This is a genomic window from Candidatus Villigracilis affinis, assembly GCF_016705895.1.
GTDB lineage: Bacteria > Chloroflexota > Anaerolineae > Anaerolineales > Villigracilaceae > Villigracilis > Villigracilis affinis.
Genome location: NZ_JADJKT010000008.1, coordinates 114,232 through 159,341, shown reverse-complemented (window position 1 = coordinate 159,341; position 45,110 = coordinate 114,232). Strand labels below are relative to the sequence as shown.

46 protein-coding genes and 1 tRNA gene (1 of these 47 running past the window's edge) are annotated in these 45,110 nt (G+C 51.2%); 20 read left to right on the top strand and 27 right to left on the bottom strand.

The features are described 5' to 3' along the window. Positions 1-112: 112 nt before the first annotated feature. Both IPI86_RS06255 and IPI86_RS06250 read right to left on the bottom strand, forming a co-directional pair. The gene (locus tag IPI86_RS06255; protein ID WP_345297137.1) at positions 113-358 is read right to left on the bottom strand and encodes a DUF2007 domain-containing protein; all 246 of its coding nucleotides are present in this window, start codon (positions 356-358) and stop codon (positions 113-115) included. A 170-nt stretch (positions 359-528) separates the two neighbouring features. Beyond that, positions 529-789 carry a hypothetical protein gene (locus IPI86_RS06250; RefSeq protein WP_345297136.1) on the bottom strand — a complete coding sequence of 87 codons (261 nt, stop codon included), beginning with the start codon at positions 787-789 and terminating at the stop codon, positions 529-531. A gap of 198 nt (positions 790-987) precedes the next feature. On the opposite strand from IPI86_RS06250, the gene IPI86_RS06245 reads away from it, so the two are divergent. From IPI86_RS06245 to IPI86_RS06225, 5 genes are all read left to right on the top strand, one after another. Continuing rightward, on the top strand, positions 988-1,827 hold the full coding sequence (locus IPI86_RS06245; RefSeq protein WP_345297135.1) for a trypsin-like peptidase domain-containing protein: 840 nt from the start codon (positions 988-990) through the stop codon (positions 1,825-1,827). A gap of 145 nt (positions 1,828-1,972) precedes the next feature. Continuing rightward, positions 1,973-2,983, top strand: coding sequence for a MoxR family ATPase (locus IPI86_RS06240; protein WP_345297134.1), 1,011 nt, complete (start codon positions 1,973-1,975; stop codon positions 2,981-2,983). Beyond that, positions 2,952-3,851 carry a DUF58 domain-containing protein gene (locus IPI86_RS06235; protein ID WP_345297133.1) on the top strand — a complete coding sequence of 300 codons (900 nt, stop codon included), beginning with the start codon at positions 2,952-2,954 and terminating at the stop codon, positions 3,849-3,851. The genes IPI86_RS06240 and IPI86_RS06235 overlap by 32 nt, the downstream gene beginning before the upstream one ends. A gap of 2 nt (positions 3,852-3,853) precedes the next feature. Beyond that, a complete protein-coding gene (locus IPI86_RS06230) occupies positions 3,854-4,873 on the top strand; it encodes a VWA domain-containing protein (protein ID WP_345297132.1) in 1,020 nt (339 codons plus the stop codon). 146 nt (positions 4,874-5,019) lie between these two features. After that, the gene (locus IPI86_RS06225; protein ID WP_345297131.1) at positions 5,020-6,084 is read left to right on the top strand and encodes a VWA domain-containing protein; all 1,065 of its coding nucleotides are present in this window, start codon (positions 5,020-5,022) and stop codon (positions 6,082-6,084) included. A 46-nt stretch (positions 6,085-6,130) separates the two neighbouring features. On the opposite strand, the gene IPI86_RS06220 is transcribed toward IPI86_RS06225, so the two are convergent. After that, on the bottom strand, positions 6,131-7,597 hold the full coding sequence (locus tag IPI86_RS06220) for a pyridoxal-phosphate dependent enzyme (protein WP_345297130.1): 1,467 nt from the start codon (positions 7,595-7,597) through the stop codon (positions 6,131-6,133). Between the two features lie 292 nt (positions 7,598-7,889). Between IPI86_RS06220 and IPI86_RS06215 the strand changes: the two genes are divergently transcribed. After that, a complete protein-coding gene (locus IPI86_RS06215) occupies positions 7,890-8,273 on the top strand; it encodes a hypothetical protein (protein WP_345297129.1) in 384 nt (127 codons plus the stop codon). Between the two features lie 70 nt (positions 8,274-8,343). Here IPI86_RS06215 and IPI86_RS06210 read toward each other — a convergent pair whose 3' ends face one another. The 7 genes from IPI86_RS06210 to IPI86_RS06180 form a co-directional block, all read right to left on the bottom strand. Beyond that, a complete protein-coding gene (locus IPI86_RS06210) occupies positions 8,344-9,480 on the bottom strand; it encodes a sodium ion-translocating decarboxylase subunit beta (RefSeq protein WP_345297128.1) in 1,137 nt (378 codons plus the stop codon). Then, positions 9,471-9,932, bottom strand: a complete 462-nt coding sequence (locus IPI86_RS06205) for a biotin/lipoyl-containing protein (RefSeq protein WP_345297127.1) — start codon at positions 9,930-9,932, stop codon at positions 9,471-9,473. Before IPI86_RS06205 ends, IPI86_RS06210 begins: the two co-directional genes overlap by 10 nt. Before the next feature lie 45 nt (positions 9,933-9,977). Next, positions 9,978-10,343 (bottom strand): OadG family transporter subunit, encoded by a 366-nt coding sequence (locus IPI86_RS06200; protein WP_345297126.1) that lies wholly within the window; start codon positions 10,341-10,343, stop codon positions 9,978-9,980. A 57-nt stretch (positions 10,344-10,400) separates the two neighbouring features. Beyond that, complete coding sequence (locus tag IPI86_RS06195) at positions 10,401-11,954, bottom strand: acyl-CoA carboxylase subunit beta (protein WP_345297125.1); 1,554 nt, start codon at positions 11,952-11,954, stop codon at positions 10,401-10,403. A gap of 114 nt (positions 11,955-12,068) precedes the next feature. Next, complete coding sequence (locus IPI86_RS06190; protein WP_345297124.1) at positions 12,069-15,239, bottom strand: protein kinase; 3,171 nt, start codon at positions 15,237-15,239, stop codon at positions 12,069-12,071. Between the two features lie 36 nt (positions 15,240-15,275). Continuing rightward, complete coding sequence (locus IPI86_RS06185; protein ID WP_345297123.1) at positions 15,276-16,466, bottom strand: Xaa-Pro peptidase family protein; 1,191 nt, start codon at positions 16,464-16,466, stop codon at positions 15,276-15,278. Positions 16,467-16,525: 59 nt separating this feature from the next. Further along, the gene (locus IPI86_RS06180) at positions 16,526-17,809 is read right to left on the bottom strand and encodes an MFS transporter (protein ID WP_345297122.1); all 1,284 of its coding nucleotides are present in this window, start codon (positions 17,807-17,809) and stop codon (positions 16,526-16,528) included. 99 nt (positions 17,810-17,908) lie between these two features. Here IPI86_RS06180 and IPI86_RS06175 point away from each other — a divergent pair, with 99 nt between their 5' ends. From IPI86_RS06175 to IPI86_RS06145, 7 genes are read left to right on the top strand one after another with little or no spacing between them, the layout of a single operon-like run. Beyond that, positions 17,909-18,526, top strand: coding sequence for a TetR/AcrR family transcriptional regulator (locus tag IPI86_RS06175; protein WP_345297121.1), 618 nt, complete (start codon positions 17,909-17,911; stop codon positions 18,524-18,526). 8 nt (positions 18,527-18,534) lie between these two features. Further along, positions 18,535-19,662: an ABC transporter permease gene (locus IPI86_RS06170; protein WP_345297120.1), complete on the top strand. Its 1,128-nt coding sequence runs from the start codon at positions 18,535-18,537 to the stop codon at positions 19,660-19,662. A 54-nt stretch (positions 19,663-19,716) separates the two neighbouring features. Continuing rightward, positions 19,717-21,015: an efflux RND transporter periplasmic adaptor subunit gene (locus IPI86_RS06165; protein WP_345297119.1), complete on the top strand. Its 1,299-nt coding sequence runs from the start codon at positions 19,717-19,719 to the stop codon at positions 21,013-21,015. Between the two features lie 37 nt (positions 21,016-21,052). Further along, complete coding sequence (locus IPI86_RS06160; protein ID WP_345297118.1) at positions 21,053-21,487, top strand: hypothetical protein; 435 nt, start codon at positions 21,053-21,055, stop codon at positions 21,485-21,487. Positions 21,488-21,514: 27 nt separating this feature from the next. Then, on the top strand, positions 21,515-21,889 hold the full coding sequence (locus IPI86_RS06155; RefSeq protein ID WP_345297117.1) for a hypothetical protein: 375 nt from the start codon (positions 21,515-21,517) through the stop codon (positions 21,887-21,889). A 28-nt stretch (positions 21,890-21,917) separates the two neighbouring features. Further along, on the top strand, positions 21,918-22,865 hold the full coding sequence (locus IPI86_RS06150) for an ABC transporter ATP-binding protein (RefSeq protein WP_345297116.1): 948 nt from the start codon (positions 21,918-21,920) through the stop codon (positions 22,863-22,865). Further along, entirely contained in the window at positions 22,858-23,763 is a 906-nt protein-coding gene (locus IPI86_RS06145; RefSeq protein ID WP_345297115.1) for an ABC transporter ATP-binding protein, read from the top strand. Before IPI86_RS06150 ends, IPI86_RS06145 begins: the two co-directional genes overlap by 8 nt. 35 nt (positions 23,764-23,798) lie before the next feature. Here the strand turns inward: IPI86_RS06145 and IPI86_RS06140 are convergent, their stop codons facing one another. The 9 genes from IPI86_RS06140 to dinB form a co-directional block, all read right to left on the bottom strand. Beyond that, positions 23,799-23,990, bottom strand: a complete 192-nt coding sequence (locus tag IPI86_RS06140) for a PspC domain-containing protein (protein WP_345297114.1) — start codon at positions 23,988-23,990, stop codon at positions 23,799-23,801. A 57-nt stretch (positions 23,991-24,047) separates the two neighbouring features. Next, the gene (locus tag IPI86_RS06135) at positions 24,048-25,301 is read right to left on the bottom strand and encodes a diguanylate cyclase (protein WP_345297113.1); all 1,254 of its coding nucleotides are present in this window, start codon (positions 25,299-25,301) and stop codon (positions 24,048-24,050) included. A 33-nt stretch (positions 25,302-25,334) separates the two neighbouring features. Further along, on the bottom strand, positions 25,335-26,081 hold the full coding sequence (locus IPI86_RS06130; RefSeq protein ID WP_345297112.1) for a zinc dependent phospholipase C family protein: 747 nt from the start codon (positions 26,079-26,081) through the stop codon (positions 25,335-25,337). After that, positions 26,081-26,440 (bottom strand): hypothetical protein, encoded by a 360-nt coding sequence (locus tag IPI86_RS06125; protein WP_345297111.1) that lies wholly within the window; start codon positions 26,438-26,440, stop codon positions 26,081-26,083. The genes IPI86_RS06130 and IPI86_RS06125 overlap by 1 nt, the downstream gene beginning before the upstream one ends. Before the next feature lie 73 nt (positions 26,441-26,513). Then, positions 26,514-26,942, bottom strand: a complete 429-nt coding sequence (locus IPI86_RS06120; protein WP_345297110.1) for a DUF3795 domain-containing protein — start codon at positions 26,940-26,942, stop codon at positions 26,514-26,516. Positions 26,943-26,994: 52 nt separating this feature from the next. Beyond that, positions 26,995-27,639, bottom strand: a complete 645-nt coding sequence (locus IPI86_RS06115) for a GyrI-like domain-containing protein (RefSeq protein WP_345297109.1) — start codon at positions 27,637-27,639, stop codon at positions 26,995-26,997. 157 nt (positions 27,640-27,796) lie between these two features. Further along, positions 27,797-28,150, bottom strand: coding sequence for a DinB family protein (locus tag IPI86_RS06110; RefSeq protein ID WP_345297108.1), 354 nt, complete (start codon positions 28,148-28,150; stop codon positions 27,797-27,799). A gap of 18 nt (positions 28,151-28,168) precedes the next feature. After that, entirely contained in the window at positions 28,169-29,131 is a 963-nt protein-coding gene (locus tag IPI86_RS06105; protein ID WP_345297107.1) for a YafY family protein, read from the bottom strand. Positions 29,132-29,217: 86 nt separating this feature from the next. After that, a complete protein-coding gene (dinB, locus tag IPI86_RS06100) occupies positions 29,218-30,381 on the bottom strand; it encodes a DNA polymerase IV (RefSeq protein WP_345297106.1) in 1,164 nt (387 codons plus the stop codon). 179 nt (positions 30,382-30,560) lie between these two features. Here dinB and IPI86_RS06095 point away from each other — a divergent pair, with 179 nt between their 5' ends. The 4 genes from IPI86_RS06095 (at position 30,561) to IPI86_RS06080 (ending at position 37,399) form a co-directional block, all read left to right on the top strand. Further along, the gene (locus IPI86_RS06095) at positions 30,561-32,759 is read left to right on the top strand and encodes an NBR1-Ig-like domain-containing protein (protein WP_345297105.1); all 2,199 of its coding nucleotides are present in this window, start codon (positions 30,561-30,563) and stop codon (positions 32,757-32,759) included. A gap of 104 nt (positions 32,760-32,863) precedes the next feature. Then, a complete protein-coding gene (locus tag IPI86_RS06090; RefSeq protein WP_345297104.1) occupies positions 32,864-34,729 on the top strand; it encodes a hypothetical protein in 1,866 nt (621 codons plus the stop codon). Between the two features lie 40 nt (positions 34,730-34,769). Further along, complete coding sequence (locus IPI86_RS06085) at positions 34,770-35,834, top strand: LysM peptidoglycan-binding domain-containing protein (RefSeq protein WP_345297103.1); 1,065 nt, start codon at positions 34,770-34,772, stop codon at positions 35,832-35,834. A gap of 149 nt (positions 35,835-35,983) precedes the next feature. Next, a complete protein-coding gene (locus IPI86_RS06080) occupies positions 35,984-37,399 on the top strand; it encodes an FAD-dependent oxidoreductase (RefSeq protein WP_345297102.1) in 1,416 nt (471 codons plus the stop codon). A gap of 100 nt (positions 37,400-37,499) precedes the next feature. Here IPI86_RS06080 and IPI86_RS06075 read toward each other — a convergent pair whose 3' ends face one another. Beyond that, the gene (locus tag IPI86_RS06075; RefSeq protein WP_345297101.1) at positions 37,500-38,411 is read right to left on the bottom strand and encodes a VWA domain-containing protein; all 912 of its coding nucleotides are present in this window, start codon (positions 38,409-38,411) and stop codon (positions 37,500-37,502) included. A gap of 50 nt (positions 38,412-38,461) precedes the next feature. Next, positions 38,462-39,562 (bottom strand): ATP-binding protein, encoded by a 1,101-nt coding sequence (locus IPI86_RS06070; RefSeq protein ID WP_345297100.1) that lies wholly within the window; start codon positions 39,560-39,562, stop codon positions 38,462-38,464. A gap of 141 nt (positions 39,563-39,703) precedes the next feature. Here IPI86_RS06070 and IPI86_RS06065 point away from each other — a divergent pair, with 141 nt between their 5' ends. The 3 genes from IPI86_RS06065 to IPI86_RS06055 are packed head-to-tail and all read left to right on the top strand — an operon-like array spanning position 39,704 to position 42,565. Then, positions 39,704-40,927, top strand: coding sequence for a S1 RNA-binding domain-containing protein (locus tag IPI86_RS06065; RefSeq protein WP_345297099.1), 1,224 nt, complete (start codon positions 39,704-39,706; stop codon positions 40,925-40,927). A 46-nt stretch (positions 40,928-40,973) separates the two neighbouring features. Beyond that, positions 40,974-42,065, top strand: coding sequence for a membrane dipeptidase (locus IPI86_RS06060; protein WP_345297098.1), 1,092 nt, complete (start codon positions 40,974-40,976; stop codon positions 42,063-42,065). After that, a complete protein-coding gene (locus IPI86_RS06055; protein ID WP_345297097.1) occupies positions 42,065-42,565 on the top strand; it encodes a hypothetical protein in 501 nt (166 codons plus the stop codon). Before IPI86_RS06060 ends, IPI86_RS06055 begins: the two co-directional genes overlap by 1 nt. 52 nt (positions 42,566-42,617) lie before the next feature. On the opposite strand, the gene IPI86_RS06050 is transcribed toward IPI86_RS06055, so the two are convergent. The 6 genes from IPI86_RS06050 to IPI86_RS06025 form a co-directional block, all read right to left on the bottom strand. Continuing rightward, positions 42,618-42,693: transfer RNA gene (locus tag IPI86_RS06050), tRNA-Glu, on the bottom strand. Positions 42,694-42,747: 54 nt separating this feature from the next. Next, positions 42,748-43,302: a hypothetical protein gene (locus tag IPI86_RS06045; protein ID WP_345297096.1), complete on the bottom strand. Its 555-nt coding sequence runs from the start codon at positions 43,300-43,302 to the stop codon at positions 42,748-42,750. A gap of 21 nt (positions 43,303-43,323) precedes the next feature. Further along, on the bottom strand, positions 43,324-43,620 hold the full coding sequence (locus IPI86_RS06040; RefSeq protein WP_345297095.1) for a YgiT-type zinc finger protein: 297 nt from the start codon (positions 43,618-43,620) through the stop codon (positions 43,324-43,326). Positions 43,621-43,632: 12 nt separating this feature from the next. Then, positions 43,633-44,274 carry a signal peptidase I gene (lepB, locus tag IPI86_RS06035; protein WP_345297094.1) on the bottom strand — a complete coding sequence of 214 codons (642 nt, stop codon included), beginning with the start codon at positions 44,272-44,274 and terminating at the stop codon, positions 43,633-43,635. 57 nt (positions 44,275-44,331) lie between these two features. Further along, a complete protein-coding gene (locus IPI86_RS06030) occupies positions 44,332-45,051 on the bottom strand; it encodes a methyltransferase domain-containing protein (RefSeq protein WP_345297093.1) in 720 nt (239 codons plus the stop codon). Continuing rightward, a protein-coding gene (locus tag IPI86_RS06025; protein ID WP_345297092.1) for a protein-tyrosine phosphatase family protein crosses the window boundary here: on the bottom strand, positions 45,048-45,110 show its end. Its footprint extends 501 nt past the window's final position; only the last 63 of its 564 coding nucleotides appear in the window; its start codon lies beyond the right edge, outside the window; the stop codon is at positions 45,048-45,050. The genes IPI86_RS06030 and IPI86_RS06025 overlap by 4 nt, the downstream gene beginning before the upstream one ends.

Sequence of the window (45,110 nt, the reverse complement as noted above, 5' to 3'; positions counted from 1 at the left end):
TGGAATAACTGATAAAGCAATGTCCGTCGGTCATAGGGCGCTCCCCGAAAGTTGAAAGATGACGATGCAGCGATTATATCCTGTTGGGTACGTCAGCATGAGTCTGTAATTCTTATTCTTCGTCGTCTTCCTTTGGCAAAATATCATCAAAAGATTTGAGAAGTTCGCGTGCCTGCTCGAACTTCTCAATGGGGACAAAAATTTGGATGCGTACCAGCGGAACCGCGTAGGAAGTATATGAAACGGATTCCTCGATGAGTTCCACATCAATTCCTTCCGCTTCCAGGAAACTTTCAATAACATCTGCTTCTGCGCGGCTGTTTGCCTCACCGATCTTTTCGTATTTCAGCTTGTCCATTTGTTATTCTCCTTTGTGGAACAACTGATGAAACAATGTCCGTCGGTCACGGAGTCCCTCATTTTCGAATCGCTTACAGTTGAATGTGATACGGCAATTATACCCACCTCATGCTGAAAATCGGTTGTTAAAGACAAACCCTCCACGGTGGCCCGTAGAGGGTTTGTAAATTACAGCCCCAGCCTTCTTTGCATGTCTTCCACTGCGTCTTTGGCTTCTGCGAGGCTTCCACCTTTATTCTTGCGATAGATCTGGATGGCCTCGATCAGGGTTCTGCTCTTCAAGGCTTCGATCACCTGCGGGTCGTCACCTGCGCGGCGGTCCGCTTCAAAGGTGACGTTGAGATGCCGATAAAGAAATTCCACCTGCGCCTCCAGCCTGACGACGCGCTGCCTGAGTAATGCGATTTCTTCTTGTTCTAAAGATGGCATGCTTTACCTCCGCAAAATGATTTTTGTGGATTATAGCTGCGGGCGTTGTTCGTTGTATCACGCATGGGTACTACGCATGGAATTGTGTGGATTTTGTAAATCTGTAAGAATGCGACAACCTTTCTCATCTTTACCTAAAATAAGGCACTTATATTGAAAGTATCGTGTACGTCCAGCCACTTTATACAGGAACTGTGCATGAACGAATCGTCTGCTTCAAAAATGGATGTATGGAAAGGGCGCATGAGGGAGGTCATTGCGCGTCTACGGCGCGGATTGCCTTTTGCCTCGGGGGTCTTCGGTGCTTTGCTTGTCCTGTTTTTCTACAATTTGCTGATCGTAAAACCCAATCAACTGACCGTGGAAGATGTCAACGCTTCGGTGGCGATGGTCATGGCTTCGGCTACGCCTGCTTCCGCGTATTCCGCGCAGGTGTATCAGATCATTCAACCATCCCTGATCCTGATTCAGGTGGAGGAAAAGCATAAGGACGCCAAATCAGATTTCGGGTTGGGAAGCGGCGTCGTGGTCGATTCCTTCGGCAACATCCTCACCAGTCTGCATGTCGTGAAGGATGCCAGCGTCATCATGGTCACCTTCGCCGATGGCACGCAGTCGCAGGCCGCGATCGTGTCTGAAATGCCCGAGCGCGATATTGCGGTGTTGCAGGCTTACGACACGCCGCTTTCGGTGGTGCCTGCCGTGCTGGGCAATCCCAATTCCATGAATGTGGGCGACGAGGCCTTTGTGGTGGGCAACCCCTTCGGTTTATACAGCTCGATGAGCTCGGGTGTGATCTCTGGATTTGACCGAGTCTTTCAGATGGAAGGGACTGGTTTGGAAATCCCAGGCATGATCCAAATTGACGCAGCGGTCAACCCTGGGAACTCGGGCGGGCCTCTGTTGAATCGAAATGGTCATGTCATTGGCATTATCACGGGCATCGTCAACCCCACCGATGAAAGTTTCTTTGTCGGCATCGGCTTTGCTGTCCCGATCACCGTGGCCGTTGGCGGCATGGGTTCGCCGCCGTATTAGTTGCTGTCTTATGTCACTCTGAGGGAGCGTTCTTCGCGACCGAAGAGTCTCCCGCCTACGGTAGAGATCCTCACCGCACTGGCGCGCGGCGCAAGTGTCGCTTCGCTCAGGATGACATGAGCTTATTTAAAAAAGGAGAACAAGCATGGAACAAACCTCAAACCGTGAAAACAAACTCCCGATGGAACGTGTGTTGTACGAAGTAAAAAAGATCATCGTGGGACAAGATCACTTGCTCGAGCGCATGATCGTCGCCCTGCTCGCACGCGGACATATCCTCGTGGAAGGCGTGCCCGGCCTGGCGAAGACGATGGCGATCAAGACCCTCGCTGATTCAATTGGCGGCGAATTCAAACGCATTCAATTCACACCAGACCTTGTCCCCGCAGATTTGATCGGCACGCGCATTTACAACCAAAAGAGCGGCGAGTTCAACACCTCGCTTGGGCCTGTGTTTACGAATTTATTGTTAGCCGATGAAATTAACCGCGCGCCCGCCAAGGTGCAAAGCGCCCTGCTTGAAGTAATGCAGGAAAAGCAAGTCACCATTGGCCGCGAGACTCACAAAGTCCCGAACCCGTTTTTAGTGTTGGCAACTCAAAACCCGATCGAAACCGAAGGCACGTACGCGCTCCCCGAAGCGCAAGTGGACCGCTTCATGCTCAAGGTGTTGGTTGGCTATCCCAGCCCCACGGAAGAATTTGTCATTGTCGAAAGAATGACAGGCGCATGGACGGAAGTCCAAAAGGTGTTGACCACCGACCAGTTGGTTGAATTGCAAAAGAAGACCGATCAGGTATATGTTGACCCTGCGCTCATTGAATATGCGGTCAAAATGGTCGGAGCCACGCGCAATCCAAAGGATGTTGGTTTGGGCGACATTCAACACTACATCATGTTCGGTGCCAGCCCGCGTGCATCCATCAATTTGATTCTCACTGCCAAGGCTCTCGCCTTCGTGCGCGGACGCGCTTACGTCCTCCCGCAGGATGTGCTCGACATGGCAATGGATGTCATCCGTCACAGGCTTGTGCTTTCGTACGAAGCGCTCTCCGACAACATCAGCAGCGACGACATTTTGAAGAAGATCTTCGACCGCATTCCGCTCCCTGTGGTGCCATTGCATGAACACTTCAACGTCCACGCCAACGCCTGAGCGGATTCTGCATCGGCTTGATTGGCAGGTCATCCGCAGGTTGGATGGACTTCTGCAAGGCGATTACCGCAGTCTCTTCCGCGGCTTCGGCGTGGATTTTGCCGACCTGCGCGAATATCAGCCTGAGGATGACATCCGCTACATTGACTGGAACGTCAGCGCGCGCATGAACACGCCGTACGTCCGTCAATACATGGAAGACCGCGAAGTCATTGCGTGGTTCCTGCTTGATCTGAGTCCCTCGGTGGATTTTGGCACGCTGCAAAATCAGAAGCGCAATGTGCTCATTGATTTTGTCGCTACTCTTGCAAGGCTATTAACCCGTCACGGGAATCGCGTCGGGGCGATGATGTTTGGGAGCGCAATCCAGCGCACGGTCCCAGCAAGAAGCGGGCGGCTGCAAGTGCTGCGCATCATCAACGATTTGTTAAATCAGCCGCGTCTCAATCATTCATCCATGACCGATCTCGGCGCATTGCTCAAAGGCGGTTTGCATTCCATCAAAAAGCGTTCGCTTGTTTTTGTGGTGTCTGATTTCATCAGCACGCCTGGCTGGGAGCGCACGTTGAATCTGTTGAGCCAGCATCACGAAGTTATCGCCATCCGTTTATGGGATCCGCGCGAAATGGACTTGCCCGACATCGGGCCAATTGTGATGGAAGACGCCGAGACGGGTGAGCAGTTGTACGTGGACACGCACGATAAAAAATTCCGCAAGCGATTCCGTGAAGCCGCGCAACAGCGTGAACTTGCGTTGAATGATTCTTTCAAACGTGCCGGTGTCGATGTTCTTCCGCTTTCCACCGAAGAAGATATGATCCACGCCATCGTGCGCTTTGTGATGATGCGGCGTCAACGCAAAAGGTAACCATGTCTTTTATCTGGCCCATATCGCTTTTTTCTTTATTTGCGGTTCCGCTGCTGGTCTTGTTGTATCTGCGCATGCAAAACCGCCGCAAACAATTTGCCGTGCGCTACGGCAGTTTGGGGTTGGTGCAGCAAGCCGCCAACGGACGCGCGCTCGGTTCGCGCCGTCATCTGCCCGCCATTCTTTTTCTCCTCGGGCTGACCATTTTATTTTTTGCGCTTGCCCGCCCGCAAATGCCAGTGAGCCTGCCGCAAGTGGAAGGCATCGTCATCCTTGCATTTGATGTTTCGGGCAGCATGTCTGCAACAGATTTTGAACCCACGCGCATGGAAGCCGCAAAAGAAGTGGGCCGCGAGTTTGTGAAGCGCCAGCCGAGCACAGTGAAAGTTGGCATTGTTTCATTCAGCGATAACGGCTTTTCAATGCAGCTTCCCACGAACGATCAGGAAGCCATTCTCTCATCCATTGACCGACTGCGCCCCGAACGCGGCACATCGCTCGCAAATGGGATCATCATCTCTTTGAATACGATTGCCAACGCGACGGGACAACCGCCCATCCTCGGCATGGATGTCCCACTGCCAGACGCCTCTTCTCCCGCGCCCACGCCTGCTCCTGTTTCTGACGCAGATGACTCCGCTGTGATCGTTCTCATCACCGATGGCGAAAATAACATGAATCCCGATCCACTCGAAGCCGCCCAATTCGCCGCGGACCGTGGAGTCCGCATCCACACCATTGGAGTTGGCAGCAGCGCAGGAGTTCAGCTTGAGGTCAACGGTTTTTCTGTCTTCACTCAATTGGACGAAGCTACTCTTCAACAAATTGCAGAGATCACCGACGGAAATTATTACAACGCCCAAACGGAAGAAGACCTGCAAACCATCTACGAAAATATTGATCCGCAATTGGTAATCGTTGAAGAAAAAACAGAAGTCACCGCCATTTTTGCGGGTGCGAGCATTCTCATTTTATTGGTCGCAGGGATGATCTCCCTGATGTGGTTTAGCCATGTGCCGTAACTTTTCAATTGTATGTCATGCTGAGCCGCTTTGCGGCGAAGCATCTCTTTCACGGCATAGAGACCCTTCGGTCGCTGACACCTGCCCTGGCGGACGGTGCCAGGGAGAGCGCTCCCTCAGGGTGACACGAATAACCGGAGGCTGACATGGAATTGCTCTGGCCTGGATTCCTTTACTTACTGGCACTGATTCCCATACTAGTGCTTGTTTACATTTTCATCTTGCGCCGCAGGCGACCATACGCCGTGCGTTTTTCGAGTCTGTCCCTTGTGCGTGAAGCCGTTGGAAAACAATCGCAAGTACGGCGCCATCTTCCGTTCGTGTTATTCCTGCTCGCCATGTCCAGCCTTGTCGTGGCAATGGGACGTCCCATCACAACCGTCACATTGCCCGCTGCGAATGCAACCATCATCCTGGCTTTGGATGTTTCGAGAAGTATGTGTTCTACGGATATTTCGCCAAATCGTTTGGAGGCAGCCAAAGACGCTGCATTGGATTTTATTGAAGCACAGGAGGATAATGTCCAAATTGGGATTGTCGCATTTGCAGGCTACGCTGTTGTTATTCAAGAACCCACCACCGATAGAGCTTTGCTGGATAATGCGATTCAAAACGTCACCACTGCGCGCAGAACAGCCATCGGCTCGGGCTTGTTGAAATCTCTCGAGGCGCTTTCTGAAATGGATGACAGTCTGCCAAGTCCATTTGCAGGCGTGGAACCTGAACCCATGCCCGAGGGAGAGTATGCTCCTTATATGGTCATCTTGTTAACGGATGGGGTCAATACCACTGGGCCAGACCCTGTCTTCGCTGCGGAATTTGCCAAGACGCGCGGCGTCAGAGTCTATACGATCGGCTTTGGAACAGATCGTGAAGACTCACCCATGAATTGTGGAGGCTTTCAAGGTGGCGGCAACCCGAATGATCCCAATCAGTCTTTCTTTGGGGGTGGCGGGGGCGGAGGTGGTGGAGGCGGCGGTTTCCGCAGAGGAATCGATGAAGAGACCTTGAAACAAGTTGCCGAAATGACTGGCGGAGAATATTTCGCTGCATCCAGCACGGATGAACTTCAAGACATATTTAGAAATCTGCCTGTTCAATTAATGACCATCACTGAGACGACAGAGATCAGCGTGATCTTTGCTGCGATTGGTACGATGTTTGTTCTGCTTGCCATTGTCCTTGCGATGCTCTGGCATCCGATCCCTTGAGTGAATGAAAAAATCCTCCGAGTTATGCACTCGGAGGATTTTTTATCTATGCTAATCCAACTTCCTTGTTGAACTCAACGATCAATTCATCAATTTCGTTGGCCTGCTTTTGGACACTGGTCCAGTAGTCAGGTTGATACCATTGATCTTGAATTTCCGCATAGGTCTTGCCTTGCTGCTCGACCCATGTGTAGTATTTCAAGTTGTGGACTCTACGGCGCTCGGGGTAGGTGAGCTCGATCATGTTGTCAGTGGATTCGCCGTGCAGGTAGCGGGCGAAATCTGCGGCGGCATCCTTCTCGCTGTATTCGCCGAATTCCTGATGCATTTCATGCAGGCGGGAGCGATACAGTTCCATTGAGTCGGTCAACATGGTGATCATGATGTCGTTCTCGTCCATCTCGTAATACTTGGCGGTCTTGATGCAGGAGAGGACATTGGAAATGCCAGAGAAACCAAGCAGGTCGAGGTTGGCAATGACGGATTCGGGTACGCCCTTCTCAGCGAGGTAGGCGCGTCCGTTTTCTTCGTTGAAGAGGCGGGAGATGTTGACCACGGCATTGTCGTCAATGGCGGTGACAAGGTCGGTGTTCTTGGTGTTGTGAACCCAGGGCACATGCTTGTCGCCGATGCCTTCGATGCGATGTGCGCCGAAGCCGTTTTCCAAAAGTGTGGGGCATTGCAGGGCTTCGCTCGCCACGATCTTGCTATCGGGGAAAAGCTGCTTCATGTAATCGCCGCTGGCAATGGTGCCAGCCGAGCCTGTAGCAGATGCGATACCGCGGAAGCGTCCGTTCTTGCCTGCAACCGCTTTGAAGACTTCTTCCATGGCGTGGCCTGTTACTTCATAGTGCCAGAGGTAATTACCAAATTCTTCGAATTGATTGAAGATCATCAAGTCCTGACCTGAGTTCGCCAGTTCCTTGCATTTATCGAAAATTTCTTTTACATTGGATTCGGAGCCTGGAGTTTTGATGGTTTCGCCAGCAACTTGGGCAAGCCATTCAAATCTTTCCTTTGACATGCCTTCGGGCAAAATAGCGATCGATTCACAGCCGAGCAGAGCAGAGTCATACGCGCCGCCGCGGCAGTAATTTCCAGTGGAAGGCCAGACTGCTTTTTGGGTGGTCGGGTCAAATTGACCTGTGACCAAACGAGGCACGAGGCAGGAAAACGCCGCGCCGACTTTGTGTGCACCGGTGGGGAACCACTTGCCAACGACAGCAATGATGCGCGCCTTGACTCCCGTCAGCGAAGAGGGAAGCTCAATGTAATTGACTCCGCCATAGGTCCCGCCTGAGGCGGTGGGTTGGTTGTGCCAGTTGATGCGGAAAAGGTTGCGGGGGTGGATATCCCAGAGCCCGATCTTCGTCAATTCCTCCTTAACTTTCGCAGGAATTTTGGAAGGGTCTTTCATTTGGGCATAGGTGGGGATGATGATGTTGCGCTCTTTTGCGCGTTGAATGGCGCGGGCGCGGCGATCTTTGTGCAGAGTCAGGTCAATGGTTGTCATTTTATACTCCTGATTGTAGTTGTCAGACAACTTTGATTATAGCGCACAAGTGAGTTCAATACAACAATTTTTATCCATGACAGATTTCTTGTTTTGGGAGAACGTATGTCCTGATGTTTTTTAGCCTGATTTCAACGTGGGACAAACAGGAGATGTCCTTTACCCGGGTTGGAAAAAGTTGGGTCGGGGGCCCGGGGCTATTAAGAAAGAAGGACAATGAGAACTCAAAACGACAGCAATTTCGGGTTGTGTGATCTGGTTCCTTTTGATCTCTATAATAAGTAGTTGTGTAATGCCTGTTTTCTTTGTTGTTGGAAGTGTCAGTTCTTTCAGCGAGTTTGCCATTAAGACAACAGGTGGATGGTTATGCCCAGCAGGATCGACGCCCGAAAGTTATTCGTACGCGACAACGACAGCGGATGAATTTGGAAATCGACAGCCGAGCACAGCCTATGAATTACACTGCGTGGACTCAAGTGGAAATGTGGTGAAGACCGACCCCGTGTTCTACGCCTTTCTTTGGATCGGTATCTGGGCGTTGATCGGTGCGGTCGTTTCGGGTGTTCTCACATTTATTTTTGCTGTACCCGGCGGCATGTTGGTGACGAAATTGTTAAACAAGTTGAAGCGGCCGTCTACAAATATTAATTCCAGTAATTACCCGAAGTTTGAGTAAAGATAAGAAAATGAAAGTGGCAGAATGCTAACACTGCATTCTGCCACTTTTGCGTTAAAGGAATTGTGCTTTACCCAATTCCCAGCATCTTGCTGACAACGGAGAGCAGAATACCACCCGCGATCACACTTCCGAGTTGACCTGCTGTATTTGCACCCATCGCATGCATGAGGATGAAATTATTCGGGTCTTCATCGTTGGCGGTTTTTGCAGCGAGGCGCCCTGCCATTGGGAAGGCGGAAATCCCAGCCGCGCCGATAAGCGGATTGATCTTCCCGCCGCTGAGCACTGACATGAGTTTTCCGAACAGCAGACCTGCAACGGTATCCAACGCAAAAGCGAACAGGCCGAGGATCATGATCTTGCCCGTGTCGAGATTGAGGAAACTGGCTGCGCTCATCGTGGATCCGATCGCCAGACCCAAAAACAGCGTGGCGATGTTGATGATCTCATTCTCTGCGGCCTTGCTGAGTCTATCCACTACGCCAGACATTTTGAGCAGATTTCCAAGCATGAGCATGGAAATCAACGGGGTGGCCTCGGGTACAAGCAAGCCGACAACAATGGTCAGCACAACTGGGAAGAAGATCAATGTCTTCTTTGAGATCGGTTTTGGCGCGTAATCCATTCGGATCATGCGCTCTTTTTTTGTCGTGAGCAGCCGCATCAATGGCGGCTGAATGATGGGAATCAAGCTCATATACGAATAAGCCGCCACGGCAATGGGTGCGAGCAATTCGGGCGCGAGTTTGGTCGCGACAAAAATGGAGGTGGGTCCGTCAATTGCACCGATGACGCCGATGGATGCCGCTTGATTCAGGGGAAAGCCCAGGGCGATTGCCAATATCAACGTGCCGAAAATGCCGAATTGCCCTGCCGCGCCGAGCAGAACCATGCGCGGCTGTGCGAGCAGCGGTGAAAAATCGATCATCGCGCCTACACCGATGAAGATCAGCAAAGGGAACAATTCTGTTTTGATGCCCGCATCGTATAAAACCTTCGTCATGCCTTCGGCGGCGGTCATGCCTGCCAGCGGAATATTTGCCAGCAAACATCCAAAACCGATTGGCAGCAGCAGCACAGGTTCGATCTCTTTGAAGACCGCGAGATACACTAAAACCAGCGCGGCAAAGATCATCACACCATTGCCAATCGTGAAATGCGAAAAGCCTTTCAATAGCTCAGGGAGCAGTGAAGCTAGATCCATGAAGCCTCGCCTATATCTGCAAACTTCACGAGCGCCTGTTTGTGCGCCACGCTTTGCCCGGCGCTCACCAACACTTCACTCACCATGCCGCTGTACACTGAGCGGATGCTGTTCTTCATCTTCATGGCTTCGATAATCACCAGCACCTGCCCTGTTTCCACTTTTTCGCCAGGTTTTACAAAGACTTCGATGATCGTTCCAGGCAGCGGGGCGGTCAGTACATTGCCACTTAATGCGGGATTGGGAGAAGTTGACCTGACTGGGGTAGGATTCGGATTAAAGGCCTTTCTCTCCGTTTTCTCGCTCGGGTCTTTTCTTGTTTCGGCCTGACCAGCGTTCTCGGGCATGATCTCAAACCGTTCACCGTCCACATGCGCGATGACCGGGCGTGTGTTGATGTTTTCAATTTCAACTACGTAAACTTGATTGTTGACCGTGATTTTATATTTCATAATTTCATCTTTCCCCTCTCTTTTTGGGAGAGGGCAGGGTGAGGGTTAATGTCTTCTAAAATTACCTTTTTCAGAGCGTTGACTGGTCCGCATGCCCAACTGCCAGGCAGAGACAATGGCCGTGGGCGGCTCGAGCAATGGATGCGCCGAAGATAATTCCTGCTCGGCGAGCGCCAATGCCACAGCCAGTGCTGCGGCCTGGGCTTTGAATCCGCTTGTTGAAACAGGAGCAGGCTCGGGCGAGTCAGATGCGTCTGCCTGTGCGGTGGAGTCTGTTTCAGTCGCCGATTCTTTTTCTGCGGTGAATCGTGTCAGCAAGATCATCATCAGCCACAACAAAAGGATCGCACCGAAAACGAGCCCCATGCCGAGGGCGGTGATTTGGAGGGATTGGATTAATGCATCATTCATGTTTATTTCCATTTGACGGTGGACGATTGCCACGGTCTACGGTTTATTGTCCACTAGCTAGACTGGGATGTTCCCATGTTTGCGCGGCGGTGCGGGCGCGTATTTATCGCGGAGCGCAGACAGGGTGGCGATGAGCTTCGGACGGCTTTCGCGCGGCTCGATGATATCGTCCACGTAGCCTGTGGAAGCGGCGTAGTATGGATTATTGAATTTCTCGCGGTATTCATTCGCAAGTTTTTTGCGTTCCGCGGCTGGATCATTTGCGGTTTCGATCTGCTTCTTGAACAAAATATTCGCTGCGCCTTCCGCGCCCAACACTGCGATCTCAGCCGAAGGCCACGCATACGTGACATCGGTGCCGAGATACTTGCTGGACATGACGACATATGCGCCGCCATACGCTTTGCGGGTGATGATACAGATCTTCGGCACAGTGGCTTCTGAATACGCATACAAAAGTTTTGCGCCGTGACGAATGATGCCGCCATGTTCCTGCGCGATGCCAGGCAGGAAGCCAGGCGAGTCAACAAAGGTGACAAGCGGAATATTGAAACAGTCGCACATGCGCACGAAGCGGGTCATTTTATCGGCGGCATCAATATCGATCACACCCGCCATGATGGCAGGTTCCTGACCGACGATGCCCACGCTGTGTCCGCCGATGCGGGCAAGGCCTACAATGGCATTACGCGCCCAATCGGGTTGGATTTCCAGGAACGAGCCTTGGTCGATGATCTTTTCGATCACCTGATGCATTACATAGGGCTCAGTGGCTTCGAGCGGAATCATGTGATTCAATTCTTCATCCATACGGGCGAGTTCATCAGTCGTTGGGGTAAACGGCGGATTTTCCACGTTGTTCGAAGGCAGATACGAAAGAAAATGCCGTGCCATTTCGAGCGCCGCTTTTTCACTGTGCACACTCAAATGCGCCACACCGCTTACCGAGGTATGCACACCCGAGCCGCCCAACGATTCTGCATCGATCACTTCACCAGTCACAGCTTTGATGACTTCGGGACCCGTCAAGAACATGAAAGATTGTTTTTCAACCATGATGACAAGATCGGTGAGGGCAGGCGAGTAGGCCGCGCCGCCCGCGCAGGGTCCAAGCATCACGCTGACTTGCGGCACCACGCCCGAGTATTGCGCGTTGCGTCGGAAAATTTCTGCATAGCCGCCCATCGAACGCACGCCTTCCTGAATGCGCGCGCCGCCTGAGTCGATCAACGAAATGAACGGCACGCCATTGCGTACTGCCAGATCCATTACGCGGCAAATTTTATGCGATTGCATTTCGCTGAGCGTGCCGCCGTAAATTGTAAAATCCTGTGAATATAAGTAAACAGTCCGCCCGTTGATCTGTCCATAACCTGTGATGACGCCGTCGCCGTAAAACTTTTCCTTCAGCAAATCCATCTCATCGCCTTGATGTGTGATGAATGGCTCGATCTCATTGAATGTGCCCGGGTCAAGCAGTGCAATCACACGCTCCCGCGCCGTCATTTTACCTTTGGCTTTTTGTTTGGCAATTCGCTCTTCGCCGCCGCCTTCCAAAGCCTTGGCGCGCATCTTTCTCAATTCCAAAATTCTGGGATCTTCCTGTGTCATATTTCATCCTTTTGGTGATAAATTTCACAATTGGAAGTATAGCATGAGATGATTTAACTGCCAGTGATGGATTACATACATAAAATAGGATAATCCGCCTGCCCTTGATTCTGATTATTGATTTGGTTCTCTCAACATATTCAGCGCAAACGCGACGGCTTGCTCGAAAGCCATGGTTGCGCCTTCGGCGTATGTGGTTTTGTAGGGTTCATCAGTTAAATTGTTTTTGCAGGACTCTTTTGTCCGCTCGCATTCGGTGAAGATGTCATCTGCCATTCCTTTGTATACGACGGGATAGAGTGTTTCGACTGCGCCGAACAATCGTGTGGAATTGGCGAACTCCCCCAATCTTGCATTCAGGAACGCAATTTCCAACATCGTGCCAAATATCTGGCGGCGTTCTTCCACTTCATGCGCTTTGGAGAGAATCTCAGCGTAAATTTTTCGTGCATGATCATAGTTTCCCTGTATACGGGCGAGGTGACCCAGACGGCGCAGTGCAAATGCTATGCCGTTTTTCTCACCCAAATCCCTGTTCATTTGCAAAAGTTCTTCGAACCTGTTTTTTGCCTGTTCGTAATCGTTGGTGAGGTATGCCAGATGTCCCAATTCCCGCGTGCAGGAGACAAGCATATCTGGATACCTGCTTTCGCGAGCCAGCCTCATGGATTCATCGTAAAAATCTTTTGCGCGGGCATAGTTGTGAGTCTTTATCTCCTCGTGCCCCAACAGGAGCAATGAAAAACCAATCCCTTCTTTGTCCTCCGTCTTGCGCGACATTGCAAGTGCCTGGAGAAGAAGGTTTTTCACTTCTTCGTGTTTACCTTCAGCGTTGGCAAGGGTTGAAAACCCGTTCAGTAAAACATACCGGAGTCCCCATTGGTTTTGGGTTTCCTCGAATAGTGTGTAGCTTTCAGTATAAAACTGTCTGGATTTAACTAAATCCGCTTGATCACGGAATTCATCGCCGAGCGTAATGAGAGGAACGGCCAGGCCTGCTTTGTCTACTAGTAAACGATACAGTGCTACACTTTCCATCGCATGAGCGATTGATTTCTGGTGATAGACCAATTCGGATGCCAGCCAGCCCGCTTCGGCAAGCAATTTTGCGCGCAGGGACGTTTTTCCAGAGACAAGCTCCAATGCGCGCTGAGTCCATTCATAGCCTTCAAGCCAATGACCGCGTCGATCCCAGAACCACCAGAGTTTTGCGATTAATTCCGCGCCTGATTCCATTCCGTTCTCCAACGACCATTCCAATGCGGCATAAAAGTTACCGAGCTCATCCTCCAGCTTGTCAAGCCATGTCAGCTGTGCAGGACCATATTGGATATGCGGCTCAACCTCAGTCGCAAGTTTGAAAAAATAATCAAAATGTTTTTTGCGGATTTCTTCGCCTTGTCCCGTTTCCATCAGTTTTTCGCGTGCATACTGGCGGACGGTTTCCAGAATTCGATAGCGTGACTGGGCAGGATGTTTGTCCAACGCAACAAGGGATTTATCCACGAGACGGGTAAGCAGGTCGAGCACATCGTATGGAGAAATCCCCACGAGATCTTCGTCGCTGCAAACTTGTTCCGCAGATTGCAGTGTACAGCCGCCTGAAAAAACGGCCAGTCTGCGCAACAAGGCCTGTTCATTTTTCGATAGCAGTTCATAACTCCAATCGATCAAGGCGCGCAGGGTTTGTTGACGCGGCAGGGCTGTGCGCGACCCGCCTGTTAGCAGGCGGAAACGATCGTTGAGCCGGGTTGCAATTTCTTCCACGTTCAACATCCGAATGCGTGCGGCGGCCAACTCGATTGCCAGTGGAATGCCGTCCAACCGATGACAGATCTGCGCGATTGCTTGCGCGTTTTGATCGGTTATTGTGAAGTCAGATTGGACAGGTCTGGCGCGGTCAACGAACAGGCTCACAGATTCGTACTGAGAAAGTTGCCCAACATCTGGCAAGTGTTTAATATCGGGCAGGGTCAAAGACGGCACGCGCAAAACTTGTTCGCCGCGCACTCCCAATGCTTCGCGGCTTGATGCCAGGATTTTTACGTTGGGTGCGCCTGTCAATATTGACTCAGCTAATCGTGCGCTGGAGTCAATGAGATGTTCGCAATTATCGAACACCAACAAAGAAGTTTTTTCATGAAGAAAGTCAATCAGGGTTTGTAGAGTGGTCTTGCCGGATTGGGGTTGCATTCCCGCCGCTGAAAGAATAGCTTGCGGAATCAAGTCCGGGTCGGTGAGCGGTGCCAATTCTGCGAACCAGATTCCGCCTGGAAATTGATCGAGCAAATCCGCTGCAACCTGAAGTGAGAGGCGTGTCTTTCCCGTGCCGCCTGATCCTGTTAATGTCACTAGGCGGTGTTCGGCAATGGATTGTTTGGTTTCAGCTATTTCTTTTTCGCGGCCGATAAAGTTCGTGAGTTGAACAGGGAGGTTGTTTCTTGTTGTGATTTCAGGGACATGAGCCGCAATTAATTTTGCGGAAACTTCATCGGCTTTCTTCAAAACTTGCAGAACTTCTTTCGCAGAGGCGGGTCTGTCTTCAGGATGCTTGCTCAGCAGTCGAAGGATGATTTCATCCGCCCAGGCAGGGATCTGCGGATTGTGTTCACTGGGAGGGGCGACAGTCCCATTCAGGTGTTGAGCAATGACGGCGCTGACCGTGCCTTGAAACGGCGAGGTGCCCGCAAAGACCTCATACATAATTACACCCAAAGCATACAGGTCAGAGCGTTCATTTGCGGTCTGGCCTTGAATTAACTCAGGTGCTAAATATGCAAATGTTCCAACAAGCGCACCCTCTTCGGTAAGCCGTTCGCCATCCACGGTTCGCGCAAGGCCGAAGTCCATTAATTTCAAGGCTTGTGATTCCGTGATGATAATGTTTTCCAATTTCAAATCGCGGTGAATGACGCCTTTTGCATGCGCATGATCGAGCGCGCTACAGATTTGCACGGTGATCGTCAGGGAATCTATTATTGATGTTGTTTGATGGCCGCGTAAGGTTTTGCCTTCCAGGAATTCCATTACGATGAAAGGCTCGCTGTTCACTTCTCCCGCATCGAATACAGAGACGATGTTTGGGTGGTTCAATTGAGCCGTGGCACGCGCTTCCGACAGCAATCGAGCCCTGCCCGAAGTGCCCAGACCTGCCGCGTTCAGAAATTTGATCGCGACAATACGATGGAGCAGATTGTCATGGGCTTTATACACCACGCCCATGCCGCCTTTACCGGCCTCCGCTTCGATTTCATAGCGATTGAGCAGGGTCTGTCCGATCATCATGTCTACACTGTTATTGTATATCAGTTTGACGGGAATTTATCCTTTCAACAACACAATATCCCTTTGCGGTTCGTGGAAATATTCCGCGCCGTTTTTTGTCATCACCACATCTTCTTCGAGGCCGAGGTAGCCATACCCATTCACAGGTAAGCCAGGTTCGATGGTGAAGACTTGGCCGATTTCCAATTTTTGATTGGGTGAGTCGCCGTATTTCTCCCACAGCGGACCCAGTAATGCGCCGCCGTCGTGTGCCACACGCCCGAGTTGATGTCCGAGGGCGTATTTGTAATCGGGGTAGCCTGCATCGGCGACGATCTCGCGTGAGATGGTGTCAATGACGTTGCCAGCCACCCCGGGTTTCATCGCCTCGCGTGATTTCTCAATTGCGGTGCGGATGGTGATAAATCCGCGCTGGATTTCAATGGGGGCTTCGGTTTCACCCTCGCGCAGCACATAGGCGATGCGTTGAATATCGGAGCAGTAGCCTTCGTACTTCACACCAAAATCAAAATGGACGAGATGTCCGCGCTCGATCTTGATGTCGGTGGGTCCGTTGTGCCCGACAGGGGAATTCGGCCCTGAGTTGACTGCGGGACAATTTTCAGCAGGCCAGGCGAGATCCACGTTGTAATCTCTGGCGAGTTTATGCATATATGCGCCGACTTCGATCTCGGTCATTCCGACTTTGATGAAATCAAAGGTTTTGGCGAAAATTTCTTCGGTGATCTCGATGGCTTTTTTGACACGTGCCTGCTCGGTGGGAGTCTTGCGTCCACGCATGGCGGAGATGACAGGTTCGGCGCTGATGAGTCGGTCGGCGTAGGGCGTGCCTGCGAGATATTCCTTGAGGAATTCATACATGGCGTGAGTCAATCCGTCCGCGTGGACATTGTTTCGGGATGTGTTAACCGCGATACGGTCAGGGTTGAGGCGGGTGATTGTCTCCTTCAACAATGCGCTGACGGCGGTGTCGTATCCGAGAATCTCGTCGAAGACATCCAGCCTTTGTAGGGATTCTTTTTCGAGGTTGCCGATGATGGCGATCTTTTCACCTTTGCGGGTGAGGATGAGTGCGGAGGGCCAGGTGAGGTCGTTTTCGCCGATGAGAAAATCGAGGACGGGGTCACGTACGCCGCTGGTTTCTCGGACGAAGGTCAACCACATATCGGTCTGTTGTTCTTTGAGGATTTCAATGGCTTGATTTACTTTTTCTTTTATGAGGGACATGGGGGCTCCGTGGGAAAGGATGAATTTTGAATTATGAAGGATGAAGGAAAACCGAATTGTTATCCTTCATCCTTCATCTTTCTTGTTTGATGCGTGCGCGGATCTTTCACGAGAAAAATGAGAACTCCGATCATGGCTATGGAGAGGATGATGGAAATTGAAAACGTCGGGATGAAGCCAGCCGCATCCACGATCCAGCCGCCGAGCAGGGGGGCGAGGATGGTGGCAGGGGCAGTGAGGGTTTGCGAGAGGCCGATGTACAGCGGGCGTTCGGCTTCGGTGCCGAAGTCCACGGTCATGGCCATGCCGATTGTCCAAATGGAAACGTTGGCGAGACCTGTGAGCAGGAAGATGGGATAGAACCATAAAATGGACGTTGCCAGCCACGCAAGGATGGCGCTTGCCAGTGCGGCTGTCGCTCCGATGATGAGCATGGAGCGATGTCCCCATTTGTCGCCGAGCCAGCCCATCCCTGCATTGGCGATGGTTTGAGCGATGGTGAGTGTAGCGGTGAGAAAGCCTGCTGTAATGGCATCCATATTGAAGCGGCGCAGGGCGTAAATGATGTAGAACGAGAATCCCATTGTGGCAAATTGGGAAATGAATCGCGCCACCAGAAACCAGTTGAAATTGAAATCTTTTTTGAGGATCTTTTTTGAATCATCCCAGAAATGGGTTTTTTCTTCAGGGATGACCTTCTCAGTATCTTCGGGTTCACGCGTGAGCGCGAGCGCGAACCATGACGTAGTGAAGAAAATGCTTGCGATGAAGAAACAGGCCGCAAAGTCCAGCGGTGAATCGAGATAATCCAAAAGGTAGCCTGCGGCCACAGCCGATCCGCTGATGAAGAGGTTTGCGAGCCCAGCCTGGAATCCAAAGAACGTGCCGCGGTTTTCAGGCGGAATGATCTTCGAGATCATGCTGGTCCACGAGTTGGCGGTAAATCCGCCGCCGAGTCCCTGCCAGGTCAATAAAATAAATGTAATCACAAGCCCGGCTTGCTGACCGATAATGGGAAGCAACAGCGCGACAATGCCAAAACCCAAAAACGGGATACGTTCATGAATGGTCATCATCATCACGCTGGGTTTGTAGCGTCTCAAACGGGAAACATAGCTGGCGGTGAAAAGCTGCGGCAATTGCCAGCCGACAGAGTGAATGGCGGGAACGAGGCCGATCAGCAGGGCGGAGTTGGTCATGGATGCGACGAAGAGTGGCAGCACCGTGCCGAAGGAGGCGAAGCCGAGTGCCACGCCAAACATTGCGCCATCCCAAAGATTGACTTTGACGTTGTATTTCAGATCCGCGCGGACTTGTTTTTCAAGTTGGGTGAGGGAGAGCATGAGTATGATTTTACCCGATGCAGTTTGACCATTGACAGATTTTGTTTTTTGAGTAAAATAAAAACGAACGTTCGTTCATTTCTTTTTTCGAAGGAAACTATGCCAGCAAAATTGAAGGAAACACCAAAGAAGGGTGAAATTACCCGCCTTGCCATTGAAGACGCCGCTGTGGAATTGTTCATGGAGCACGGCTACCATGCCACATCCATGCGCCAGATCGCCGAGCATACCGGGCTGGCACTGGGTGGTATCTACAACCATTTTTCCAGTAAAGAGGAGATCTTTCAGGGCATTATTATCGATAAGCATCCATATAAAAAGATATTGCCATTGATCCTGGAAGCGCAGGGAGATACCGCCGAGGATTTCCTGAGAAATGCGATGCGGATCGCCATCACCGAACTTAACAAGGAACCCTATTACATCAAGTTAATGATGATCGAGTTCGTCGAGTTCAATGGGGTGCATGGAGCGGCCATGTTGAAGGAGGTGGCGCCGAAAGTGCTGCCCGTTTTTGAGCAGATCGTGAAAGTGCGAAAAAACCTGCGCGTGACCAACCCCGCGATGCTGATGCGTTCCTTCTTTGGACTGGTGATCTCTTATTTCATTACAGAACTGGTCGTCTCCAAATCGATCATCAGCAATTTCATGCCTAAAAACTCCATGGATGTTTACGTGGATATATTTTTACATGGCATTTTAAAGCCAGAAAACTAGGAAAACTTATGTTCAATTCCCGCATCTCTTCCATCATCCGCAAGGAGTTTTTACAGCTCTTTCGCGACCCGCGCACACTCGCCCTGGCGGTGGTCATCCCGATCGTGCAGTTGTTCCTGTTGGGGTATGCCGCCACCTCCGATGTGCGTAATATTTCCATGGCGGTTTGGGACCAAAGCAAGTCGCCAGAATCGCGCAACCTTTTGGATGCCTTCCGTGCCGCCGATTATTTCACCATCGATTATTTTGTCGAATCGCAGGAGGAATATCAAAAGCTGATCGAATCCGGCGATGCACGCGTTGCGCTTGTCATCCCTGCCGATTATTCGCGCAAGTATTTTGAAAGCAACGCGCAAGTCTTAATGGTCTTGGATGGCTCCGATGCAAGTATCGGCTCCACGGCTTTGTCTACGGCGCGGCTTGTCGGTCAATCCTATGGGACGAAAATTCTCGGTGAACAGGCCTCGTTGAGCGGGCGCTCTGCCCCTTCCGCCCCTGTCGAAGTCCGCACGCAGGTCTGGTACAACCCCGATCTCAATTCCGCCTATTTCATGATCCCGGGCGTGATCGGCATGATTCTTTCCTTTATCACCACCATCCTTACCGCCACGGCCATTGTACGTGAACGTGAACGCGGGACCATCGAACAACTTATTGTCACGCCCATTCGTTCATGGGAATTGGTGCTTGGAAAATTACTGCCCTACGTCATCCTCGCCTTCGTGGAAACCTTTGAGATCATCATTATTGGGCGCTATTGGTTTGGCGTGCCCGTGCGCGGCAGCCTCGCGCTGATCGTTTTCACGTCAGGCCTGTTTCTCATGTCCAGCCTTGGCATTGGCTTGTTCGCATCCACCGTCGCGAATACGCAGCAGGAAGCCATGCTGACCGTGATGATGTACAACCTGCCAAGCATTTTTCTCTCGGGCTTTTTCTTCCCGTTGGAGGCCATGCCCAAATTTCTACAATGGGTATCCTACGCCATTCCGCTTCGCTATTATCTCGTCGTCATTCGCTCGCTTCTGTTGAAAGGTGTCGGCATCGAAGCCATTCAACGTGAAGTCATCGCGCTTGCCATTTTTGGCATTGTCATTATGGGCGCCGCTGCGCTCCGCTTCCGCAAGAGACTTGATTAATTAACCATATCTGTCCCGAGTGCAACCGAAGGACTTACCAAATAGGAGACTTAAATGAATCATAAATTACCCCGCCCCGTTATTGCGATCGTTGTCATTGCCGTTATCGCCGCGCTTTATTTTGGGCTTGCCAATCTCAACACCGATGGCAACGGCGAACTCACCGCTTCAGGTTCCATCGAAGCCACCATCGTGAATATCTCACCTGAACTTGCTGGAAAGGTCATTGGAGTGGATGTCGAAGAAGGCGCATTGGTGAACGCGGATGATCCGCTTCTTCACCTGGACCCAAGCCTGCTGACTGCCCAACGGGCAGTGGCCGCCTCCCAGCTTGACTCTGCCAATGCCGCCCTGGCCTCCGCGCAGACCAAATTTGACCAAACCCTGCAGGCTGCCCTTTCCGCGCAGGATGCCCAGCGTGCAAAAGACCTGCGGATTTCCGCACCCGATGAATTCAATCAGCCTTTATGGTTCATCGACCAATCAGATCAAATCACTTCCGCACAAACAGAAGTGGATGCGTCCAAAGTTGCCCTTGATGAAGCAGTTGCCAACCTGGAAAAAGTCATCTCCGATTTGGGCAATGCGCAGTATCTCGATGCCGAAAAGCGCCTCTCCGAAGCACGCGCCGCTTTCCTGATCGCAGATAAAGTTAAAGTGCAGGCTGAAAATGCAGTTGAAGCAGGCGCTGTTCAAGACGCCGCCTACGATTACTATAACGATGTCCTCGATGTACTGGAACGCGCGCAAGATGATTTCAATGCACTCACCAACACAGAAGCAGAAGATGATATCAAATACGCCCGCGGACAAGTAGTCATTGCCCAGCAGCGCTATGATGCGGCCTACACCCGCTTGCTTTCCTTGCAGACAGGCACAGATTCCCCCGTCGTGATCTCGGCAAAGAATGCGCTCGATCAAGCTCATGCCGCTGTCAAACAGTCGCAAGCCAACCTTGACCTGCTCGATGCGCAAATTGCCAAACTCGATATTTACGCCGTCATGGATGGCGTCATTCTTTCCCGCAACGTGGAGCCTGGTGAATTTGTCCAACCTGGCGCGGTGGCCCTCACCATGGCTGACCTCACCAATCTGACGATCACCGTTTATGTCCCCGAAGATCGTTATGGACAAATCAGTTTGGGTCAGACCGCCGAAGTCCGCGTGGATTCCTTCCCGGGGTTGACATTCACCGCCACCGTCGTTCACATTGCAGATCAGGCAGAATTCACCCCGCGCAATGTCCAAACTGTGGAAGGACGAAGTTCCACTTTCTATGCCATCAAATTGCAAGTATCAGACCCTGATGGCAAATTGAAGATCGGCATGCCTGCGGATGTGGTGTTCAAATAACAAAATTTATTTTTAGAGAAAGAATTAGGAAAACATCATGAACATCTACGAAAAATTTAAAATGAATGGATATTTTTCCAATTATGCAGCCATCATAACCGTTATTGGAGGAATATACCTGCATCTCACCAGCCTGTTTATTGGCCGTGAGCTTCTTAAAGAACATATCCTTACGCCTGCGTTCGATATGGTGTTTGCCATCCCGATGGCATATGCAGGGATCATAGGCTGGCTTTCGTGGAATAAGGTTGTCTTTGATAAAGGTTGGAAGAAGTTCTTCTACGGCTTTATCATGACCTACTTTACGGTCAGTATTCCGCTCCATGTTCAGACGTACCTGACGCAAAGCACCGGCTACATCGATGCATTCCCAGCCTGGTATAGCTACCCGATTCTTGTTTTGATGGTGCTGATCCTTGTTTTTATGTGGAACATCCGCTATAAAAATATGGCTTTGCCAGGGGAGGCATGAGTCATGGACCGTTTTCGGAAGTTGGTTTTGATCGCCAATGCCTTATACCTTGGCTTGACAGGTTTTATTCAGATGATATTCGAACTGTTGAGCCACTACCGCGGGATGGGTCCGTTGAGTGGAATATTTACAGGCACCCCTTACACGATTGGTTTCTTTGAAGCACATGGATTTGCTGTGTTGACAGCGGTCCTGGTTTTTGGTGTGATGCTTAAAGATTTAAAACCTCAATGGCATTTGTATTTGGCGCTGGTCTGCCTTTTGCTTGGTGGTGCGAACCTGTTGTTTTGGGATAGCTTTGCAAAAGTCGGGTTGGTTACAGCAGGCTACGTTGCCACCTCGCTGCATATTTTATTTTTTGGATTGCAGACCTTTAGCTTTATGAAAACTCGTAAAGAATAAATGATCAATTGGTTTGGAAAGGTCGCAAATGAGCGATTACCTGGTTCAAGCAACTAATTTACATAAATCTTTTGGCTATACCGATGCCGTGGATGGGGTTTCCCTGCAGATCAAGGCTGGCGAGATTTACGGACTCGTCGGCTCGGATGGTGCGGGAAAAACTACCACCATGCGGCTACTGGTTGGGGCGTTATTGCCTACGCAAGGTGAGATTAGTATTTGCGGCTATGACGTTGGAAAACAGGCTGAGCAGGCGCGCTCGATGATTGGCTATCTCTCACAAAGATTTTCCATGTACGAAGATTTGACCGTGTTGGAAAACATTCGCTTCTTTGCCGAGATACGCGGGCTGTCTTCAACTGAATGGCTGCCGCGTTCGATGGAGATCCTTGAGTTCGTCGGTCTCGAAAAATTCAAAGATCGCCGTGCGGGCCAGCTTTCAGGCGGTATGAAGCAAAAACTTGGCCTGGCTTCTGCGCTGGTTACACGTCCGCGATTGTTGTTATTGGATGAACCCACCACAGGCGTTGACCCTGTGACCCGCCAGGATTTTTGGCAGTTGGTGATTAAATTAGTGTCAGCGCGTGAGGGTGATGGCGTTAGTGTCATCATCTCCACTCCCTACATGGATGAAGCTTCGCGCTGTCATCGTGTTGGATTTATGAAAATGGGCAGGATCATCGCAGAAGATTCACCGTCGAATCTGCGTGCGCGGTTGAATGGCCGCGTCCTTGAGTTGCGCGGGAGCCCCATCAATACCCTTCGCCATGTCGCGCATCAGGATGCGGGCGTGGAAGATGTCGCTGCGTTTGGCGATAAATTGCACGTTCGCGTTCTCGAAGGCCAGGCCGATCTCATCATGAAGCGTTTACCGGAAGAGATCAAATCTGCTGGCGGAACGCTTACAGATTTGCGTGCCATCCCTTCCACGTTGGAAGATGTCTTTATTGCCTTATCGGAGTCGAATCATGACTGAGCCAGTAATTACGGTTGAAAACCTTACGCGCCGCTTTGGCGATTTCGTTGCGGTGGATCACATTAATTTTGATGTGCAGGCGGGTGAAGTGGTCGGCTATCTTGGACCGAACGGTTCAGGTAAAACCACCACCATCCGCATGCTATTGGGTTTGCTCGAACCCAGTGATGGCAAGGCCACTGTCCTTGGCTACGATGTTTTCAAGGAAAGCGAACAGATCCGCATGCGTGTTGGATATATGTCGCAAAAATTTGCGATCTATGATGATTTGACAACACTGGAAAATTTGACCTTCTACGGTGGTGTGTACGGGATCACGGACAAAGCCCGCATCCTGCATACCCTTGAGCTGGTCGGTCTTAAAGGGCATGAACACACCCTGACAAGGGATATGTCCACAGGCTGGCGTCAGCGGTTATCGCTTGGCATTGCCCTTGTCCACGAACCGAAATTGTTGTTCCTCGATGAACCCACCTCGGGTGTGGACCCAACCGCCCGCCGCGCATTTTGGGATCTGATCTATGAATTAGCCGAAGGCGGTGTGACGATCCTTGTCACCACGCATTATATGGATGAAGCTGAATACTGCGAGAGAGTCGGTGTGATGCGCGATGGCAAATTGCTGGCGATGGATACGCCGACAAACCTGAAACGATCGATCATCACAGGGGATGTCTGGGAAGTGTATGTCTATCCGCTCGAGAATGGATTGGAAATCCTGACCACCATGCCGGGCGTGGAACGCGTCGGGTTGGCGGGTGATCATTTACGTGTGATCAGCTCACAGGTCGAAAAGGAAGCGATGCAAGGCTTGTTAGGGGAAAAAGGTTTGAGCGTGGAGAAAATCGAAAGAGGCGAGCCAACTCTGGAGGATGTCTTCCTCTCATTGGCTCGATGAAAAGTAGGGACACGGCGCGCCGTGTCCCTACTGATTTATTGCTCGGGGGTGACGATGGCCATGATCAGGTAGGCCACCAGCATGCCGCCGTTCAGGGTGAAGAAACCAAGCACGAATAACAAGCGCACAACGGTGGGGTCCATGTTGAGATAATCTGCAAGGCCTGCGCATACGCCCGCGATCATGCGGTTGGATTTGCTTCGGGTGAGGGTTTTGACTTCGTTCATTTTTACTCCTTTCGTTTGTCTATTTGGTTTACGCAGGCATTCGAAAAGAGTTGCAAATTAAATGGACGAAAAATGTTGGAAGCGATTCCTGCCTTTATCTTTGGCCTGATACAGCGCCTGATCCGATTGTTCGATGAGCTTCTCCAAAACTTCATCCGCAGACTCGAGGTCGCTTGAAAAACTGTAGGTGCTGATCCCGAGGCTGGCCGTGATCTTGTGACCCGAAGTCATATCCTTTTCAAGCGAGGATCGAATGCGTTCCGCGACTTCGCTGGCCTGGCGCGGGGTGCAGTTTGGCATGATGATGAAAAATTCCTCACCGCCATATCGTACAAGGATGTCGTTTTCCCTTATGTGGTTTTGGGCGATGTAGGCAAGTTCTTTTAATAGCTGGTCGCCTGTCTGATGCCCGTAGCTATCGTTGAATATTTTGAAATTATCCACATCCAGCATGATCGTGGAGACGCTTCTGTTTTGCCTTTTGCATTCCTCCGCGATCTTTGGAAAAAGCTCTTCCATGGTACGGCGGTTGTAAGCCTGGGTAAGCGGGTCCCGCTGGGCAAGTTGAGCGAGACGCAGATTTTCCCTTTCAAGATTCAGGGCGAGTTCGGCAGTGGTGATCTTTTCTGTAATATCAAGAATGGAGCAGGCGACATACAGTTCATTTTGCTCGTGCAGTGGATTCAATGCGATATCGACCCGAATTTCCATTCCATTTTTCTTTAGACCTTTTAGGTTGTACTGTGAACCCATCGGGCGGTTGACCGGATTGGACTGATATTCCCCGCGGTGGATCTTGTGCTTTTTTCTTAATCGTGCCGGTATCAACTCTTCAATGGACTTTCCCTGTAACTCCCCCGCCTCATACCCAAACATGGATTCTGCCAGCTGGTTGGCGTGAATAATCGCGCCGTTGGTGTCAATAATCATCACGGCCACCGGCGCTGCGTTCGCGACCATGATGTACGGAACGACCTGACCTTCCTTTAGCCTGCTGATCGCATATAAATGTTCGCTTTTTTTATTTCCACTGAGGTTTGCGATAAAGGTTTTGTACGAACCGTCTTTGCAAAGAAACCTGTATTCCAGCGCAAAGACGGGGTGACCGGCCTTGACGGTTTGGAGTGCTGTACGGGCTTTTGCGTGATCGTCGGGATGGATCAGATCCCAGTAGGAAGTCGCTTTCAACTCATCCACGCTCCAGCCTGTAATGGCTGTGTAGACGCTGTTGGCGTGAACGATTTTCCCATTTGCATCCGCAATGGTCATGGGATCGGTGGAGAGGTTGAAAAAATTCTCGAATTCGTTCATGTACCTGTAAAGTTGAAATATGAAAACAATATATTAAAGCGGCATTGAGTAGGGAAGCATAAACTCCTGTGGGAGGATTTCTGTTGAGCTTTGTACTTTACTGATGTCAGTGTACTTGATTTTTTCCAAAATAATAAGAGTGGACTGGACAGTATCCTCGACAACGCGTGTCATGCTTGGTTCATTTAGATAGGGGTAGGGACGTTCGATAAACCATTCCGGGTCTGGCTCGCTGTAAAATTTGCGGATATGCGCGTACTGCTGGTGCAAAGCTTTTTCCTGAATGAACGGCAGATAAGATGGCGGGCTTGGCGTTTTATGGATGACCTGCCAGAACAGGCCTTCGGGGTGTGCTTGGTTGTAAAGTTGGTCGAGCCCATACCAGTCATCTTTGACGAGATTTACAGCTTTTTGTTTATCCTGCTCGAATAATTCATGAAAGGCGGCCTTCGTCGTCGAAGCGATATATTTCATCCAGAGGATGTCGCAAATGAGATGGGTGAAATACCCGAAACGGAAACTGTATTTTTGCGGGTCTTCCTGCGGATCAAGACCTGCTAGATATTCACGGTAATAAACGAGGTCGCGGATCATATCTTCGCCCTCGCCTTTTTGCAGGAAATGGGTCACTTCTTTGGGCGGATCGAATTCCGTCCATGTTTCGTTGGGAATGCCTGAATCGGGGGCTAGGTTCCCAAAGGCGAACAGGGTTTTATCCAGTTCAGGGAAGTGAAGAAGTAATTTTTCCGCGATGCGCAGATGGCAGATCCATGTGCCCATTATTTATGTTTTCTCGCTTCGAAATAATTCGCCCCCGCCGCGTAAAACAGGAAGACGCCCAACATGATGAAAATGGCGGCTTGCAGTCCCAGCCATTTCAATTGCCACAATCCGAAGCCTGCGAATGCGGCACCGACAAGCCCATAAAAGATCGCATTTCGCATGTAACCCGAAGCCACACGTTTGGATTGGAATAGATTGCGCGCGGTGAGCTGCTCCAGTTGATGGACTTCGTCTTCGTGGCGGCCTTTGCAGGCGAGCACATCGTCAACAACGGCGGCACATTCAGAGCAAAGTCCACGCTGGCAGTATTTGCAAAGTCCAATGGCGGGATGGTCGGGATGATAGAAGCAGTTCATTCGTTCCTCTTTTGTTTGGCGTATAAATAATGTCTTAAGAACCGCCTTTATTGTATCAGGTGCTATCACCGTCTTATTTTTTGATCTTCTCCTTTTGTTGCATCTTTTCTCCACACTCAGAACATGCCTGATCGTGCAGGGAAATGACTCCTCCACAGCGAGTGCATGTCCATTTGATTTGTTCTTCCAGTAAATATGGGTCCATGCCGATGGTTTTGAGTCGCAAAGCGTTTTCGACCAGACTCACCTGATATCTCTGTTTGTAACTTTTATCGAGGCGTTTGATCGTTACACATGGGAAGGTTGCACACTCAAAACAAAAGTTGACTTGATGGCTGGCGGCGCAGTCTCTTATTTCACATTTTCTGCAATGCTCGGGTTTGCCCTCGTCGCGTCCGCGGCAGCCTGTGCATGGCTTTCGCTGCTTGAGGTGGACATAGCATACTGAACATGTCATTCCGCATGGCGCCAACATATTCACGGTGACAGATTTCATCTTCATGTCCCTGTTTTTTTTTTCAGATCAAGCACAAACTTTTCGGCTTTTTTAGGAATTAGCTTTTAATTACTGGATGCCTTAGCACAGTTTTCATTTTGTCGGGTGACGCTTTGCGCGGATCGCTGAGATAGATCTCATGGTGCCTGCCATTGGGGCCGACATTGTCTTTCAGTCCATTGGCGGCCATGAATTCTTTCATCCGCTCGATGGTGGCAGGCTCGGTGGCGTATGGGCCGACGTGCATGGTTTGCACACACAGGCCTTCCTCGAAGTGAGCAAGTCGTATCTTCGAAAGCATATCACTATCGCCTTTCTTCTTGCGGACTTGTTCGCGGGCTTCCTCGAAAACTTCGGCTGTAATGACTTCAGGCTGCATGATCATCAACGTGTAAGTCCAGTTGTCTTTTATGGTAATGTCGAAAAATCCATCCTCCACGCCCCACAACCCCTCCAGCGCCATCACGGGATAATCAATGGCGTTCGTCTTGCGCTTTTTGAGCATGAACTTGAGTGTGTAAGACATACTGTACAATGCCTGTGTGGCTTCTGCAAATGCTGGAGATTTGCCAGGCTCGGAGCCTTTTTCGATTGCGCCATCGATCATGGCGAATTGCAGGCTGGGGACTTGAAGCGCTTCGATCTTCTTTGCCGACGGCTGATACAGGTGCTTGAATTGTTTCTTCAAATCGAGAGTTTTCATGGTTTCTCCTTATTATTTGCTTTTCATCGCCTTGCGGATCAATGTGCGCGCCCAGCGGTAGTGACTGCTTGTGCAAGAGACGAAATATGCCGCAAGTAGATTGTTGTTTGTCCATTTGTAGACCTTTCGCGTAAATAATTCCTTTTCGGGAATGCCTTCAATGGTTTTGATGACCTTTTTGTAGGAAGCTTTGAATTCCTTTTGAACATCGGCATGGTTTCCTGTCGCGATGCTTGAGGTAAATGGCATGGTTGAGTTGTGGAAGCTGTCCCCAGTTGTATTCCTCGGATGGCACGGCCGGAGTTTTGCCTTTCACTCCTGCCGCATACCAAGCCATGACCATTTGCTCCCATTCCATGAGGTGACTCAAAACATCTTTGGCGGCCCACTCGCCGATCATATTGGGTTGGGTCATTTGTTCGGGTGTCAGTGTGCTGAGTAATTCCTCCAGGGCGGTTCTTTCTTTGTGCGCATTTTCGAGAATTTGGTCTTTGGTGGTTGGTTTTGGCATGAATATCTCCTTTTGAAATCAATTATTTTGATTGTATGAATTCGCTGTCGCCTGTGCCCATTCCCGAATCATGTCTTGCAATTCCTGCGGCTCCAACACCCTTGCCCAGTGGGCGAAACTCATTGTCATGGAGGCCAGCCAGGGCAGATCGGGCGCGGTGAGGGTGACATCCATGCTGCCATCTGAATTCTCGGCAACCGATTCCCACATGGATGGATTTGCTTTCACCATGTAGGCCGCTTCAGGAACAAAGCGCAATTGTGCGCGGATGCTGGGCTGGTTCTTGAATTCGTTTTCCAAATACGTATGGATATCGAAATTAGCGGGCGTCTCAAATAGTTTTTCAAGGACTGTCAATTTTTGGATGCGATCCACTCGGAAAGTGCGCGGCGCATTGCGCAGATGGCAATATCCAACGAGATACCACCAGCCTGCACGAAACACCAATGCGTAGGGATCGATCTTGCGCTTTTCGGCTTTTGTATTGGCTTGCCCCTGATAGGTCAGATTGACTTGTTTGAATTCGCGTGCGGCAGAACGAAGTTTTTCCATGACGGGTGAGAGGCTGGCAAGATCGGCGCGATACAAACTGGTGGTTACGAGAGAACGTCGCGCCCAGTGGATTTCATCGCGTTGTTCGTTCGGTAGAATATTTTCGATCTTTGCCATCGCGCTTTGAGCTGCGTCTTTATATAACTTTCCCCAGGTTTCACTGATGAGATTGGTTCCCAAATAAACCGCGACTGCTTCTTCAACGGAGAAAATCAGCGGCGGAAGTTTATACCCGCGTACGAGTGAAAAACCGCCGTAGGGTCCGCGCTCGGCGTAGACGGGGATGCCCATTTCATCAAGCATGGCAAAGTAGCGATGCAGGGTGCGCACCGAAACGCCAAGCCTGTTTGCAAGGTCGCTGGCTTTCTGGTTGGGCTGGTTCTGCAAAGTCAGGATAAGTGTGATCAAGCGGGTGGCAACATTAGACATGGTTTGTTCCTGCATAAAAAGTATAAAGCGGATATATGTCAAATTATGACATATATCCGCCTCGTAGATTATTTCAATTTTCCCGCTTATTCCCCGCGATGGATGACGTCCCTTCCGTATTTTTCCTGGAGTTGGTCGACCACTTCCTGCAATTTACGAGACTTCTCGCTTCCTGCGTCCCACAAACTGAGTTGGCGTACTGGAGCACCGATTCCGCTGACACCGACTCCGATCAACCGAACAGCCTGATTCGGCTTGCGGACAGTTTTCATCAGTTTGACAGCAGTGCGGAATATCTCATCATCGTTATCTGTGGATGTGGGCAATGTTGTTTGTCTTGTCAACGTGGTGAAATCAGACCAGCGTATTTTCAGTTTGACCGTTTTTCCAGCGAGATCATTTTTGCGGAGTTGCCGCGCCACTTCCTTGGATTGTTCGCGCAGGGTCTTTTCAAGGGTCTTGTCGTCGCGCACATCTACATTGAATGTGGTTTCCTGGCTGATGGATTTGGTTTCGTATTCGGTGACAATGGGGCGGTTGTCGATGCCGTGCGCGTGACGCCAGAGATCGCGTCCGTTTTCGCCGAAGAGGTTGACGAGTTCCTTTTCGGGCCAGTTGGCAATATCACCGATGGTACGGATGCCAAGCTCGGTCAGACGCGCGGATGTTTTTGGCCCCACACCCCAAAGCATGTCTGCGGGCAGGGGGGCTAGAAATTTCGCTTCATCGCCAGCAGGTACGATGGTTAATCCAAACGGTGGTTCATTCTTTTTCTTGCTCGATTTTTTGCCGACTTCGGTGGCGATCTTTGCCACGAGTTTGTTGGATGCGATTCCGATCGAGCTGGGTAAATGCAATTCGTTTTTGATACCCGTTTGCAGGTCCAGTGCGATGCGTGCGGGGGCTTCGCGAATGTCTGAGATGTCGAGAAATGCTTCGTCGATGGAGATTTGTTCAACGAGGGGAGTCAGATTCCGCAGTTTGTCCATTACCTTTTCGGAATATTCCCCGTACAGTTTGTGACGCCCTGGAATGATGATGAGATTACCGCATAAACGAATGGCGCGCGACATGGGCATGGCGCTGCGAATCCCCAATGCGCGTGCCGCATATGAGCAGGAAGCCACGACACCGCGTTCATCGGGTCTGCCTCCTACTGCAAATGGCTTGCCACGCAATGTGGGGTTTTGTGTTTCTTCCACGGAGCAATAGAATGCATCAAGGTCCAAATGGAGAATTATGCGAGACATGAACAGGATTATAGTGTAAGGGATGGCGGCGGCGGTAGGAAAAATGGTTATGAAATTGCTTTGTTAATATATTGAACATTCTCATGAGTAAAGTTATACTAGGGATGGCGTATAGTCAAATGGAACATTTCTAAGAATTTAACGTCATTATTTAAGCTTTTGCTTATACGGAGGAAGAAATGAAATTTACATCCAAATTTGCCACTGTGTTACTGCTGGTTGCATTGATGATCTCTTCTGTGCCATCGGCTGCTGTACAGTCGGCGCAGGCGGCGTCCTGTTACTGGGCGCAATTCATCGCCGACGTAACCATTCCCGATGGGACGAGTTTTGCCCCGGGCGCTGCATTCAAGAAAACATGGCGCTTGAAGAATATCGGCACCTGTGCATGGAATGCCGCTGATGTCTCGCTGATTCATGACAGCGGCGAGAAAATGGGCGTGCCCGCTACAGTTGCCTTGCCGACCACCGTGAATCCCGGCCAGACAGTGGACATCACTGTTGACATGGTTGCGCCGAGCGCGGCTGGTCATTACTTTGGCTATTTCAAATTCAAGAGCGCGCAGGGCGGCGTGTTTGGCATTGGTTCGACCGCGAATAAATCGTTCTGGGTTGAGATCAATGTGACTTCGTCCTCTACTGCTGGATATGACTTCACCGCAAACGCCACATCTGCGGTCTGGTCCAGCGGTGCTGGTACTTTGACCTTCCCCGGCACCGATGGCAGCGCGAACGGCTTCGCTTTGAAACTGGACAAGCCAAAATTCGAAAACGGGATTGAATCTGCGCAAGCGGGTTTGCTGTTCGTTCCGAACAATGTGAACAATGGCTATATTCAGGCGAGCTACCCTGCATTCAAAGTGCAAAGCGGTGACCGCTTTCAGGCAACCATTGGTTGTGAATATGGCGCGACCAATTGTTATGTTGCCTATCGCCTCGATTACCAGATCGGTTCCGGTGCAGTTAAAACCTTCTGGACCTTCCGCGAAAGATATGAAGGCCTGACCTATAATGCCAACCTCAATTTGAGTTCGCTGGCCGGACAGGATGTGAAATTCATCCTCGTTATTTCTGCTTATGGTTCACAGACTGGTGACCGTGCGCTGTGGGGCAACCCCATCATTGCGCGTGCAGGCGGAACGACCGGGCCCACCAACACCCCGTCTCCCACTGTAACAGGCACCCTGCCTTCGCCCACACCTACAAAGACTGTTACACCGGGTCCAGCTTCCTGTGACCGCGCGCAGTTCATCAAAGACGTGACCGTGCCTGATGGCACAGCCTTTGCACCGGGAATTGGTTTCTCCAAGACCTGGCGCATCAAGAACGTCGGCACATGCACGTGGACAAATTACAGCCTGATCTTCGACTCTGGCGAAAAGATGGGCGGACCTGATTCTGCGATTATCCCCACTTCGGTGGCGCCCGGCCAAACTGTGGATATCACCATTCAGTTGACATCCCCAACCACGGCAGGCACATACCGCGGCTATTGGAAACTCAAGAACAGTACCGGCGCTGCATTTGGTATTGGCTCTGCCGGAACGAAATCCTTCTGGGTTGAGATCAAGGTCTCAGGCACTGGCATTGTCCCCAGTACGACTGTGGCACCAGTGACACCCGGCACACCGGTGACTCCTGCTACACCTATTGCCGGCACAAGCTATGACTTTGTCGCCAACGTCTGCACTGCGACCTGGTACAGCGGTGCTGGCACATTGCCCTGCCCCGGAACAGATGGGGATGCAAAAGGCTTTGTGTTGATCACCAGCCCGTCCAAGCTTGAGAACGGCACCAACGACAGCCGCTCGGGTTTGCTCACCTTTCCGCAGAATATCAACAACGGCTACATTCAGGGTATCTATCCCTCCTATAAAGTAAAGGCTGGCGATAAATTCCGCGCCACCATCAATTGCGAGAATGGAGCGACATCCTGCTACGTGGTATTTCGTTTGGATTACTCCATTTCCGGTAGTTCCTCTGTTCAGACTTTCTGGGCATTTGTGGAACGCTATGAAGGTCAGTATTACTCCGCCGACATCGACCTCACCCCGCTGGCTGGTCAGGATCTGAAATTCATCCTCACTGTTTTATCCACTGGCTCAGCGACAGGCGATCGCGCCCTTTGGGTGGCCCCGCTTATTTATAATTCAGCATCGGGTTCGGCGGCAACAGCTGTTCCGCCTTCAGCTACTTTTACAGTCACATCGACGGTAATTGCAACGATCTCCGCTACGGCGACGACCCCGTCGCCGACTGTAACGGTTACTCCGGGCACCCCAACTGTCACACCGACCTTTACGGTAACACCCCCGACCACCACACCGACCTTTACGGTGACACCTCCAACTGCCACGCCCACTACACCTTCTCCATAGTATTTCTAAATTCAAAAAGTTCCCGCTGCCGTACGGCAGCGGGAACTTTTGTTTTCCATGATCGTTAACTTTTCAGGTAAACCCTTAACTTTTTGGGAGATCGAATGAATCGCTTTTTTCTGGCTACTTTGATTTTTGTACTTGCGGCATGTTCTGCAAACACACCGACCGTACCTGCGGACGCTTCCTATTTTGAAATTACGCCCGCTCCTGCAAATCTCGATATTAACTCGACCTCCGAACAAATTCAGCGGGCGTTGTGGGAAAGTGCTTCAAAATGGACCACCCTTCAAATGGATGGTTCTGTCACCTGGTATCTGCCCGATGGTTCGACGCAACTTGTGCGTGAGCAGGTTTGGATGGACCCGATCAGGAGCAGATTCAAAGCGGAAGTGACTGGGGTGACCAATACTTCTCAAAAAGTTTTGAAACTGATCGACGGGACGAATATCTATGATGCTGATCTGACTTTGGGTCAGGTGCAGACATTTCCGATCCCTGATTTTATTCGCGTGGGACAGTACATCCCTCCGCTGGTGGAAGGGGAGGCGCATCCGAATCCGATTTGGGGTCAACTTGGAACGCCGCTTTCCCTATTGGCGTTCGCTTCTGATTTTTCGCAAAACGGCGGGGTCTTCAAGCCGATTTCCATCGAGACGATCGCTGGCCGCGAGGCCCTGGTCGTTGAGTGGACTTACTCTGGTAATGTCTTTTCATCTCTGAAAATGTGGGTGGATGCTCAAACGGGAATTCTCTTGAAATTGCAGGAATTCAATAAAAACGGCTCAGGTCAATTGGAAGGGGAGCGGGTTGTGGAACACATCTCTTTTGATGTGACTTTTGACGATTCGGTGTTTATTTTGCCTGCGGGCTTACAGCAGGCGGGTTCGCCGAATGCCGAAGCGGGGTCAGTGCCTGTTGTAACTGAATCAGTTCCCCCGTCGGCAGAGGATGCGGGTGAGTTGTATTTCTTCCTTCAACCACGGCAGGTGGGACAATCCATTCAGCTCGCGCGCGTTTCAGGTGTCTGCGTATTTGACTCGGTCAATTGTCCGCCGATGCAAATTGTGACTGTCCCCTTCGCATTTAATTTTACGATCAACGCTTTGAGCTGGTCTCCCGATGGAAAGTTTGCCGCGTTTTCATATTCGGATGCCCCTAATGGTACACCGACGAAATTATGGATTTTCGACCCCGCCGCCAACACATGGACTTCGATTGCGGAATTTCCATTCATCGACCCGCCATTTTGGTCGCCCGACGGCACGTGGATCGCTTTCCGCACACAGGATGGGCTTGGTAGTGAGGATGTGTATGTGGTGCGTCGTGATGGCTCGGAATTGAAAAGTGTTTCGCTGAACTTGCCTGCAGAAGGACGGCCCTACATCATGGATGGCTGGTATACGGAAAATATTTTGATGCGCTCAGCTTTGCCGGGCAGTGCGGGTAATATTTTTCTGGTGCGTGCCAGTGATGGAGCCGCAAGGCCAATGTTCGATGCACAGCTAACCAAGGCGCAATTCATCGCCTCGCCCGATGCGAGCTTGCTGGCGTATGATGAATATGATTACAATAGCCAAAACCATGTTCTCAAGGTTATGGAGCCTGATGGCGAGAACGCGGTTTCGCTTGCCAGCTTTGTTGGCGGTTCGATCTACCCGATGGTGTGGTCGCCCGATAGTTCGCTGATCGCGTTCAATTATTACAGCAATTCAGCCGATGGCACACCCGTTGCCGAAGTGTATATTGTGAGCCGTGATGGAAAGACCCAATCTCTGGTTTACAAAGGCACAACGGTGGGGCGCCTGCTCTTTTCGCCCAATGGCAGGTATTTACTTGTTGAAGAAACCACATCGGTTTCAGGCGGGCATTTGTTTTTGATCAACCTTGCCACGCTGGAGCAGAAAATTCTGCAGGCTCCAGGCCTCACCACCGATTATGATTGGTACGCTCCTTCATGGAGACCATAATGTAGTAACGACTTCAGTCCTAACTATGATTTCAACCCATATGAAAAATAAAACCCTTTGGATCGTAGTCATTGTAACCTTCGTTCTATCCCTTGGTTTTCTTTCGACTTCAGACGCGTTTGCACACCCCACTGTGCAAAGCGAAGAAACACCAACGACTCCCTCGGGCAGTCCGCCAGTGCATGCTGAGATCATCGAAGGAGTCAATAACCTGCGACTGTCGCATGGCATTGCGCCATTGAATGCGCATCCAGTTTTGATGCAGGTCGGTCAAATGGAAGCGGATGGAATTGCCGCAGGCAGGGAAGGTCACTGGCGGCCCAATGGTCTTACGCTGGGGCAGTGGCTGCTTTCGCTTGGGTATCCGCTCTCGGGCGATATTTCGCTCGATGGCTATCGCTCTGAAAACTGGGGTTTTGCCAATGATGCCGAGAGCGCCGTGAACATGTGGCTGCAGGATGACCTTCATACAAATACCATGCTCTCCCTTGACCGCAGTGATATCGGCGTGGGTATTGCAAAAATGCCTGGTGAAGATGTATATGTCATCGTGCTTGAGACCGCACTTCAAACCAAAAGCGGCGAGATGCAATATGACGCCATCGTTTACCTCACCGGCATTCCCATGACCCAGGCCGCCTATTCCAGCATGGCAACCCTCGCCGCCGAAAATGGATTGCTCCCACAAAACGTCGCGCCCGTTTTTCTCAACACCGCCATGCCTGATGGCAACATCTATCACGAAGTCAAATATGGTCAAACTTTGTGGAGCCTTGCCATTTCTTATGGAACCACCATCAAACAGATCCAGCAGTTGAATGGATTGACCGACACGAATCTGCGCACTGGACAAAAACTTCTGATAATGAGAGATGCGACTCAACCTGCGCCCCGCGACGCGTCAAACGTACCGACACTTGCCCAGTCACCCCAAACATTCCCCACCGCGACAATGTCACCCGCCAAAACCGCGGAGCCAGAACCCACACCAACCCTGACCCCCGAACAGAAGCGAGAAAACACGATGGGCATCGTTGCCATCGGAGTCTCTGCGATCTTTCTTGGCGGTCTATTTACCGTGATGACCCGTAAGAAACCCTTATGAAATAATAGGCCAGATAGATTTTCGAAAACCTGTCTGGCCTTGTTTTTTTGATATTTGACTCCTCTCCAGTTACGGCGTTAAACTAAATCAAATCTATGAACCTGTGCGCCCTCACCTGGGGCAGCATAGGCCGCGAAACTGGAGACTTTATGATTTTCTCGAACACTCCGCGCCCTGAGACTTTGAAATCTCTTGCGGATGTGAAGCACGTGCCGTTTTGGTTGGATGACCCGGCACGTCCGGAGCCTGCTTCTGCTTTGACCGAAAGCATCACAGCCGATCTCGTTGTCATCGGCGCAGGCTTCACAGGCTTGTGGACAGCTCTTCTTGCAAAGCAAGCCGACCCGTCTCGTGACGTGGTCCTTCTTGAAGCGGGGGAGACAGGCATTGGCGCCAGCGGACGAAATGGCGGTTTCGTCGCCTCGTCACTGACTCATTCCTTTCAAAATGGATTGAACCGCTGGCCCAAAGAACTCAAAAAGATCATCGAACTGGGGCACAAAAATCTGGACGGAATAGAAGCCGCGATCAAGCAATTCAACATTGATTGTGATTTCATCCGCTCAGGCGAGATCAATGTCGCCAATGAAGAATATCAAATCGAAGAACTGCGCGAGGAAGCCGAACATTCCGCCCAATATGGGGAGCGAATCCAATTTCTCGACCGTGAGCAGATCCGTGCACGAGTCAACTCGCCGACCTATCTTGCCGCGATCCACGACCCGTCTGTGGCGATGGTCAACCCCGCGCGATTGGTCTGGGGCTTAAGAAGAGCATGCCTGGAAGTTGGAGTCCGCTTGTTTGAGGGCACGCAGGTCACGGGTCTGGAAGAGAAGCGCGAGTCGGTACTTGTCAAAACATCCTATGGGCAGGTCGAATCCAAACGTGTGGCACTTGCCACGAATGCATTTCCGCCTTTGCTAAAAAGACTCTCGTTTTATGTTGTCCCTGTTTACGATTATGTGCTGATGACGGAGCCGCTATCCAAAGAACAACGCGATGCGATCGGCTGGCATGGGCGCGAGGGTGTGAGCGATAACGGCAATCAATTCCATTATTACCGCACCAGCGCAGACGGTCGGATTCTGTGGGGCGGATACGACGCCATCTATTATCCAAACAATGAAGTGGCTCCGCACCTGGAAAATCGTCCCGAAACATTCGCGCGTTTGGCGGAGAATTTCTTCCAAACCTTTCCGCAGTTGACGGGTCTGCGCTTCACACACGCCTGGGGCGGTGTGATCGATACTTGTTCACGCTACACTGCGTTTTGGGGTCAGGCTTATGGCGGCAAAGTGGCATACGCAATGGGTTACACCGGCCTCGGTGTCGGCGCATCGCGCTTCGGCGCGCAAGTGATGCTGGATCTGCTCGATGGCAAAAAGACCGAACGCACCGAATTGCAAATGGTGAAATCGAAACCGTTCCCATTCCCGCCCGAACCGTTCCGCTCGCCGATTGTCAATTTCACAAGATGGTCGCTCAATAGCGCGGATGACAACGGCGGCGAAAGAAATTTATGGCTGAAGATTTTGGATGCGCTGGGGTTGGGGTTTGATTCGTGATGAAATTTGGAATGTAACTCACTCTTGTTATCTCTCACAAATAAAGACCTCGGAGGCATCCATCCTCCGAGGTCTTTATACTTCTCACTTTTTACTCCCCTTACTTCTTCGACGGCTTCGACATCTCATCTCTGACCGTATTGTACAAACTCTCCGCTTTCAAATCACTCAGCGAATAGCACGGCGCTTTGAGATGATCTGCTAGCTGTTGGGCGAGTCCCTGATCAAAGGCGGCGTGTTCCATGTTGATGACCACGGCGCGGGTTTTTTCCTGGGCGATCATTTCGGCAAACTTGAAGCCTTCTTCCTGCGGCGGCAGTGTGCCAATGGATACATTGCCTGCGCCATCGGTCAGCACGATCAGCAGCGGTTCCACATCGGGGTGGATGTGCTTTTCGTGAGTGAGCACATCGTGTGCCATGAATAATCCTGCCGAGAGCGGAGTCTTTCCACCGACGGGAATGTCCATCAAGGCGCGTTGTGCAAGTTGGACAGAGTTGGTGGGGGAGAGCACCAGCGTGGCGCGGTCTTTTTGGAAGACGATCAGTCCCACGCGGTCACGGCGTTGATAGGCGTCGGTCAACAGCGAAAGGATTGCGCCTTTGGTCGCATTCATGCGCTCGGCAACGGCCATTGACCATGAAGCATCCACAAGGAAGAGAACCAAATTCGCCACGCGCTTCACGCGGATCTTGCGCTGCAAGTCACTGCGTTTGATGGAAAAGGCCAGCTTCTTGCGTTCCTCGGTGCGTTGATTTTGGAATGGCGCGGCGGCCCGAAACGTGGCATCGAAGGCGATGTCCGTCAGGTTGTCACCTGCAGGACGCGCCTTGATATAGCGGCCATGCTTTCGCTCCGTTTTTGTGAGCGAACGGCGGCCTGCCTGTTTGCGGGTTAGTTTATCGAGCGGGGTGTTGAGTTTGCGAGGCTGGAAGGTCTCACCAGCTTTTACTTTTTGTCCGCCTTCCCACCAATTCGCATTGGAACTTGCAAACACTTCCTGCTGCTGCATGGGTTCAGGGTTTCCCTGCTGGGGACCTTCCTGCTGTTCATCTTCGAGCTTTAAGTTTTTTTTTCCTCGCCTTCGCCATCCTGCTTGCTTTCGGATTCATCATCCGAATCTTCAGGGACGGATTGACCCGCCAATTGCTCGATGCGTTCCTGCAACTGTTCGGTGGTCAATTCGGCCTGCTGGAAAGGCGTGCGTTTGATGCGGTGCGGAAGCGCCAGCTCTGCGGCGAGCGCGATATCGTGATCGTTGATCTTGGTGCGGCCTTCGAAGGCTGCTTCAGCGCGAGCGGCTTTGAGAATAACGAGGTCAGCGCGATGGCCGTCTACGTTTAATGAAGAAGTCAACGCGGCGATGGAGAGCAGGTCACGGCTCGTGTGGGTGACCTGGTCAACAAGTTCACGTCCACGGGCGATCTTCTGTGAAAGCTCATCTTCTTTTACAAGCCATAATTTGCGGAAGGCTTCGGCGTCTTTTTCGTAGGAAAGATTGCGTTCCATGATGGTCACACGTTCACGCGCATCGCGGATGCCGACGATATCCACGGATAGCGCGAAGCGATCCAGCAACTGGGGGCGGAGATCTCCTTCTTCAGGATTCATCGTCCCAACGAGAATGAAGCGCGCTGGATGGGCAAAGGAAATGCCTTCGCGTTCGACCGTGTTCACGCCCATGGCGGCTGAGTCCAGCAGAATATCCACTACGTGATCGTCGAGCAGGTTGACTTCATCGATGTAGAGCAATCCGCGGTTTGCAGAAGCAAGGACGCCAGGTTCAAAATGACGTTCGCCCTTTTGGATTGCTTTTTCGATATCAAGGGTGCCGACGACACGATCTTCAGTTGCAGAAACGGGTAGGTTGATAAAAGGTGTGGCACGCTCGGCGGTGGGAAGTTTCTTTGCCGCAGCATAGCGTTCCTTACATTCGGTGCACCATGTTCCAGATTTATCTGGATCGCATCCGAAGCGACAATCCTGCACGATCTTGACGTGCGGCAACAAAGCGGCAAGTGAACGCGCGGCGGTCGATTTGGCCGTACCGCGTTCACCACGAATCAATACGCCGCCGATACGGGTATCAACGGCATTGAGTATGAGGGCGCGTTTCATGCGCTCCTGTCCAACAATGGCTGTAAATGGGAAGATTGCGGGCATTTTTTCTCCAGTGCGTGATTATAAGCCAAAATTTTCTTTCGAGAAGGAATCTGTTGTTTTAATGCGTATATCGGGGTTGTCAAGTTCTGCATTCACTTGTATAATCCAAATCATATTTCAGTTTAATTGGAGTCACGCGTGATGGATGAAAATGAAGCCCAAACTGGGCAAGGGGCTGTAAATCCCCAGGGAGACCAACCCCACAATCAGACAATGGAGTCACTGCTCGAGACAGAATCTTTGAGTGTCGAATTGCCGCAGGTCGGTGAAATTCGCAAAGGCATGATCGCAAGCATTAGCTCAAGCCAGATTCTCATCAGTGTCGGAGCGAAATCCGAAGGTGTTGTTGCAGGCCGCGAGTTGGAACAACTCACAGCTGAAGAACGCGCCGCACTGAGCGTTGGACAGGAAGTGAACGTTTACGTTCTCAATCCTGAAGATCAAAACGGCAATGTCGTTTTATCGTTCAAGCGCGCACAAGAGGAAATGTCCTGGGAAAATGTTGAGAAGATGATCGCGGATGAAACCGTGATCGATACAAAGATCGTTGGGTTCAACAAGGGCGGCTTGATCGTCGCTGTTGGAAACCTGCGCGGCTTTGTTCCTTCTTCACAGATCAGCGCCGCACGCCGTGCACAGTCTTCCGGCGACACCCCTGAACAACGCTGGCAGAAGATGGTTGGCCAGGCAATCTCAGTCCGCATTATCGAAGTGGACCGCGAACGCCGCCGCCTGATCCTTTCTGAGCGTTCCACCAGCACCGAAACCCGTTCCTCGATGAAGGATCGCGTGATCAGTGAGTTGGAAGAAGGTAAGGTGTACACCGGTAAAGTTACGAGCCTCGCAGACTTTGGCGCCTTTGTCAATGTCAGCGGCGCAGACGGCCTTGTGCATCTCTCAGAGCTTTCCTGGGATCGCCTTCAGCACCCCAAGGAAATCCTCGAAGTCGGGCAGGAAGTCAAGGTCAAGGTTATCAACATTGACCGCGACAAGAAACGCATTGGTCTGTCCATCCGCGCCTTACAGGATGACCCTTGGAAGAGCCGTGTCGAAAAATTCAGCGTCGGCCAGCTTGTTGAAGGTGTCATTACCCGCCTGACCAAGTTCGGTGCATTTGCCCGTCTTGAAGGCGATATCGAAGGTCTCATCCACATCTCTGAGTTAAGCGAGAACCGTGTTGAGCATCCGAAGGAAGTCCTCAAGGAAGGTGAAGTCAAGACGCTGCGCGTCATCCGCATCGACGGCGAGCAGCACCGCATCGGCCTCAGCCTCCGCAAGGTTGACTCGGCCGCCTTCGCCGACAAGGATTTCAAAATGCTCACGCAGGGATTTCAAGACCCTGACGAAGAGAACAAAGACGAGTAAAAATAATCCAGAGCGCACCGAAAGGTGCGCTCTTCAATAATCCCCTATGCCTATTATTGTTGATGCTCACGCAGATATCGCCTGGAACATGCTCAAATATGGGCGCGATTACACCCGCTCTGCCGAGGAAACACGCCAGCTTGAGGCTGGCGGTCCTGCTGTAGCGAACAACGACGACACACTCCTTGGCTGGCCCGATTACCAGCGCGGACAAGTCTCCGTCATTTTTTCAACGCTGTATGCCACACCAGCACGCTGGAGCAAGGGCGAAAACAAAACCCAAGTTTACAAAAATTTTGATGAGGCACATCAGCTTTATCGTGAGCAATTGCTGACCTACCATCGGATGACGGATTCGACGCCTGACAAATTTCGCCTCATCGCTTCCAAACGTGACTTGGACCTGGTCCTCGATCATTGGCAGAATCCCACCCCAGGCAGTGACGGACATCCCGTAGGCATGGTTGTGCTCATGGAAGGCGCAGAAGGTATCCGCGAACTTTCCGAGCTGGACGAATGGTATGAGCTTGGCGTGCGCCTGATCGGCCCAGCCTGGGTTGGCACACGCTATTGTGGCGGTTGGAATGAGCCAGGCCCGTTGACTTCCGACGGCCGCAAATTGCTTTCCGCGATGGCGGAACATAACTTTGTCCTCGATCTCAGTCACATGGATGAACAGGCTGCTGTGGAGGCGCTCGATATCTACCGCGGACCCATCGTTGGCACACATGCCAATTGTTTGTCGTTGCTGCCCAATTCACCATCGAACCGTCATTTTTCAGATCGTATCATCGAAGGCGTCATAGAACGTGATGGCGTCGTGGGGGTGGTTCCGTTCAACAGCTATCTCAAGGTTGGGTGGGTGGCAGGTAAAAGCGAGCGATCAGAAGTTTCGCTTGGCAACGTTGCCAATCACATCGACCATATCTGCCAGATCGCGGGGGATGCCCTCCACGCAGGGATCGGCTCCGATTTTGATGGCGGTTTTGGTTTGCAATCTGTCCCACCCGAGATCGAGACAATTGCTGATTTGCAAAAACTTTCATCCTTGTTAGAGGCGCGCGGTTACAGCGAAACAGACATTGCCAATATCCTTGGTGGTAACTGGCTTGCACGCCTGAGAAGGGATTTGCCCTAATGAGCACGAACAAACCTATTCCTGCATCTACTCCTGTTGACACCACACCATATTCCAACGCCAATGGTCAAAATGCCCCGCGTATTTTTGTGGGTCTTGTAGTCACCTTTATCGGGCTGTTTATCTTTACCATCGGCTCCAAGCCTGATTGGTTTGGTTGGGACCGCAGCGCTGTGGTCGGTTTTGTGCAGATCGCGGTTTTTCTTGCAGGCCTTGCGCTGATCTGCCTTGGCGGATACATCAGCCTGCTTACCTTATGGTCGGGCCAAGAACGGACGATTCTTGCGGACATTGGCACACGGTTGGTTGGCACAGGCTATGTGATTGCCGTCTTCGCAGGCTTGGCCGATGTATTCGGAATGGGCTCACAGTCGTTTCCACAGGTTCCATACTTTGGGCCGTGGCAGGCTACAGGTGTATTGATCGGTCAGGGGATCATTGCATTGGGATTTCTGTTATTTATTCCGTTCTTTCCCCATAAAGTATTCAGACAAAGTTAGTGGTCAGGCAACAAAAAAACCGCTGGAATTCCAGCGGTTTTTTTGTTCAAGATGGTGCCCCCACGGGGATTCGAACCCCGGTCGTGGCCTTGAAAGGGCCGCGTCCTAGGCCTCTAGACGATGGGGGCCTTTTTTTAGAGCGGGCGAATTCTATCATCCCATCTAATGTCAGTCAAGCGATTTTAAGGTTGAATTTCCGGCTTCACCCGCTGATTAATCAAGGCCATGATATCGATCATATTTCGATTAACCAGGATACCGGCGCTCTCAACACGCAAATTTGGAATGAGGATCGCGGTCAATGTGGCGTTCATAACCGGTAGAAATGTTCGGGTTCCATCTGTCATGATTGCAGTGAAATCGAAACGTCCCGGCAGTTCCATCGTTCCTTCCACTTCAAACATCTGAGTTGCGATCCGCACCGGATGCTCCACGACGCTTGCGTATCCACCGCGCACCAACGCCTGCGGACCGAGGTCCTCGCGGCGCGCAAGGCACACAGCATGGATCTGCCTCTTCATCATGCGGATCAATTCAAAATGGTCCACAAGCTTGGTGGGCATATGCAGGCGTGCCAGACGCGCATCGTTCACTTCCATCGCCGAATGGGTCGAATCATTCATCATACCCATCACGCCGTTATTTGTGATCATGATCTTGCCGACCACGCGATAGCCCGATGTCATGATGTCGGCAGGGAGGAAGCGATAGGTGCGGGGTGAAGTGTCGAGTGTCATGGCGTGGGCTGTCCCTCTCAGTTAGGAATCGTGTGCCGTACGGGACGTGCCCGTACGGGGTTTGGGATGCGGCAACGGACGGCGCGACTTCGCGTTAGGCTTGCCTGCATTTGGGTCCAACAGCATATTCAACCAGTTAATTGCTTTTTCATCGTACTCGCGTTTTCCACACACATCACAAACCCATGCGGGGAAATGCGGAACGGTGATCAATTCATTGCCAAGCCACGTGAAATACGTGATGTGACGCGGCTGTAAAATGCCCGAGTGGCATTCATTGCATGGAAACGATCTTGGGATAAACTCGTCTTCGCTCATTTGAATGAATCCTTATTGTTGTACAGCCAATAATTCCTTGTGTTCAATCACATCCCACATGGGCGGTGGCCAGTAGATTAGAACGGCCTTGCCCACCACATTCTCAAACGGGAGAAAGCCCCACGAATGTGAATCGGAAGAATCGTTGCGGTTATCACCCAGCACGAAAAGCCTGTCTTCAGGGACGTTCCATTGGCTGGAGTAGGCAGGAGGGGCCGCGATGTAGGGTTCTTCCAAGGCCTGTCCATTCACATAAACAATTCCCTCGTTCACTTCAATGCGGTCTCCGGGCAGGCCGATCACTCGCTTGATCAATTCCTGTTCGGGATCCATCGGGTAATGAAATACGATAATATCGCCGCGCTGAACATTGCTGAGTTTGTAATTCAACTTGCTGACCAGAACAAATTCGCCGTCATCCAGAGTGGGGCGCATGCTGAAGCCATCCACTCGTACTCTTGCCGAAACTGCGTTGATGCCAAAAAACAGAACCACAGCCAGAATAAGGGTTTCGATAATATCCAGAAAAAAACGACCCCATTTTATCTTTTCCTGGGCGGGCGCCTGTTCCTGGCTGGCCTGCCCTTCGATCTGCCCCTCGACTTGCCCCTCAATGTGTCCCTGAGGTTGTTCTTCTTGTTGTAAAGTTTCCAATCATGCCTCCAATTATTGGCAAAATTATACTTCTCTTTTTTCGAAGTCAACTAATCCTTATGTCTTACCCCAGGCAAAGTAAGTGGGCACATACAGGGTGCGTTCTCCATTTTTTCGCGCTATTTCATCCAAAACCTTCATTTTTTGGATTTCTTCATTTGAAGCGACACCTTCCAAATCTGTTTGGAGCACTGCCCATTCATTTTCCCAATCTTGAGCAGAGCGGATCACCGCCTGACCTTGAATGGGTCCTGTTTCAATGAGCTTGATCCCAGCCTGATGGAAAGTCTCTGCCAGCATCGCGCCGAAGGATGGGTCTGCGCCCTGCCGTCGTAAAGACTCTGCCTGCCATGCCCCCAAAGGTTTGAGTGCGGCGGGTTCATCCACGCGCTGACTGTAATCAGGTTCGGCCAATGCTAACACGGCGCGGCTGACACGTGCCATTTCGCGCACAACCTGCAATGGATCGTCCACCCATAACAGCAGGAAATGGCAATAGGCTATATCAAAAGATTTATCAGGGTATGGGAGGTGATGCGCATCGGCGCGGATAGCGGATACTGTCGGGGCGTGGATCCTGCACTCGTTGAGCGCAGCAGGATCAAGGTCCAGACCGTGAAGCGAGGCGGGGCTGGTGAGGCCGCTTAAGATCGCGCCGGTACCGCAGCCTACTTCAAGAATCCGATTCGCGCTGGAAATCCCCGCCTGTTCGAAAACATAGGTTCTTAATTCGCGAGTCCACGCAGCTTGCTGAAGGTAACGCGAATGCCAGTTCATCCTTCGCAAAACTTCTGATTATTTTTATAAAGCTCGGCAGGGTCTTCCCACCAATTCAA

Excerpts from the sequence above, each read along its gene's own strand:
- IPI86_RS06255 (WP_345297137.1), bottom strand. The coding sequence starts at position 358 with ATGGACAAGCTGAAATACGAAAAGATCGGTGAGGCAAACAGCCGCGCA.
- IPI86_RS06250 (WP_345297136.1), bottom strand. The coding sequence starts at position 789 with ATGCCATCTTTAGAACAAGAAGAAATCGCATTACTCAGGCAGCGCGTC.
- IPI86_RS06245 (WP_345297135.1), top strand. The coding sequence starts at position 988 with ATGAACGAATCGTCTGCTTCAAAAATGGATGTATGGAAAGGGCGCATG.
- IPI86_RS06240 (WP_345297134.1), top strand. The coding sequence starts at position 1,973 with ATGGAACAAACCTCAAACCGTGAAAACAAACTCCCGATGGAACGTGTG.
- IPI86_RS06235 (WP_345297133.1), top strand. The coding sequence starts at position 2,952 with ATGAACACTTCAACGTCCACGCCAACGCCTGAGCGGATTCTGCATCGG.
- IPI86_RS06230 (WP_345297132.1), top strand. The coding sequence starts at position 3,854 with ATGTCTTTTATCTGGCCCATATCGCTTTTTTCTTTATTTGCGGTTCCG.
- IPI86_RS06225 (WP_345297131.1), top strand. The coding sequence starts at position 5,020 with ATGGAATTGCTCTGGCCTGGATTCCTTTACTTACTGGCACTGATTCCC.
- IPI86_RS06220 (WP_345297130.1), bottom strand. The coding sequence starts at position 7,597 with ATGACAACCATTGACCTGACTCTGCACAAAGATCGCCGCGCCCGCGCC.
- IPI86_RS06215 (WP_345297129.1), top strand. The coding sequence starts at position 7,890 with ATGCCTGTTTTCTTTGTTGTTGGAAGTGTCAGTTCTTTCAGCGAGTTT.
- IPI86_RS06210 (WP_345297128.1), bottom strand. The coding sequence starts at position 9,480 with ATGGATCTAGCTTCACTGCTCCCTGAGCTATTGAAAGGCTTTTCGCAT.
- IPI86_RS06205 (WP_345297127.1), bottom strand. The coding sequence starts at position 9,932 with ATGAAATATAAAATCACGGTCAACAATCAAGTTTACGTAGTTGAAATT.
- IPI86_RS06200 (WP_345297126.1), bottom strand. The coding sequence starts at position 10,343 with ATGAATGATGCATTAATCCAATCCCTCCAAATCACCGCCCTCGGCATG.
- IPI86_RS06195 (WP_345297125.1), bottom strand. The coding sequence starts at position 11,954 with ATGACACAGGAAGATCCCAGAATTTTGGAATTGAGAAAGATGCGCGCC.
- IPI86_RS06190 (WP_345297124.1), bottom strand. The coding sequence starts at position 15,239 with ATGATGATCGGACAGACCCTGCTCAATCGCTATGAAATCGAAGCGGAG.
- IPI86_RS06185 (WP_345297123.1), bottom strand. The coding sequence starts at position 16,466 with ATGTCCCTCATAAAAGAAAAAGTAAATCAAGCCATTGAAATCCTCAAA.
- IPI86_RS06180 (WP_345297122.1), bottom strand. The coding sequence starts at position 17,809 with ATGCTCTCCCTCACCCAACTTGAAAAACAAGTCCGCGCGGATCTGAAA.
- IPI86_RS06175 (WP_345297121.1), top strand. The coding sequence starts at position 17,909 with ATGCCAGCAAAATTGAAGGAAACACCAAAGAAGGGTGAAATTACCCGC.
- IPI86_RS06170 (WP_345297120.1), top strand. The coding sequence starts at position 18,535 with ATGTTCAATTCCCGCATCTCTTCCATCATCCGCAAGGAGTTTTTACAG.
- IPI86_RS06165 (WP_345297119.1), top strand. The coding sequence starts at position 19,717 with ATGAATCATAAATTACCCCGCCCCGTTATTGCGATCGTTGTCATTGCC.
- IPI86_RS06160 (WP_345297118.1), top strand. The coding sequence starts at position 21,053 with ATGAACATCTACGAAAAATTTAAAATGAATGGATATTTTTCCAATTAT.
- IPI86_RS06150 (WP_345297116.1), top strand. The coding sequence starts at position 21,918 with ATGAGCGATTACCTGGTTCAAGCAACTAATTTACATAAATCTTTTGGC.
- IPI86_RS06145 (WP_345297115.1), top strand. The coding sequence starts at position 22,858 with ATGACTGAGCCAGTAATTACGGTTGAAAACCTTACGCGCCGCTTTGGC.
- IPI86_RS06140 (WP_345297114.1), bottom strand. The coding sequence starts at position 23,990 with ATGAACGAAGTCAAAACCCTCACCCGAAGCAAATCCAACCGCATGATC.
- IPI86_RS06135 (WP_345297113.1), bottom strand. The coding sequence starts at position 25,301 with ATGAACGAATTCGAGAATTTTTTCAACCTCTCCACCGATCCCATGACC.
- IPI86_RS06130 (WP_345297112.1), bottom strand. The coding sequence starts at position 26,081 with ATGGGCACATGGATCTGCCATCTGCGCATCGCGGAAAAATTACTTCTT.
- IPI86_RS06125 (WP_345297111.1), bottom strand. The coding sequence starts at position 26,440 with ATGAACTGCTTCTATCATCCCGACCATCCCGCCATTGGACTTTGCAAA.
- IPI86_RS06120 (WP_345297110.1), bottom strand. The coding sequence starts at position 26,942 with ATGAAGATGAAATCTGTCACCGTGAATATGTTGGCGCCATGCGGAATG.
- IPI86_RS06115 (WP_345297109.1), bottom strand. The coding sequence starts at position 27,639 with ATGAAAACTCTCGATTTGAAGAAACAATTCAAGCACCTGTATCAGCCG.
- IPI86_RS06110 (WP_345297108.1), bottom strand. The coding sequence starts at position 28,150 with ATGCCAAAACCAACCACCAAAGACCAAATTCTCGAAAATGCGCACAAA.
- IPI86_RS06105 (WP_345297107.1), bottom strand. The coding sequence starts at position 29,131 with ATGTCTAATGTTGCCACCCGCTTGATCACACTTATCCTGACTTTGCAG.
- dinB (WP_345297106.1), bottom strand. The coding sequence starts at position 30,381 with ATGTCTCGCATAATTCTCCATTTGGACCTTGATGCATTCTATTGCTCC.
- IPI86_RS06095 (WP_345297105.1), top strand. The coding sequence starts at position 30,561 with ATGAAATTTACATCCAAATTTGCCACTGTGTTACTGCTGGTTGCATTG.
- IPI86_RS06090 (WP_345297104.1), top strand. The coding sequence starts at position 32,864 with ATGAATCGCTTTTTTCTGGCTACTTTGATTTTTGTACTTGCGGCATGT.
- IPI86_RS06085 (WP_345297103.1), top strand. The coding sequence starts at position 34,770 with ATGAAAAATAAAACCCTTTGGATCGTAGTCATTGTAACCTTCGTTCTA.
- IPI86_RS06080 (WP_345297102.1), top strand. The coding sequence starts at position 35,984 with ATGATTTTCTCGAACACTCCGCGCCCTGAGACTTTGAAATCTCTTGCG.
- IPI86_RS06075 (WP_345297101.1), bottom strand. The coding sequence starts at position 38,411 with ATGCAGCAGCAGGAAGTGTTTGCAAGTTCCAATGCGAATTGGTGGGAA.
- IPI86_RS06070 (WP_345297100.1), bottom strand. The coding sequence starts at position 39,562 with ATGCCCGCAATCTTCCCATTTACAGCCATTGTTGGACAGGAGCGCATG.
- IPI86_RS06065 (WP_345297099.1), top strand. The coding sequence starts at position 39,704 with ATGGATGAAAATGAAGCCCAAACTGGGCAAGGGGCTGTAAATCCCCAG.
- IPI86_RS06060 (WP_345297098.1), top strand. The coding sequence starts at position 40,974 with ATGCCTATTATTGTTGATGCTCACGCAGATATCGCCTGGAACATGCTC.
- IPI86_RS06055 (WP_345297097.1), top strand. The coding sequence starts at position 42,065 with ATGAGCACGAACAAACCTATTCCTGCATCTACTCCTGTTGACACCACA.
- IPI86_RS06045 (WP_345297096.1), bottom strand. The coding sequence starts at position 43,302 with ATGACACTCGACACTTCACCCCGCACCTATCGCTTCCTCCCTGCCGAC.
- IPI86_RS06040 (WP_345297095.1), bottom strand. The coding sequence starts at position 43,620 with ATGAGCGAAGACGAGTTTATCCCAAGATCGTTTCCATGCAATGAATGC.
- IPI86_RS06030 (WP_345297093.1), bottom strand. The coding sequence starts at position 45,051 with ATGAACTGGCATTCGCGTTACCTTCAGCAAGCTGCGTGGACTCGCGAA.